Raw genomic sequence first — 55,327 nt, 5'->3', positions numbered from 1 at the left:
GCCCGCGGAATGGGGAGCGTCGTGGCCGCCAGATCTGCCGGCGCCTTTTCGAAAATGGCGCGGATGCCGAGATAAACGAGATAGGCCGCGCCGATATATTTGACGATGCTGAACAGCATCGCCGAAGCGGCGATGACGGCCGAGATGCCGACGATGGCCATGATGGTGTGGATCACGTCGCCAGCCGCGACACCGGCACCGGTGGCGATGCCGACCTTCGTGCCCGAGCTCGTCGCCCGCGCGACCGTGAGCAGCGTCGCCGGCCCCGGGATGAAGACGAAGCCGAACACGACCGCGATGTAGGTGACGAGCGTCGCGGGATCGATCATGCCAAGGCTCCTTTTGCGTCGGGCGCCGCTCTTTATTCGGAGCGGCTCGGCGTTATAGCACCGCAGAACGGGCCGGGGGAACTCTCGGGCGGCGAAGTCGGCGGTCGCAGCGATTCGAGCGGAATGTCGTGACGGCCTTCCACGCTTCGATGATTTAGTCGCAAGCGCACCCTATCCCACAGCCCTGTCGTTCGAAGCCGCCGGGAATGGGCCGCGCATTGCTTTGACCTTTCGTTTCAATGCACGTCGTTGTATCGAGACGACAAGGTCGAACGATGCCGGATCGGCAATCGAGCCAAGGCGCCTGCCCCAGGCGGCGGCAAGATCAAGGGGGCCAGCTTGGAAGAGCAAGCGACATGTGAGACCCGGCGATGCCGGGCTGGAACGTGCAGGCTCCACGACAGGCGCGCTTGTCGCCAGGATGGAATCGGCGACCGGAAGCAGCCTGCCGCATGATCGCGCCACCCATTCTCACCGCGAGCCGGCTTGGGCTTATCGTGACGCCGGACATGTTGCCCGGCGGTGATGGGATCAACATCAACGGGCCGTCGCTGATCGGCATGCCGGACTGGGCGCCGGGGCGGCAGGGCGCCTACTATCTCTATTTCGCCGATCACGGGGGTTCCTATATTCGCCTCGCCTACGCCGATTCGATCGAAGGCCCGTGGCGCATCCATCCCGGCGGGGTACTGTCCCTCGCTCAATGTCCGTTCATCAAAGGCCACATCGCGTCTCCCGACGTTCATGTCGATCAGCGGAATCGCCGCTTCGTTATGTATTTTCACGGACCGGCAAAAGGCGGAGAAGGCCAGACGACCTTTGCCGCGACATCCAGTGACGGCCTTCATTTCAATCCGCTTTCCGAGCCGCTCGGGCCTTCCTATGCCCGGTTCTTCCGCCAAGATCAGTGGTGGTACGGTCTTCTCGGGACAGAAGCCATCACCGTCTTCCGCTCTAGGACCGGCATCTCCGATTTCGAACGGGGTGCGGTCGTTCTGTCCGGCATGAAGCATCTTCCCACCCCGCGGCATCTTGCACTGCAGAAATCCGGTCGCTGGCTGCGGGTCTTTTACACGCGCAGGGGCGACGCGCCGGAACGGATACTTCACGGCACGATCGATCTCGCCGAGGACTGGCGACGCTGGACGGTCAAAGGCAAGACCGAACTGCTGCGGCCGCAGACGGACTTCGAAGGCGCGGGCTTGCCGGTTTGCCCCAGCCGGGACGGGCCGGCCGAAGGCGCGGAGAACGCGTTGCGCGATCCTGCGATTTTCGAGGAGAGAGGCCGCACCTGGCTGCTCTACGCCGTTGCCGGAGAGAGCGGCATCGCCTTGGCCGAGATCACGTCGAGGGACGTTCCTGGCAAAGCAGCCCGGATGCCGGCGACCACTCTACGCCGTGGCGCAAGACGACTGTTCTGGCGATTGCGCAAGGCTGCGCCCCGGCTGCCCTCGGCAATGACGTTTCGCAAAAGAATCTTCATTGCCGGCTGTGCTCGCAGCGGAACCACGCTAAGCCGTCGTTTGATGGCGTGTTTCGACGATATCTATGTTCATAGGGACGAAGCGCCGTATCAGGCGCTGCTCGAACTGGATCGGCCCGAAGTCAATCTGGTCGTCAAACGCACCTATGAGAGCCATAAGGACATCGAGCATCTGCCTGGCTCGGTCGGATTGATCTATTGCGTGCGGCATCCTTTCGACGTGCTCACAAGCTCCCATCCAGAGACGGTGAACGAACGGCGTTTTCACGTAACGACCGAGCGCTGGGAGGCGGAGTATGACGGGTTGACGCGCCTTAGAAAGGCTCAACCCGAAAGAGCCGTTTTCTATCTGCGCTATGAGGAATTGATCGCCGAACCCGATATTGTCCAGGGCAGGATCGCCCGGTCGTTCGGTCTGTCACCGGTCACGCTTTACAGCCGCGATGCGGACAATCCGATACGGCCGACGTCGTTGAGAAAATGGGAGCGCAATGAAGAATTCCAGACCTATCTGCATAGCCTGCCAGCGGCGTTCCTCGCCCGCGTGGAGAGCTTCTGCCACGAATTCGGCTACGAAATGCCGGCCTACACCTTGAACGCGGGAACGGCGCGGTGATGCCGGCGCAGGCAGTGAGCATCCGGGCCGAGGATCACAAGCGGCGCGTCCTGAAGGATGTGTTCGGCTTCGACGATTTTCGCCCCGGGCAAGCGACCGTGATCGAGGCGTTGCTGTCCGGGCGGCATGTGCTGGCGGTGATGCCGACAGGCGCCGGCAAATCGCTCTGCTATCAGGTTCCGGCGCTGGTCAAAGGCGGGCTTACCATCGTGGTGTCGCCGCTGGTGGCGCTGATGCAGGACCAGGTCGCCGCCTTGCGCCTTGCCGGTGTGGCCGCCGACACCATCAATTCCTCGCTCGACCGCGACGCCAATGTCGCTGCCTGGCGCCGCGTGGCGTCCGGGCAGACGCGGCTGCTCTATATGGCGCCGGAGCGGCTGATGACGGAGCGGATGCTCGAAGCCCTGTCCCGGCTCGATGTCGGCCTGATCGCCATCGACGAGGCGCATTGCATCTCGCAATGGGGACCAGCCTTCCGGCGCGAATATGAAGACCTGTCGCAATTGCGCGGCGTGTTTCCGCAGGTGCCCATCATCGCGCTGACGGCGACGGCGGACGAGGCCACGCGCGCCGACATCGAAGCGCGGCTGTTTGCCGGGCGCGCCGAAACCCTGGTGCTGGGCTTCGACCGGCCCAATATCAAGCTGGCGATAGAGCCCAAGCAGGACAGCAAGCGCCAGCTGCTGCGCTTCATCGAGCGTCACCAGGGCAAGAGCGGCATCATCTATTGCCTGTCGCGCCGCAAGACGGAAGAAATGGCGGCTTTCCTGGAGAAGAATGGCGTGCGCGCGCTCGCCTACCATGCCGGCATGAGCAAGGAGGCGCGGGAGGCGAACCAAAACACCTTCATGAGCCTGTCGGGCGTCGCCATGGTGGCGACCATCGCCTTCGGCATGGGCATCGACAAGCCCGACGTCGCCTATGTCTTCCACACCGATCTGCCCGGCAGCCTAGAGGCCTATTACCAGGAGATCGGCCGCGCCGGTCGCGACGGCCGGGCGGCGGAAGCGCATATGCTCTACGGCGCCGGCGACATCCGCACGCGCCGGATGTTCATCGACGACGAGGATACCTCGCCCGAGCACAAAAGACGGGCGCATCGCCGGCTCGACACGCTGATCGGCTATTGCGAGACGGCGCAGTGCCGGCGCCAGGTGCTGCTCGGCTATTTCGGCGAGGAGGCGCAAGCCTGCGGCAATTGCGACAACTGCCTCGACCAGGCGCCGCGCGCCGATGGCGGGGCGGAGGCGCGGATCATCCTCGCGGCCGTCGCACAAAGCGGCGAGCGCTTCGGCGCCGCCCATGTCATCGATATCCTGCTCGGCCACGAGACCGAAAAGGTACTGGCCAGAGGCCATCAGCAGCTCGCCAGCTTCAGGACCGGCATCATGCACCGGAAGCCGGTCTGGCTGTCGCTCATCCGGCAACTTGTCGCCGGCGGCTTCCTGGTGCCGGATCCCGACGGCCATGGCGGCCTCGCCATCTCGGAAAGCGGCCGCGCGCTCGGCCGCGGCGAGGTTGCGTTCGAGTATCGTGTCGAAGGCCGGGACCGTCTGGCGCGCGGCAGGAAGCGTGCCGCGCAAGACTCTGCCACGGGCGAAGGCGTGGACACTTCCTTGCTGGCCGCGCTCAAGACGCTGCGGCTGCGGCTCGCCAAGGAACGCCAGGTGCCGGCCTATGTGGTGTTTTCCGACCGCACGCTGATCGACATGGCCGAGCGCCGTCCGCGCGACCTCGACGACTTCGCCGAGGTGAACGGCGTGGGTGCAGCGAAGCTCAAGGAGTTCGGGGAGGCGTTCTTGAGTGCGATCGCGGCGCACCCGTCAGAAAGCTGACAACACGCACATCTCAGCCTACTGCCGCCGGAGTCTGCCGCTTAACCCACGCCTTGGACGGCCCGAACCATGGTGTTTACGGCTTCAACGGGCTGCAGGCCAGCTTCGCGCACCAGCGTGCGCCAGGTGAAGAAGCTCAGCGCCACCCGTAGCAACGCTCGCTGGCTGCCGCCAAGGCCTTCGCCGAGCACCCCCTGGCAGGTCGCGAAATACGGGCCGATGCTCGTCTCGACAGCCTCCCGGGTTGGCGGGTGATGTTCGGCGTCGCGCAACACGCTGGCCACCACGCTTTCATTGCGCCCGTACCATTCGTAGAGCGCCAGCAGCGCGATCCGCATCCGTTCGCCTGGGTCGGCCACAACTCGCCACGGCTCCGGGCTCGGCAGCGGATGCGTCTCGATGTGCGTGCTCGAGCAGGCCTGCAGCAGGCTGCGCTCGTCGGGGAAGTGGGCGTAGAGCGTGTGTCGCTGAACGCCGGCACGCTCGGCGACCAAGCTGAAGGTCGTTGCTGCGGGGCCAACGCTCCCGTGCAGGTCGATCGCAGCTTCGACGATGCGCCGCCGGGTTTCGGCCTGCTGCTCGGCACGGCGTTTAAGGGTGTATTTGCGGGTCATGTATTTAAATGCACATGAGTGTGCACCCATTGTTGACAGGGTTCTAATATTTCGCTACACACATATGTACTTCGATTTTGATCGAAGTCCAGCCCGGGATCAACCGGGAGAGGGAACGCAACCATTGTTTTGGAGGAGATTCCATGGAAACGAAAATCGACGAAATCGCCGAGGGCATCTACCGCCTATCGACCTATGTATCGGACATCGCTCCGCCCGTCGGCTTCACCTTCAACCAGTTCCTGGTCATGGGCGATGAGCCGCTCATGTTCCACACCGGTCTGCGGAAGATGTTCGCGCTCAACCGCGACGCGCTTGCCCGCATTATCCCCCCGGAGCGTCTTCGCTGGATTGGATTTGGCCATTTCGAATCCGACGAATGCGGCGCCATGAACGAATGGCTCACCGTTGCGCCGCAAGCAACGGCCGCGCACGGACAGACAGGCGTCTACGTGTCGCTCAACGATTTCGCGGATCGTGCGCCGCGGGTGCTGAAGGATCGCGAGGTGATCGACATCGGCGGCGGCAAGCGCGTGCGCTTCATCGATACACCGCACACGCCGCATGGTTGGGACGCCGGCGTCATGTACGAGGAATCGACCGGCACCCTGCTCTGCGGCGATCTGTTCACCCAACTCGGCAACGACCGCGCGCTGACCGACGGCGATGTTGTCGGCCCGGCGATCGCCGCCGAGGATCTGTTCAAATATTCGGCACTCAATCCCGGCATGGGCACGACCATCCGCGAGCTTGCCAAGCTCGCGCCACGCACTCTGGCGCTCATGCACGGCCCGTCATTTTCCGGCGACGGGGCTGCGGCCCTGCGGGCGCTTGCCGAGGACTACGACCGCCGTGTCTCGGCTCAGATGGCCGAAGCCATGCAGAGGCTGGCAGCATGAGCGCGCCCGTAGAGGGCACAAAGACGGACTGCCGGATCACCGGCGTTTGCGGCCGTCAGGGGTGCACCTGCCCGAACGCCGGCTTCCTATGCCGCATCCTGCTTCGGGCTCAGGATGTCAGTCCTGCGAAGGGCGCCGCGCGAATGCGTAACCTGAAATGAATGAGCGGCCTCCTTCGCCAAGGCTTCGGAGGCCATCTTCGCGAAGGATCGCCAATCAGCTGGCAAGGCAACATTTCTTGAATTTCTTGCCGCTTCCACAAGGGCACGGATCGTTGCGCCCGACGTCGCGCCAAGGGTTGGTGGCCGGTGTGACGCTGGTGAAGGCCAGGTCCAGCCGTGAGGCTTGCCCATCCTCGTCCTCCTCAAGATCGAATTCGTCGTCGCCGAACTCGAAGTCGTCGTCATCGTCAAGGCCGCGGGTCCAATCCAGCGCCACAAGGACATCCTCGATGTAACTCAGACTGGCGCGATCGAACCGGCCGATGTCGCCCGGTTGCTGCTCGGCTTCCCGCAGGTCGCTTTCGAAATCACTGCGTTCAAGCGCATCTTCGGGGATCAGGCCCTCATCCCAAGCGCTGTAGGCAAGCGGAACGAGGTCTCGCAAGGCAAGCATCGCGATGGCTTGCAGCCAGCCGACCCACACGTAATCCCAGTCGTCGGCCAGCCTCTCCCTGTAAAACCGTTCCACGAAATCCCTTGTCCGGTCGCGCTCGATGCGACCTTCCCAGGTCAAAAAGGTCACCGCGCCAAACGCCGCATCGCGGATGAATTCGTCGCCGGAGCGTTCGGCAATGATGTCGAACAGCGCGCCGGCGTCGCCGTCGAATACGCCTACGATGATGCGCGACAAGGTTTCGGTTATGGCGTCGCCAAGCAGCCGGTCGGCTTCCTTCCCAGGGCGGCGCAGCAGACGCAGCAAAGCTTGGCATGCCTGGGTGTCGCGGGCGCCGCCGAGGATATACACGCCCCTGAAGAGCAGCATCTCTTCATCGTCCGACAAAGGCTGTCCGTTGGCGGCGCGTTCAAGGACCATGCGCAGCGCAGGCGCTGATTCTTCTATCCTGATCGTGCAGACCGCGATTGCGAGATCCGGCACCTGCCGTTCAGTCGCCACGGCATGGAGATAGCGGTCTATCGGAAACAGTTTGAAGTCGCTGCTGTCGTCGGAAAGCAGCTTTTCCAGATCTTCTATTTTCATCGCGTCCAGTCGCGTCGATGGAGCCCCGGCCCGGCGGTATGCTACCGATCCCCCAGCCGCACACTTGTGTCAATCCTGAGAGCGAGGATGAGCGAATACCAATATTATGAATTCCAGGCGGTCGACCGTCCCCTTGGCAACGCGGATCGCCACGGGCTTCGCGATTTGTCATCGCGGGCGCGGATCACCGCCACAAGCTTCACCAATTTCTACGAGTGGGGGGATTTCAAGGGCGATCCGGACGAGCTCATGGAGCGCTGGTTCGATCTTCATCTTTATTGGGCCAATTGGGGTTCCCGCCGCCTGATGATCAAGCTGCCGGCTCGGCTGGTTGATCGGGATCGCGTGGACGCCTTCCTTGGAGCGACCGACGACGTCATGCTCAGGGTCGCTGGTGAGAACATCATTATAAGCATCGCGCGCGGCGAGTTGGAGTTCGAGTACCTGGACGACGACTCAGGTTGGCTCTCGGCCTTGGCGCCGTTGCGGGCCGACTTGCTCGCCGGCGATCTTCGGCTTTTCTACCTACTTTGGTTGATGGCTGTCGAAGCGGGCGCGATTGAACCCGATGAGCCTGAACCGATGCCGGGAATCGGACCGCTGACCGAGGCGCTCGAAGCGTTCGCAGCCTTCTTCGGCATCGATCGCGATCTCGTCCAGGCGGCAGCTGAGCGAAGCGCGACAACGGGTCCCGATGGCGCGGCACCGGATATCGCCCGGCGGGTGGTCGCGGCGATGAGCGACGTCGAGAAAACCAGTCTGCTCATGCGGGTTTTCAATGGCGAGCCGAATATGTCGCCGAGTTGCGGGCCACGATTCGGGCACGTCTGGAACCCGAAACGACAATCTCGCCTGGCCCTTTGCACACAGCAGCGGATCTGCAGGCGCGGGCCGAAGAAATCCGCCTTTCCCGCAAGCGCGCCGAGGCGGAGCTGGCGGAAGCGCAGCGGCGACTGCAAGCGGAGGCGGCTGAGAAGGCCCGCGATATCCGGGTCGAGGTCCTTCGCCAGCGGGGTGAAAATGTCTGGGAAGAGGCCGAGACCGAGATCGGACGGCGCAACCCCGCCGGCTACGATAAAGCAGCGGCGCTCCTTTCCGATCTATTGGCGCTTGCCGAAAAACAAGGCAGCACCGAGGATTTCCGTCTCCGGCTTCAGTCGCTCCGGGAGCGCCACGCAGGGAAGGGGCGCTTCCTCGAACGCCTGGTGGCGCTGGGATAGGTCTTGCAAGGGAGCCGGCTAACGCCAAAGGCAAACCTTGACGTCCTTGCCGACATAGCAGGCGCCTTCGCGGCGAAGCTCTCCCCAATCGCCTGCCTCGCCGTGCGTGTCGCGAATGTCAGCGTTCGCATAGCCTGCCCAAAGATCACCGTCCTTGTAGACAACCGCCCAGTAATCCTTCGACATTTCACCGGCCCCGCTATGCGTGTCGGGATAGTCGATGCCTGCAAAAACCTGCTTGGGCCCCTGGATATTGAAATCGCCGCCCTTCTCGATTTGGTAGGAGCATCTTCCAGAGAGGCGGGTCTCACCATGAACGACCAGCAGGCAGCGGCCCCATTTGTAGCCGCTCGGCAAACGATGCCGTGGTTGCGCATGCGACGGTGAAAGGGAAAACGCAATTGCAAGGGCAACCGCGATTATTCGCGCGATCATCTTGTCCCCCGTTGTGAAGCCGCGACCGGGCATTGTTAGATTTCGCCCCCGAGCGCATGTGGCCCTCTACGCAACAACCCGTGAGTTCATATTATTATCGATCACGGTCGGATTTTTGTCACCCGAGGGCCGCGGGATTTCATCTGCAGGCCGGTATGGCGCGGTGAGGGGATGCAGGGAAGCTCCGAGCCGCCCTCCTTCGCTAAAGCTTCGGAGGGCATCCTGCTTCGCGCGGAAAAGAATTCGCTGGACCTATCCTGCGAAGCGCGCGGCGCGAAGCAGGATGGCGGAGAGGGAGGGATTCGAACCCCCGATACCCTTGCGAGTATGCCGCATTTCGAGTGCGGTGCATTCGACCACTCTGCCACCTCTCCGCGAGGTCATGGTCGGCCGTTGCCGGCGCGGCGCACTAGATAACGGCTGACTGCTCCGGTTACAAGGCCCTATTCCACCGATTTCCGGCTTCCGCGGAAAAGCGGTTGCGACGGGACGGACCGATATTTGCCGGCAACTTCGCTCGCGGCCTCTCTAAGGACAAGCCGCTTGCCTTGACTCCGGCGCAACCTTCGGTTAGGGACAGCCCGCATTCGGCGTGGAGGCTCTTCCGCGCCGCTTGTTTTTTGAACCCGCAGACTGACAAAAAGACGGCCGAACCGCCCGAGGCGGTTCATCGAGGCCGACCGAACAGCGAAAGGCAAAAAATGTTCGCAGTCATCAAAACGGGCGGCAAGCAGTATCGCGTCGCCGCCAACGATCTCCTGAAGATCGAGAAACTCGAAGCCAAGGTCGGCGATATCGTCGAGATCGGCAATGTGCTCGCGCATGGCGAGGGCGAGAATGTCACCTTCGGCGCGCCGTTCGTCGATGGCGCTCTGGTCACGGCGGAAGTCGTCGAGCAGGGCAAGAACCGCACCGTCATCGCTTTCAAGAAGCGCCGCCGCCAGAATTCGCGCCGCAAGATCGGCCACCGCCAGCTTTTGACCACCGTCAGGATCGCCGAGATCCTGCTGGGCGGCGCCAAGCCGTCGAAGAAGGCCGCCGCCAAGGCAGAGGCCAAGGCCCCCGAAGCCAAGGCGGAAGTCGCCGCCGAGGCAAAGGCCGAAGCCGCTCCGAAAGAGGCCAAGGCCAAGAAGGAGCCCAAGTCTGAAGCCGCTTCCGGCGAAGAGGCAAAGGCCGCGCCGCTGTTCAAGGCGCCGAAGGGCGAGCCGGACGACCTGACCGTGATCAAGGGCATCGGCCCGGTCGCGGCGAAGGACCTCGCCGAGCAGGGCATCGTCACCTTCGCGCAGCTCGCCAAGCTCTCCGACAAGGATGTCGCCAAGATCGACGAGCACATGCCGTTCAGCGCCGACCAGATCAAGGACTGGCGCGAGCAGGCCAAGGAACTGGCGAAGAAGTAAGGCAAGTTGAAATAAGATGGCCCGGCGACAATCGTCGCCGGTGCGCACTTGAAACGGAACGCGAACGCGTTCATAAGACCATTCAAGCGCCTCAGGGCGCATCGGAGTTAGTCAAATGGCACACAAGAAAGCTGGCGGTTCGTCGCGCAACGGTCGCGATTCGCACTCCAAGCGTCTCGGCGTGAAGAAGTTCGGCGGCGAAGCCGTCATCGCCGGCAACATCATCATTCGTCAGCGCGGCACGCAATGGCATCCGGGCACCAATGTTGGCATGGGCACGGACCACACCCTTTTTGCGCTCGAAGCCGGCGCAGTCACCTTCAACAAGAAAGCCAACGGCCGAACCTACGTATCGGTGAACCCGATTACCAAAGCAGCGGAGTAGCCGGTTCCGCACCATAACACCGGCGCCCATCTCGGGAACCGGTGTCTGGCCAGGCCAGGAAAAGGATCAGGAGAGATGGGTTTGCCCTCTCTCCTTTTTCATTTTTTCTTGCCCTGGAGGACTAAAATGGTTGCCGAAGCGGAAGACTCCGAAGACGAAAGTTACGCGATCGATTGCCCGGTGCTGGCCACCGAGCGTCTGGCCATGCGCGCCCCGCGCGAGAGCGATCTGGAGCAACTCGTCACGCTGGCCGACAACCGGCATGTCGCCGAAATGCTGGCCCGCATGCCTCATCCCTATGGCGAAGCCGAGGGCCGCACCTTCCTCGCCATGGCTGCGTCGCGCCGCGCCGGCATCGTCTATGCCCTGACGCTCAAGGATACCGGCACCTTCGTCGGCTGCGCCGGGCTCAACACCACCGATCGCGGCCTCGAACTAGGCTACTGGATCGGCGAGCCTTACTGGAAGCGCGGCTATGCGACCGAGGCCGCGCACGCCCTGGTCGACCTCGCCTTCCAGCGGACCTCGATCCAGGTGCTGCATGCCTCGACAAGGGTGATCAATCCGGCCTCACGCCGGGTCATTCACAAATGCGGCTTCCAGTATGCCGGCCAGGGCATGCTGAACTCGATCGTCGCGGGCCAGGTGCCGGTCGAGCGCTACAGGCTCGACAGGAAGACCTGGACGAGCCTGAGGAATTGGATTCATTTTTGACGTTTGCTTCACAGGGCTGGGCGAGCGCCCCCTCACCCGGATTGCCAGCCGAATTGCAAAGGGCAATTCGGGGCAATCCGACCTCTCCCCAAGGGGAGAGGAGCAGGTAAGCGCCGGCGCCAATCTCTTCCCCCTCGGGGAGAAGGTGGCCGCGTAGCGGCCAGATGAGGGGGAGTTCAGAATTCAGCCCAGCTCGGCCCAGAGCGGCAGGTGATCGGAGCCGACGGCGTCCCGGTCGGACCATAGCCGCTTCAGCGATTTGGCCAGCGAAGCGCTGGTGAAGATGTAATCGATGCGTTTGTGGCGGCTTTTGTCGTCGGGGCGGTCGGGGTCGACCCAGGTGACGAGGTCGGCGACGGCAAGGCGCTGGGCGACGTCGACGGCAAGATCGGCGGTCAGCGGCATGCCGAACTCATGGTCCGGGCGGCCGGCGAGTTCGACATATTCGGGCGAGCCCGGCAGCATGTTGAAGTCGCCCATGACGATGAAGGCTTCCGGATAGGGCAGGTCCGGCAGGCCGATCTCGGGAATGCCCGACAGGCCGCCGCCTTCGAGCGCATAGTTCAGGAGGCGCTGGCGCAGGAAGCGGATCTGGCTCTGGCGCTCGACCGGGCTGCGGTGGTCGAGATGGGTGGAATAGAAGCGGATGAAGCCGAGCGGCGTCTCGATCAGCGCTTCGAGCGCGCCGCGCTGGAAATTCATGGCCTCGAGGCTGCGGCTGCGCGGCAAAAGGAGATTGCGCGACAGATGAATGGGTGTCTTCGACAGCACCATGTTGCCGAGCTGGAAGGAGGTCGAGATGGCGCGGCCGTTCTCCAGGCGCGAGCCGATATTGACCTCGAAATTGCTGCCATAGGCGGCAAAATAATCGGGCAGCGCCTCGCTGATCTCGGCCACCATGTCGCGGTCGCCGTTGCGCGGATTGTTGCGGGTCACTTCCTGCAGCGCGATCACGTCGGCGCCGCGCACGGCGTTGGCGATGCGGCCGACATCGTATTTGCCATCGAGGCCGATGCCGTACTGGATGTTGTAGGAAACGATCTTCATTCCCGCGCCCCTTTAGTCCCCGCCAGTGCTACCGCGTGCGTGCCGAAAGGGCATCCGGCGCTTTAGTCGCAATTCGGCCTCGCCCTCGGCCCTGCCTTGGTTTAGAGCAATCCCGCAAGTGCAATAGCAGAAACTTGAAACGATGAAATTCCTCGACCAAGCCAAGGTTTACATCCGTTCCGGCGACGGCGGTGCCGGTTCGGTGTCGTTCCGGCGTGAAAAGTTCATCGAGTTCGGCGGGCCCGATGGCGGCGATGGCGGCCGCGGCGGCGATGTGTGGGCGGAAGCGGTCGACGGGCTGAACACGCTGATCGATTATCGCTACCAGCAGCATTTCAAGGCCAAGACCGGCATGCACGGCATGGGACGCAACATGACAGGCGCCAAGGGCGCCGACATCACGCTGAAAGTGCCGGCCGGCACGCAGATCTTTGCCGAGGACAATGAGACGCTGATCTGCGACCTGACCGTCGTCGGCCAACGCTTCCTGCTTGCCAAGGGCGGCAATGGCGGCTTCGGCAACCAGCATTTCAAGACCTCGACCAACCAGGCGCCGCGGCGCGCCAATCCCGGCCTGCCGGGCGAGGAGCTGAGCATCTGGCTCCGGCTCAAGCTGATTGCCGACGCCGGCCTGGTCGGCCTGCCCAACGCCGGCAAGTCGACCTTCCTTGCGGCCGTCACCGCGGCCAAGCCGAAGATCGCCGACTATCCGTTCACCACGCTCTATCCCGGCCTCGGCGTCGCCCGCATCGACGGCCGCGAGTTCGTGCTCGCCGACATTCCCGGCCTGATCGAGGGGGCGCATGAGGGGGTGGGCATCGGCGACCGCTTTCTCGGCCATGTCGAGCGCACGCGCGTGCTGCTCCACCTCGTCTCCGCGCAGGAGGAAAACCCGGGCAAAGCCTATAAGACGGTTCGCGCCGAGCTCGATGCCTATGGCAATGGGTTGACGGACAAGGTCGAGATCGTGGCGCTCAGCCAGGTCGACATCCTCGACGCCGACGCCCGCAAGAAGAAGGCGGCCTCGCTGAAGCGCGCCGCCGGCCGCGCGCCGATGCTGCTTTCGGCCGTCACCGGCGAAGGCGTCGAGGCCGTGCTGCGCGCGCTGATGGCGGTGGTCGCAGAAGCGCGCGATGCCGTTGCGGCTCCTGTCGACACGCGCTGGCGATAAGACCCATGAAATCGCTGAAATCATACCGGCGCATCACAGTGAAGATCGGTTCGGCGCTGCTCGTCGACCGCACGACCGGTTTGAAGCGCGACTGGCTGACCTCGCTTGCCGGCGACATCGCGGTGCTTGCCGATGCGGGCGCCGAAGTGCTCGTCGTCTCCTCGGGAGCCATCGCGCTCGGGCGCACCATTCTCGGCCTCGGCAAACGCGCGCTGAAGCTCGAGGAGAGCCAGGCGGCGGCCGCCGTCGGCCAGATCGCGCTTGCCGGCGCCTGGTCGGACGCGCTCGGCAAGGACGGGCTGAAATCGGGCCAGATCCTTTTGACCCTCGGCGATACGGAGGAACGCCGCCGCTACCTCAATGCGCGCGCGACGATCTCGACCCTGCTCAAGATGAAGGCGGTGCCGGTCATCAACGAGAACGACACGGTGGCGACCTCCGAAATCCGCTATGGCGACAATGACCGGCTGGCGGCCCGCGTTGCGACCATGATGGGCGCCGACCTGCTGGTGCTGCTTTCCGACATTGATGGGCTCTACACGGCGCCGCCGGCCAAGGACCCGCGAGCGAAGTTCATCCCGCTGGTCGACCGCATCACGCCGGACATCGAGGCGATGGCGGGAGCGGCAGCTTCAGAGCTATCGCGCGGCGGCATGCGCACGAAGCTCGACGCCGGCAAGATCGCCAATGCCGCCGGCACCGCCATGATCATCACATCGGGCACCAGGCTCTCGCCGCTGATGGCGATCGAGCGCGGCGAGCGCGCGACCTTCTTCAAGCCCAGCGCCAACCCGGTGAAGGGCTACAAGACCTGGATCGCCGGGCAGCTCGAACCGGCCGGCCGGCTCACCGTCGATGCCGGCGCCGTCGGTGCGCTCATGTCGGGCAAGTCGCTGCTGGCTGCCGGCGTCAAGCTGGTCAGCGGCAATTTCTCGCGCGGCGATACGGTGGCGATCCTGTCGCCGGAGGGCCGCGAGATCGCGCGCGGCCTGGTTGCCTACGATGCCGCCGATGCCGTAAGGATCGCAGGCCTGAAGACGGCCGAGATCGAAAACGTGCTCGGCTACGAGGCGCGATCGGCGATGATCCATCGCGACGACCTTGTGGTAAGCGTTGCCGGCGACCAAGTATTGGCCGACGACTAGATGGGGCGGAGGGATGAACCATGCTGAAGCTGCATGAAAAGTCCGGCGAAGACACTGTGGCACTCATGGCCGATATCGGCCGTCGCGCTCGCGCCGCCGCCCGACCGTTGGCCGTCGCTTCCACCAGGGCAAAGAACGATGCGCTGATTGCCATGGCCGAAGCCATCCTGCGCAACGAGCAGGCCATTCTCGACGCCAACGCCATCGATACGTCGAATGGCGAGGAGGCCGGCTTGTCGGGTTCGTTCATGGACCGACTGAAGCTCAATCCCTCGCGCATCAAGGCGATGGCCGACGGCATCCGCGAGATCGCCGCGCTCAAGGATCCGGTCGGCGAAACCATTGCGGCGTGGGACCGGCCGAATGGGCTCCGCATCGAACGCGTGCGCACGCCGCTCGGCGTCATCGGCGTCATCTATGAGAGCCGCCCGAATGTGACGGCGGACGCCGGCGCGCTCTGCCTAAAGGCCGGCAATCCGGTGATCCTGCGCGGCGGCTCGGACTCGATCAATTCCTCGGCCGCGATCCATGCCTGCATGGTCGAAGGGCTGAAGGCCGCCGGCCTGCCGCAGGAATCCATCCAGCTGGTGCCGACCACCGACCGCGCCGCCGTCGGCGAGATGCTGAAAGGTCTCGGCGGCAATCTCGACGTCATCATCCCGCGCGGCGGCAAAAGCCTGGTCGGACGCGTGCAGACCGAGGCGCGTGTGCCGGTCTTCGCGCATCTGGAAGGCATCTGCCATCTCTATGTCGACCGCTCGGCCAAGCTCGACATGGCGGTCAATATCGCCGTCAACGCCAAGATGCGGCGCACAGGCGTTTGCGGCGCGGCCGAGACCTTGCTGGTCGACCGCGCGGCGGCCGCCACGCATCTGGTGCCGATCCTGGAAGCGCTACGCTCTGCAGGCTGCGAGATCCATGCCGATGCCGAAGTGATGAAAGCCTTCGCCGACGCCAGCCCGGCGACCGACGCCGACTGGGTGACGGAATATCTCGACGCCGTCATCGCGGTGAAGCTGGTCGACGGCGTCGCCGGCGCGATCGAGCATATCGAGACGTTTTCCTCGCACCACACCGAGGCGATCGTCGCCGAGGATACGGCTGCGGTTGAGCGCTTCTTCAACGAGATCGACTCGGCGATCCTCTTGCACAATGCTTCGACGCAGTTCGCCGATGGCGGCGAGTTCGGCATGGGCGCCGAGATCGGCATCGCCACCGGCAAGATGCATGCACGCGGACCGGTCGGTGTCGAGCAGCTCACCTCGTTCAAATACCGCGTGCGCGGGTCTGGACAGGTGAGGCCTTGACGCTTGCCGCTAGAGTGTGAGCCTTTGCGCCAAGGCCCCCCCCTCTGGCCTGCCGGCCATCTCCCCCTCAAGGGGGGAGATTGGCAGCTTCGGCGCCGGCGCTCGGCTTGCAACGCCGGTGATCGGCGAAAGTCGCGGCGACATCTGATCTCCCCCCTTGAGGGGGAGATGGCCGGCAGGCCAGAGAGGGGGGCCTAGCACCATGCTTTCGTCCCCTCAGCCCATCGTTCCCGCCCGCTACCTCCGCATGCCGCACGCCGCCAGAGGGCTAACGGTGGGGCTGTTCGGCGGCTCGTTCAATCCGCCGCATGCCGGTCATGCGCTGGTCGCCGAGATCGCGCTGAGAAGGCTCGCGCTCGACCAGCTTTGGTGGATGGTGACGCCCGGCAATCCGCTGAAAAGCGCGCGAGAACTGGCGCCGCTCGCCGAGCGTGTCGAGCTGTCCGAAAAGATCGCCAGGAACCCGAAGATCAAGGTCACCGCCTTCGAGGCGGCGCAGCATGCGCGCTACACCGCCGACACGCTTGCCCTGGTCAAGGCGCGCAACCCGGGCGTGGATTTCGTCTGGATCATGGGCGCGGACTCATTGCGCGACTTCCACCGCTGGCAGCGCTGGCGCGAGATCGTGCTGACCTTCCCGATCGCGGTCATCGATCGCCCGGGCGCGACGCTCTCCTTCCTGTCGTCGGTCGTCGCCAAAACCTTCGACTATGCCCGTATCGACGAGGGCGACGCGCCGCTGCTTGCCCGCATGCCGGCGCCGGCCTGGACCTTCATCCACGGTCCGCGCTCCTCGCTCTCCTCCACCGCGCTCCGCAAGGCGGCGAAGGATAGATGAGTTTCCCCTTCTCCCCCTGTGGGAGAAGGTGGATCGGCGCGATAGCGCCGAGACGGATGAGGGGTGTCCAGCTTGGCGACACCGTTTTGTCTAGCGACGAGGTCGCCGACGTCTCACTCCGCTGGAACGCCCCTCATCCGTCTTGCCGCTTCGCGGCAATGCACCTTCCCCCACAAGGGGGGAAGGGAAGTCCGGCCATGTCGCTTTTACGGCGGCTTTTTTCCTGTCCGTAGACCAAGCTGTGCGGACATGCTGAAGCAGAACCCCAGCACAACCGAACCCGCCCGTGCCGTGCAATCGGCGCCGCTTATCGCCATTGCCAGCGTCATCGTGTCGATGGCGCTGATCGCGATCGGCAATGGACTGATGTTCGCTTATATCCCGGTGCGCCTCGGCGCCGACGGGTTCGACCCGACCTGGGCCGGGCTGATCGTCACCGGGCTTTCGGCCGGCGGGCTGGCCGGCTGCATCCTGACCGGGCCGCTCGTCAAGCGAGTGGGTCACGCCCGCGCCTTCATGGTGCTTTCGGCGCTGATCGCGCTTTCCAATGCGGCGATCGGCGCCGGGCCGATACCGCTTTTATGGATCGCCGCGCGGGCGCTTTACGGCTTCGCCATCTGCGGGCTGTTCATCGTCGCGCAGAGCTGGCTGAATGACGCCTTGCCCAATTCGATCCGCGGCCGGGTCATGGCGGTGTTCTACGTCGCCTATATCGCCGGGCTAGGCGTGGGTTACGCGACGCTCGCTGCGGTCGACATCCATACAGCCGCGGCAGCGCTGATCGGCATCACCTTCACGGCGCTCTCCATCCTGCCGGTCGGCATGACGCGGCTGGCGCAGCCGCCGGCGCCGCAGGCCGCATCGGTGGCGCTTCGCCGCGCCTGGCGCATCTCGCCGGTCGGCGTCGCCGGCATGCTCGCCGTCGGCGGCCTGTCGATGATCGTCTCCGGCTTCGCGCCGATCCATGCCACCGCCAAGGGCTACAGCCAGGCCGACGTCGCGCTGCTGTTGTCGGCGATGCCGGTCGGCACGCTGATCCTGCAGATTCCGCTCGGCTGGATATCGGACCGCACCGACCGGCGCTACGTGCTGGCGGGCGCGGCGGCGCTCGCGGCGATCGCCAGCGTGCTTGCCATCGTCTTCGACGGCGGCGCGCTGATGGCGTTGGTGGTGATCTATCTCATCTGGGACGGAGCGTCGGAATCGATCTACGCGCTCTCCAGCGCGCATGCCGCCGACCGGGCCGGCAAGGACGAGCTTCTGGCGCTGTCGAGCTCGATGCTGTTCGCCTGGTCGCTGGCCGGCTTCATCGTGCCCGGCATCGTGACGGCGCTTTCCGCCGTCTTCGGCACCGCGACCTTCATCTATGTCGGCATCGTCATCGCCTCGGCCTTCTGCCTGTTCGTGCTGTGGCGCGTGATGGCCGGCCGGCCGACACCTGCGGCCATAAGCGGCAGTTTTGCGCCGATGTCGGCGCAGACGCCCCTGCCGGTGGAGCTTGCCTTCGCGCAGGATGAGTCGGTCACTTCCAAGTGAAGAACCGGCACTGAAGAACCGGTGAGACTATTGCTTGCGCGCCTCCGGCGCCGGCATTTCCGGCGGTGGCAGCGGGATCGAGATGCCCTCGAAAGCCTGCTTGGCGCGCTTGGTCATGTCGATCTGGGTCGAGAAATAGTCGGCGGCCGACGTCCAGTAGCGCAAGGTGAGTGAAACGGTGGTGTCGCCGAGACTGGCCACGAAGGCGATTGGCGCCGGTTCGCGCCGGATGCGCTTTTCGGCGGCGGCGATGGCAAGCAGCGTCTTTTGCGCGCGGTCGATGTCATTCCACGAGCCGATGCTCAAGGTGACGTCGGTGCGCCGCACGCCGTTGCGGGTGAAATTGCGCACCGGCTGGTTCCACAGCGTCGAGTTGGGCGCCATCACATAGACACCGTCGACGGAGCGCAGCTTGGTGGCGAAGAGACCGATCTCCTCGATGGTGCCGGCAATCGCGCCGACCTCGACATATTCGCCGATGCGGAAGGGCCTGAGCGCCAGAAGCATGATGCCGGCGGCGATGTTCTGCAGCGTGCCTTGCAGCGCCAGCCCGATGGCCAGGCCGGCAGCGCCTATTGCCGCAATGATGGAGGCGGTCTGCACGCCGAATTGGCCGAGCACCATGATGACGACAAGGATCAGGATGGCGTAACGCACGACCTGCGAGAAGAAATGCCGCAAGGTCTCATCGAAGCCATGGATGTGGCCAAGGCCGGCATAGATCGAGCGCTCGGCAAGCCCGGCCACGAGATACCCGACAACCAGGAGGATGACGGCGCCGACGGCCGAGAAGGAATAGGAGACGATCAGCGTGCTCAGCTGCGCAAGCCCGGCCTGGATGGTGATGAGGGCGCTTTGCGGGTCGGTGGGCATGGCGGGTATCCCGTTGGTCAATGCGCCGATAACCCGTGCGTCTGGCATCGGTTCCCGCCTTTTGCGGCTTGGCGGAGCGCCTCCTCAACATCGCGCGGAGATCACGCTTCGAAGGCGCCCGTCTTGAAACTGCAACGGAACTCTGCCTATCTAAGTGGTGTCACCTGATTTGCCTGGTGATTTGGTTGTTCTTGTTGGGAAAGGAAACACACTGAGAACAGCACTGCGGAAGAAGGCTGACATCATGCCTTCGCCGGCAGGGATCAGCGGAAACGACGCCGCGTCCCTCGCCATCGACACAGTCCTTGCCAGTCTGGAAGACTCCAAGGCCGAAAACATCGTCTCAATCGACATCCAGGGAAAATCGAGCCTCGGCGACTATATGGTCATCGCCTCGGGCCGATCGCACCGTCATGTCTCGGCTGTCGCCGATCATCTCCTCAAGGCGCTGAAGGATGCCGGCCTCGGCAATGCGCGCGTCGAGGGGCTGGCCAGCGCCGACTGGGTCCTGATCGATTCGGGCGACATCATCGTCCATGTCTTCCGCCCCGAAGTCCGCGAGTTCTACAATCTCGAAAAGATGTGGCAGGCGCCGGATCTCGAGGAAGAGACCTTGCACTGAGCCTTGATCCGCCTGCCGTGAACCGTCACGGTACGCATTAGGACAAGCTCGCCGGGGCGAGGATGAAGATTACCGTTCATGCCGTGGGCCGGATGAAAACCGGCCCCGAGAGAGAACTCGCCGACCGCTATTTCGAGCGCTTCGCCAAGAGCGGGCCCGCGGTCGGGCTGGAATTTGCCGGCATTGTCGAGGTCCCCGAGAGCCGCGGACAGAGCGCCGACGAGCGCCGCCGCGAGGAAGGCCAGAAGCTGCAGGCGCAGTTGCAGTCGGGCGCTGTTCTCATCCTGCTCGACGAACGCGGCAAGTCGCTTTCCTCGGAAGACCTGGCCGCCCGCATCGCACAGTTGCGCGACGGCGGCCGCAAGGCGCTGGTCGTCGCGATCGGCGGTGCCGACGGCCATGACAGATCCCTGCGCGAGCAGGCCGACCTGGTGCTGTCCTTCGGCGCGCTGACCTGGCCGCACCAACTGGTGCGCGTCATGCTGGGCGAGCAGCTTTACCGGATCGCGACGATCCTGGCGGGTCACCCCTATCATCGATCGTGAATGGCTCGACGGCCAAGAAGCTGGGGATTGCCGGCCCACGCCAGGATTTCTGCCTCAATCGCACGGCAACGGGTATTCTGTTTTACGCAATCCCGGACGGAAAACCGTTACGCACTTTTCCTGGAATTGCTCTGAGCGGCGCTTTCAACATGGTTGATGGTTCGTTAACGAAGCGGCGGATAGGTTAGAGGCCTGATGTCTGAAGGCTGGACTCCGATTACCCGCGCCTGGCGCGTCCGCTGCGGCTTGACCCTTGTCGCCGCCCTGGTCGCGCTCGGTCCGGCCCAGGCGGCCGAAAATTCGCTCGACCTTGCGCCCGACCCGGATCAGAGCCGGGCCGAATACGAGCAGGTTTCCAAGGAGATCACGCTCTCGTCGGAGCGGCTGGGCAAGCTCGCCGCCGACATCGCTTCGGTGCGCAAGGACTATGCTTCGATCACCGCGGCGCTCATCCAGTCGGCGATGACGGAGCAGAAGCTCGGGCAGGACATCGAGGACATCGGCGCCAAGCTCGAAGGGCTGAAGGCCGAGCAAAATAAGCTGCGCGCCTCGCTCATGGCGCGGCGCGACGTGCTGGCCGAAGTGCTCGGCGCATTGCAGCGCATGGGCCTCAATCCGCCGCCGGCGATCCTGGTCAAGCCCGAGGATGCGCTGTCGTCGGTGCGCAGCGCCATCCTGCTCGGCGCCGTGGTGCCTGAACTGCGCCAGCAGACCGATCGGCTGATGGCCGACCTCAAGGAGCAGACGCGGGTGACGGCCTCGATCGAGGCCGAGCGGGCCAGGCTCACCACCGCCGTCACGGACCAGACGGCGGAGAAGAAGCGGCTCACCATGCTGCTCGAGGCCAAGAAAAAACTGCAGGCCGATACCCAGGCCGCGATGGCGGCAGAGCAGCAGCACTCGCAGCAGCTGGCGGCGAAGGCGAGCAGCCTCAAGGACCTGATCGCCTCGCTGGAAGCCGACAAGGCGCGCAAGGCGCAGGACCAGGCTAAGGCGGGCGAGCGCAAATCGACGGACAACGACACCACGGCCTCGACCACCGAGCTCGCCGCGCTGCCGGTGCCTGAAGCGAACCGTCTCACGGGATCGGTGCCGTTTTCGGCATTGCAAGGCCAGATCGCGTTGCCTGTCATCGGCAAGATCAAACTGCGTTTCGGCGCCGACGACGGCAATGGCGCGGCGATGCAAGGCGACATGGTTGCGACACAATCGGGAGCCATCGTCACCGCGCCGGCGGATGGAAACGTGCTTTATGCGGGGCCGTTTCGCTCCTATGGTCAACTCTTGATCCTCAACGCAGGCGACGGGTATCATGTCGTTCTGGCGGGGATGAGCAGAATCAGCGTCGCGACCGGACAGTCGGTGCTCGCAGGAGAGCCGATCGGCGCGATGGGAGAGGCCCGGGTGGCAAGCACCTCGGCCTCGCGAAATGGAAATGCGGCGCTGGAACTCTATGTTGAGTTCCGCAAGGATGGAAAACCCGTCGATCCGGCCCCATGGTGGGCGGACCGATTTTCTGGAAGGACGTGAAATGATGCGGAAACTGTCGCTTCTGTTTGCCGGCGCGCTGATGGGCGCATCGGCAATGAGCCTGGTCTACGGCGCACCGGGTTCGGCGGCGAATGCTGCGGGTTCGGAAACCTACAAGCAGCTGGCGATCTTCGGCGACATCTTCGAACGCGTGCGCGCCAATTATGTGACGCCGCCGGACGATAAATCGCTGGTCGAGAACGCCATCAACGGCATGCTGTCCTCGCTCGACCCGCACTCCTCCTACATGAATGCCGAGCAGGCGCAGGACATGCGCGTGCAGACAAAGGGCGAGTTCGGCGGCCTCGGCATCGAGGTCACCATGGAAAACGACCTCGTCAAGGTGATCACGCCGATCGACGACACGCCGGCCGCCAAGGCGGGCGTGCTTTCCGGCGATTACATCGCCAAGATCGACGGCGAGGAGGTTCGCGGCCTCACCCTCAACGACGCGGTCGAGAAGATGCGCGGGCCGGTCAACACGCCGATCAAGCTCACCATCCTGCGCCAGGGCGCCGACAAGCCGATCGAGCTGACGGTGGTGCGCGACATCATCAAGGTCAAGGCGGTGAAGTACCGGGTCGAGAACGACATCGGCTACATGAAGATCACCTCCTTCACCGAGAAGACCTATGACGATCTCGAGAACGCCATCGAGAACATCAAGAAGCAGGTGCCGAACGACAAGCTGAAGGGCTATGTGCTCGACCTGCGCCTCAATCCGGGCGGCCTGCTCGACCAGGCGGTCAGCGTGTCGGACGCCTTCCTCAAGCGCGGCGAGATCGTCTCGACGCGCGGCCGCGATCCGAAGGACGTCACCCGCTTCGACGCCAAGCCGAAGCAGGTCGATGACATCAACGGCAAGCCGATGATCGTGCTGGTCAATGGCGGCTCGGCGAGCGCCTCGGAAATCGTCGCCGGCGCGCTGCAGGATCTGCGCCGCGTCACGGTGGTCGGCACGCAGTCCTTCGGCAAGGGCTCGGTGCAGACCATCATCCCGCTCGGCGAGAACGGCGCGCTCAGGCTGACGACGGCGCTCTATTACACGCCGTCGGGCAAGTCGATCCAGGGCAAGGGCATCACGCCCGACATCAAGGTCGACCAGCCGTTGCCGCCGGATCTGCAGGGCCGCGACCTGACCCGCGGCGAATCCGACCTCAAGGGCCACATCAAGGGCGCCGACGAGAGCTCCACCGGCTCGGGCTCGGCCGCCTATGTGCCGCCGGATCCGAAGAACGACCTGCAGCTGATCTATGCCGAGCAGCTTCTGCGCGGCGAAAAGACCGATCCGTCGTTCCCGCCGAACCCGGACAAGGCCGTGCTGAACCAGTAATGCGGTCCGGCTCTGGCCGGCTGCGAGAAGCAATGCAATGCTGCCGGGGCCGCGAGGTTCCGGCAGTTTGATTCGAGGACCGCGGTCGGGGCGCCACGCGTCTGGGTATCGCGCCGGCGATTGCGAAGTTCACGCGAGATGTCACGAAAAACGTGACCCTGGCGTGCTTCCGGGGAAACACGACTTGGCTGAGATCGGCAAGGACATCGAACGCCCGCTCGGACAGACGATCCGGCCCCAGCGCAAGGCCTCGCGCGGCATCGGCTCCGGCTCGCTCATCGCGGTGCTGGCCGTGCTTGGCGTGATCGGTGTTTCCGGCGCTATTGCGCTGCGTGAAAGGCCGTTCCGCAAGCCGGAAGAAGTCGACGTTTCCACGCCGAAGATCACCGCCGAGGCTGCTCCTGCGGCGACAGCGGCGCCCGCCCCGGCTCCGATGGCGGCGGCGCCACAGGCCAGCACGCCGATGAAGAGCGGCGGCCCGCAGATCATCCACGTCCAGACCGAAGAAGGCGACGGCCCGCCGAAGGCTGCGATCGTGATTCGCGATCCGTCGACGCTCGGCCAAAACCTCAAGGTCGCCCATATCCCGGACAGGGCGCTGATCGAGGCCACCGACACCGGACCGCTGCCGATCCGCAGCGCCGACGGCCGGCGGCCGTTCGACGTTTATGCGCGGCCTTGGTCAGGCGCGCGCGGGGCACGGGTGGCGATCGTCATCGGCGGACTTGCCGTCTCGCAGACCGGCACGCAAGCAGCGATCGCCAAGCTGCCGGCCGAAGTGACGTTGGCCTTCGCGCCGCAAGGCAACAGTATCGGCCGCTGGATGCAGACGGCAAGGCAAAGCGGGCATGAGATCGTCATGCAGGTGCCGCTCGAGCCGTTCGATTATCCCAACGTCAATCCCGGCCGAAACACGCTGACTGTCGCGGCCAGCCCGGACGAGAACCTGAAGAGCCTTCACTGGGCCCTGTCGCGCACGACCAACTATACCGGGGTCATGAACTATATGGGCGCGCGCTTCTCGGCCGACGCCGCGGTGATGGAGCCGTTCATGGCCGAGCTCGGCAAGCGGGGGCTTGCCTATATCGATGACGGCTCGTCCTCGCGCAGTGTGGCGCCCGACCTGGCGTTGAAAGACGGTGTGCCGTTCGTTGCCGGCGACATGGCGATCGATGCCGTGCAGGATCGCGGCGAAATCCTCAAGAAGCTGGACAGCCTCGAAGCCACAGCGCGGGCCAAGGGCAGCGCCGTCGGCATCGGTTCGGCCTTCGATATCACCGTCGACACGGTGACGTCGTGGATTGCCGAAGCGAAGAAGCGCGGCATTGAGATCGTGCCGATCTCGGCTGTGGCGATCGATCCGCAAAAAGGCTAACCCTACCCGCCTCGCCGAACTCCATTCTCAAAGACAGCTGGAACGCTGACATATGGCCAAGACGATCGATCCCGAAACGCTGCCTTACCGTCCGTGCGTCGGGCTGATGATCCTCAACAAAGCAGGTCTGGTCTGGGTTGGGCACCGCATCGCCGAACCGGACAGCGAGTTCGCCGACACGACGCAGCTTTGGCAGATGCCGCAAGGCGGCATCGACAAGGGCGAAGAGCCGATCGAGGCCGCCGGGCGCGAGCTCTACGAGGAGACCGGCATGCGCAGCGTGTCGCTGCTGGCCGAGGCGCCGCGCTGGATCAATTACGACCTGCCGGAGCATCTGGTCGGCGTCGCCTTCAAGGGCCGCTATCGCGGCCAGACGCAGAAATGGTTCGCCTACCGCTTCGAGGGCGATGAAGGCGAGATCGAGATCAATCCGCCTCCCGGTGGCCATAAGGCCGAGTTCGATGAATGGGCCTGGCGGCCGATGCGGGAGCTGCCCGACCTGATCGTGCCGTTCAAGCGCAAGGTCTACGAGCAGGTGGTCGCGGCGTTCCAGCATCTCGTCCCCTGAGCGGCCGCCATCTGTCCCGGTTGTCGCGGCCGCCCCATGGCCGTATTGATTGCCGATGCAATGAGCGGGGGTCGCCATGAGCGACGACACGGGACGCGGGTTTCCGGCACATGATGCAAGGAGTGGCTCGACGGTGAGCGAGGCGGCTGCCGGCGCGATCCTGACGATCGACCTCGGCGCCATCCGGGAAAACTACCGCCGGCTGAAGGCGCGGCTGAGCGCCGTCCGCTGCGCCGGGGTGCTCAAGGCCGACGGCTATGGGCTTGGCGCCGCGCAAGTGGCCTCGGCGCTGGCGAAAGAGGGCTGCGACATCTTCTTCGTCGCACTGCTTGGCGAAGGCATCGCGCTGCGCAAGGCGATCGGCCCGGGGCCGGACATCTTCGTGCTGAACGGGCTGCCCCCCGGCTCGGAACCGGAAGCCGCGGCGGCCGGGCTTTGGCCGGTCATCAACAGCGCCATGCAGTTGAAGGCCTGGCGCGAGACCGCGCGAGGCATGGGCCAAAGCCTTGCCGCCGCCATCCAGGTCGACAGCGGCATGGCAAGGCTCGGCATGGCGCCGGCGAAAGTCGAGGCGGTCGCGGGGGAGACCGGCGCCTTCGACGGCGTCGACATTCGTTTCGTCATGAGCCATCTCGCCCGCGCCGACGAGCCGCAACAGGCGGCGAACGAGAGGCAGCGGCACGAATTCGAAAGGCTGCGCAGGATGCTGCCCGCGGCGCCCGCCTCCTTGGCCAACTCGTCCGGCATCTTTCTCGGACCGGCCTATCACTACGACCTTGCCCGTCCGGGAGCCGCGCTTTACGGCGTCAACCCGACGCCCGCCGCGCCCAATCCGATGCTGCCAGTCATACGGCTGCAAGCCAAGGTGGCGCAGACGCGGCAGGTCGGCGCCGGCGCCGGCATCGGCTATGGACATACCCACCAGGCGGACGGGCTGCTCGATCTCGCGACCATTTCGCTGGGCTATGGCGACGGCTGGCACCGTCGCGCCGCTTCGGCTGGCTGGTTCGAGGGCGTGCGACTGCCCTTCGTCGGGCGCGTGTCGATGGACTCGATTATCCTCGACATTTCGGCGCTTCCGGCAGGTAGGCTCGGCGAAGGCGACCTCGTCGAGCTCATCGGTGCGTCACAAAGCGTCGACGACGCGGCCGGCCACGCCGGCACCATCGGCTACGAGATATTGACCAGCCTGGGCGCGCGCTTTCACCGCCGTTACATCGGCGGATAACGCAGCACTTGGCGGGTGCCGCAAAATCCGGCAGACAGGGAATGGCCATGCCTCGGGCGGCATGATCGGCTTTGAGGGAGCTTTGAATGAAAGTCATCGTGCTGGGCGGCGGCGTAATCGGGGTCACCACCGCCTACTTCCTCGCCGAGGCCGGTCATGAAGTGACCGTCTACGATCGCCAGCCGGGGCCGGCGCTCGAAACCAGCTTCGCCAATGCCGGCGAAGTGTCGCCGGGCTATGCGTCGCCCTGGGCCGGGCCGGGCATCCCGGTCAAGGCCATCAAATGGCTGTTGATGAAATACGGACCGCTGGTGGTGCGGCCGGCTTTCGACCCGAATATGTGGACCTGGCTCCTCAAGATGCTGCGCAACTGCACGGCCGAGCGCTACGCGCTCAATAAGTCGCGCATGGTGCCGCTTGCCGAATACAGCCGCGACACGCTGAAGGCGCTGCGCGAGGCGACCGGCATCACTTACGACGAACGGACCAAAGGCACGCTGCAGCTGTTCCGCAAGCAAAAGCAGCTCGACGGCACCGGCGGCGACGTCGAGGTGCTGAAGAAATACGGTGTGCCTTACGAGATCCTCGACCGCGACGGCTGTATCGCCGCCGAGCCGGCCCTCGCGGCGGTGCGTGAGAAATTCGTCGGCGGCCTCAGGCTTCCGGGCGACGAGACCGGCGACTGCAAGATGTTCACCGATAAGCTCGCAGAACTGTGCGTGGCGCGCGGCGTGATCTTCGAATACGGCTCGACCATCCGGCGCATCGTCAGGAACCGCAATCGCCTCACTAACGTCCTCACGGAGGGCGGATGGAAATCCGCGGACGCCTTCGTGATGGCGATGGGCAGCTATTCGGCGCAGTTCATGCGCTCGCTGGGGCGGCCGATACCGGTCTATCCGGTCAAGGGCTATTCGATCACCGTGCCGATCGACAATGTCGAGGCCGCGCCTGTGTCGACCGTCATGGACGAGACCTACAAGGTGGCGATCACCAGGCTCGGCGACCGCATCCGGGTCGGCGGCACGGCGGAGATTTCGGGCTACGACCTTCGCCTGCAGGAATCGCGCCGCCGCACGCTCGAACACTCGGTCGGCGATCTCTTCCCCGGCGGCGGCGATCTCAAGGCGGCGAGCTTCTGGTGCGGCTTGCGGCCGATGACGCCGGATGGACCGCCCTTGATCGGGCAAAGCGAGGTTGCCAACCTCTATCTCAACACCGGCCACGGCACGCTCGGCTGGACCATGGCCTGCGGCTCGGCCAAGGTGCTGGCCGACATCATGTCCAACCGGGTGCCGGAGATCAACGCGCGCGACCTCAGTCCGGAGCGGTATCTCAAACCTATCTGAGGGGCTTTGCAGTTGCTTCGGCGGGCTCGGCTCAGAACGCCTCCCTGACCCAGCTGCCGCTGAACAGCAGCCGGTAGAACCTGGCGCTGGCAAGCCGGCGGCGACCAACTGCCTGTGATAAAGTCGGCCGCAGTGAGGGGACTTCGGATGCGTCTTTTTCTTTTTGCGGCGGCCGCCTGTCTGACCTGCGCCCCGGCGGCGCTGGCAGCGGACAAAACCGTTCACGACAAGGAGCACGGCTTTTCGCTGACCTATCCCGAGCAATGGGCGAGCGAAACCGCCTTTGACAACACCATTCGGCTCAAGATCAAATCCGGCGAAGGAGGGCTCACCTGCCGCGTGTCGGAAAATGCCTATGATCCGACCGCTCCCGACAATCCGCCCGATGTCAGGGCGTTCATGGAGGAAGACTGGAAGGTGAGCAACTGGCAGACCATGGTCGGCGTCGCCTATCAGTCGGCCGCCTTCCGCCAGGACAGGTTGGCGCATTTTCCGGACGGCTATCCGGTGCGCGTGGCCGAGATGGATTTCCACTATGCCGACGAAAATGTCAGCTTCTACGGCCATTCCCGCATCGCGCTGACGCTGCGCAGCTCGCATTACGGCTTCGTCGATTGCGGGGTCGCGGGCGACAACTCCGAAGAGGTGGAGCGGAAATGGGCGCCGCTTGCGGACGAGGCCAATAAGATCGTGAGCTCGTTCGTGCTCGACGCGGATTAATTCCTCACTGCAGGCATTTGAAGGGTTGCGGGCTTGTCAGCGGCAAGATTTTCACCGTCCATTTCGGTGAAATCAGCGCAGACGTTGGGAATTGGCTGAAGCCTCTCAACCTCGTCATTCCAGGGCGGAGCAGCCGCGGAGCGGCGTCGCGGAGACCCTGGAATCCATTCCGTGATTCTGATCAAAGAGTGCAGCTGAGCAGAATTCTGCACCGCGGCAGCGCTCATGCGACACGGAATGGATCCTCGGGTCTGCGCGCGTCGCTTCGCTCCTTGCTCCGCCCGTGGATGACGAGGCCGGACCGTTTCGGCCAATCTCCAAGGCATACCATCTGTCAACGCGAACACCGGTCAGATTTCTGTCCCGGGAACGTTCTGGTCAAGCGGTCCTAGATCGTGTTCTAGACAAAAAGGCCGCGCTCGCGTTCCACGGCCTTGGTGATGAAGTTGGCGACCAGCTGCACGCGGCGCAGCGGCCGCACCGATTCATGATAGACCAGCCAGTAGGCGCGGCGGATGGGCGCGACGATGTCGACCGGCACCAGCTCCGGCATCGAACGGGCGATGAACGTGTGGAGGATGCCGATGCCCGCGCCGGAGCGCACCGCTTCGGCCTGGCCGAGCGCCGAGGAGATGGCAAAGCTGGTGCGCCATTCGGGGCTGAACTCGGCAGCATAGTCGAGCGAGGGGCTGACGATGAGGTCCGGCACATAGCCGATCAGCGTGTGCAGGCCGAGCTCGGCCGGCGCTTTCGGCAGGCCGTTGGCTTCGGCATAGGCGCGGGAGGCGAACAGGCCGAGCGTATAGTCGACCAGCTTGCCTGCCACCAGCCGCCCTTCGCTCGGCCGCTCGACGGTGATCGCAATATCGGCCTCGCGCCTGGACAGCGAGAAGGAGCGCGGCACCGGCACCAGCTGGATGGTGAGCTCGCGGTGCAGCGCAGTCAGCTCGCCCAGCCGCTTTGCCAGGAAGGCGACGCCAAATCCGTCCGGCGCGCCGATGCGCACCGTGCCCGAAACGTCGTCGCCCTCGCCGGCAATGGTCGAGCGCGCGGCGATCATGTCGCTCTCCATGCGCTCGGCTATGTCGAGGAAGCGCTCGCCGGCCGGCGTCAGCTCGCTGCCGGTGGTCAGGCGGCGGAAGAGTTTTGTGCGAAGCGCCTCTTCGAGCGCGGCGATGCGGCGCGAGACGGTGGCGTGGTTGAGCTCCAGGCGCTTGGCCGCACCGAGGATCTGGCCGGCGCGGGCGACTGCAAGGAAGATGCGGACGTCATCCCAGTTCATGGGAGTGGTCCGTTTTAACCGGCAGCGCCGCGTTCCCGCCCACCCCCCTCTGTCCTGCCGGACATCTCCCCCGCAAGGGGGGAGATTGGCAGCTTCTCTGATGGCGCTTCTTTTCAATCGTTGGTGATTGGCGAAAGCCTTCGTGACGTCTGATCTCCCCCCTTGCGGGGGAGATGGCCGGCAGGCCAGAGGGGGGTGTGAAGGAACGCAAGCTTCGGCCTTTTCGGCAATCCATCATTTGCGGCAATTAATGCACACCTCGGGATCGTTGTCTATTTTCCGCACAACGGTTGCGTTTTGGCTCGCGTTGCCATCGCCGCCGCAAAGGCAGACAATGGGTCATCATCAGAACAGGGAGAGAAAAGCATGATCGAATACGGTCATTTCATCGGCGGCAAGCGTGTCGCCGGCACCAGCGGGCGCAAGCAGGATGTGATGCAGCCGATGGACGGCTCCGTGCGCGGCACGGTGGCTTTGGCCTCGCAGGCGGAGCTGCGCGCCGCGGTGGAGAACGCCAAGGCAGCGCAGCCGAAATGGGCGGCCACCAACCCGCAGCGCCGCGTGCGCGTGCTGATGAGATTCCTCGAGCTGGTCGCCCGCGACTATGACGAGCTGGCCGACATATTGGCGCGTGAGCACGGCAAGACTATTGCCGATGCGCGCGGGGACATCCAGCGCGGCCTCGAAGTGGTCGAGGTCTGCATCGGCGCGCCGCACATGATGAAGGGCGAGTTCACCGACGGCGCCGGCCCGGGCATCGACGTCTATTCGATGCGCCAGCCGCTCGGCGTCGTAGCCGGCATCACGCCGTTCAACTTCCCGGCCATGATCCCGCTGTGGAAGATCGCGCCGGCCATCGCCTGCGGCAACGCCTTCATCCTGAAGCCGTCGGAGCGCGATCCGGGCGTGCCGATCCGCATTGCCGAACTGTTCATCGAGGCCGGCCTGCCGGCCGGCATCCTCAACGTCGTCAATGGCGACAAGGAAGTTGTCGACGCCATCCTCGACGATCCGGACATCAAGGCCATCGGCTTCGTCGGCTCGACGCCGATCGCGCACTATATCTATTCGCGCGGCACGGCATCGGGCAAGCGCGTGCAGTGCTTCGGCGGCGCCAAGAACCACATGATCATCATGCCCGATGCCGACATGGATCAGACCGTCGATGCGCTGATTGGCGCCGGCTACGGCTCGGCCGGCGAACGCTGCATGGCGATCTCGGTGGCTGTCCCGGTCGGCAACGACACCGCCAACCGGCTGATGGAAAAGCTGGTGCCGCGCGTCGAGAGCCTCAAGGTCGGCCCCTCGACCGACTCTTCCGCCGATTTCGGTCCGCTGGTGACCGCGCAGGCGCTGGAGCGCGTCAAGGGTTACGTCGATATCGGCGTCAAGGAAGGCGCCAAGCTCGTCGTCGACGGCCGCGGCTTCAAGATGCAGGGCTATGAGAACGGCTACTATATGGGCGGCTGCCTGTTCGACAACGTGACCGCCGACATGCGCATCTACAAGGAAGAGATCTTCGGGCCGGTGCTCTCGGTGGTGCGCGCGCCGCGCTACGAGGACGCCATCAAGCTCGCCAATGACCACGAGATGGGCAACGGCGTCGCCATCTTCACCCGTGACGGCGACGCCGCGCGTGATTTCGCGTCCAGAGTCCAGGTCGGCATGGTCGGCATCAACGTGCCGATCCCGGTTCCGATCGCCTATTACACGTTCGGCGGCTGGAAGGCGTCGTCCTTCGGCGACCTCAACCAGCACGGTCCGGACGCGTTCCGCTTCTATACCAAGACCAAGACGGTCACCTCGCGTTGGCCGTCGGGTATCAAGGACGGCGCCGAGTTTGTCATCCCGACGATGAACTAGCCCGAACGGTCGTCCAAACCAACATTGAGAAGGCGCGGCGCAAGCCGCGCTTTCTTTTTATGGACGAAGGCGAAGCACAACTTCAGGCGCATGAATTCCGGCGCATCGCGTCATGCGTGCGTCCGCATATTCTAATAATTCCATCGCCGTGTGATGGAACCAACAGACCACCATCTGCCTTAGGCTTTATTCCTGCCATGCGTGCAGGCAACCAAGCAGCGCCGGTTCAAGCCGGGGTTCTCGTCTGGCGCGAGGAGGTGTCAGATGACACGATTTGTTGTGGCGGCAATATTGGCGGCGACGGCGATGACCGTTGGAGCCGCGCCGGCGAGCGCGGCGGCGCAATGCGCGGCGCGCGCCGACATCATCAAGGCGCTTGGCGACAAGTTCCACGAAACCGAGGCTGGGCGCGGCCTGATCAATCCGAACGTCGTGCTCGAGATCTTTGTCTCCGACCAGGGAAGCTGGACGGTGCTCGCCTCCGATACCAAAGGCCAGAGCTGCGTGCTTTCCGTCGGCGAGGGCTGGGACAGCCCGACGATCACCGCGGCGATGCCGGGCGCCTGAAACCGGCAGGGAGCCGGGGTGCGCGCCACAACGGCTCCCACGGTCGGGCGTCAAGTGGCGCCAAGCAAGGCGCTCTCCGCGGCGCCGCTTGTTTACGGAGCGGAGCTTCACCATATCGAATCTCAGGGAGTCATGATCTCCCGACGACAGACCGGAAGCCAGAAGGAGTGACGCGATGAAGACGTCCAATCCGGCCTGGAGCCTTCCGGCACACTGAGGCGGCCGAATGTGCCTCCCTTTGCCGGAATGCGACGGCAAAGGAGGTGCCCCATGGCACGCGAATTTTCGTTTCAATGGGTCAAGCTTGCGGCCCTTGGCGCCATGATGGCGCTGCCGGCAGTTCCGGCGCGGGCGCAAGTCATCTGCGGCGGCCATGACTTTCTGGTCGCGAAGCTGGCGGAGGCATTCGAGGAGAAGCGGCTGGGCTATGGCGTGGCCGGACAAGTCGCCATCTTCGAGGTGTTCGTCTCGGCAGGCGGAACCTGGACCATCCTGATGACGGACGTCAAAGGCCAGAGCTGCATCCTGGCCGCCGGCGAGGGGTGGGAAGACACGCTGGCCACCGCGGTCGGGCAGCCGGGTGGCTGAAGCGCCTCGAGCAGGCGCTGGTCCTGCTCAGCGCGTGGCGGCCACCTCGGCATGACCGCGCAGCAGCGCTATCAGCTTCTTGGCGTCCTTGGCGGCGGCTTCCTCGTCGCCGTCGAGGATGGAACGGATCAGCGCCACGTGGTGCTCGGCCGATTCGGCGAGACCGGTATCGGCCTTGTAGCGATACCAGAAGCGGCGGCTGTGGGTCTGCAAGGGGCCTGCCACACGCGCCGCGAAGGGGTTGTCGGCGGCGATGGCCAGCGCTTCGTCGAGCGCCTTGTCGGCCTGGATGAAGGCAAGCACATTGCTCGAGATCACCGCCTTCTGCATGGCCAGGGCCGCTTCGTGGAACAGGTCGGCGGCCTCGCGGGTGACGAAGCGGGCGGCCGAGCGGGCGAGCACCACCTCGATGCCGCGCCGCGCATCCAGCACCCGCAGCCAGTCGCCGGCGTGAAGCGGCGCCACCGCGATGCCGGCACGGGGTCTGATGTCGAGAAGCCCTTCCCAGGCGAGCCGCTGGATAGCCTCGCGCACGGGGGTGCGTCCGAGACCCAGCCGCTCGATCAGCGCGCCTTCGGTGACGAAGCCCGACGGCGCCAGCTCGAGCGTGACGATCATATACTCAAGCGCGCGATAGGCCTTGGTCGCCGCCGGCTCGAAGGTCGCGTTCGCCTCGATGGATATCAGCGGGGAGATCAATGGCGGGCTCCTGATATATTTTTCATATATCATAAGTGATTCAGCGTTGACAGGCTAATTCTTAATAGATATACGGCTGATATATCAGAGGAGAGATAGCCATGTGGGCCGGAGTTTTCCCCGCCGTCACGACCAAATTCACCGCCGACGACCGTCTCGACCATGCCGAGATGGAGCGCTGCTACGGGCTGCAGATGGAGGCCGGCTGCGATGGCATCATTGTGTGCGGTTCGCTCGGCGAAGGACCCATGCTGTCGCCCGACGAGAAGATCGAGGTGCTGAAGGCGGCGCGGAAAGTCGCCGGGAAGAAGCCGGTGCTCTTGACCGTCAACGAGCCCGGCACGCGTGAGGCGGCTGCTATCGCCAAACGCTCCGCCAAGGAAGGCGCCGACGGACTGATGGTGGTGCCGAGCCCGATCTATCACACCGACCCGCAAGAGACGGTCGCCGCCCTTCGCGCCGTCGCCGAAGCAGGCGACCTGCCGGTCATGATCTATTCCAACCGGCTCGCCTATCGCGTCGACGTCACCGTCGATCTGATGGAGGAGCTGGCGTCGGACAAGCGTTTCGTCGCCATCAAGGAATCCTCCGACGACATCCGCCGATCGACCGAGATCATCAACCGCTTCGGCGACCGCTACGACCTCTTCACCGGCGTCGACAACCTTGCCTTCGAGGCGCTGTCGGTCGGCGCCATCGGCTGGGTCGCCGGCCTCGTCACCGCCTTCCCGCGCGAGACGGTCGCGATCTACCAGTTGATGCAACAGGGCCGACGCGACGAGGCGTTGGCGATCTACCGCTGGTTCCGGCCCTTGCTCGACCTCGATGTCTCGACCTATCTGGTCCAAAACATCAAGCTTGCCGAAGTGCTGGCGATCGATACCAATGATCGCGTGCGCATGCCGCGCCAGCCGCTGTCGGGTGAACGCCGCAAGGCGGTCGAAAAGATCGTCCGGGATGCGCTGGCGGTGCGGCCGAAGCTGCCGCCGCTGCAGACGTCTCCTCGATCGGCGGACAGCTTGGCGGCGGCCGAATAAGGGACAGCCCTGACGTGCAACGAAATTCCAAATCCTGGGAACAGGAGCGGCGCTCAGCCACCGGGGCATCTTCTGCCGGTGCACGGGGAGAAGCGGACGACATCGCCATCATTGGCGGCGGCATCATCGGCATCTGCGCTGCAACCCTGCTCTCGGAAGCGGGGCGCAGCGTCACCGTCTTCGACCGCACCGGCATCTGCGAGGAGACGAGCTCCGGCAATGCCGCCGCCTTCGCCTTCTCCGATGTGCTGCCGCTGGCGCATAAAGGCATGATACGGCAATTGCCGAAGTGGCTCGCCGACCCGCTCGGGCCTTTGGCCATCCCGCCGGCCTATCTGCCGAAACTTCTGCCCTGGCTGATCCGCTTCTGGCGGGCGGGCGCCGCCAGGCACTACGAAGCGAGTCTGGCGGCGCAGGCGGGCATGATGAAGCTCGCCCAAGCCGAATGGATGGAGCTGCTCGATCGCTCCGGCTCGCGGCCGATGCTGCGCGAGGATGGGTCGCTGGAATTTTATGAGAGCGAGGCGGAGTTCCGCGCCTCGCTGCCCGGCTGGGCCGAGCGCGAGCGTTTCGGCATCGGCTTTCGCCACGTCGAGGGCGAAGAGATGGCGGCGCTTCAACCGGGTCTTTCGCCGCGCTTCGTCAAGGGCACCTTCGTGCCGGGCTGGAAGACGGTCGCCGACCCGAAGCTGCTCGGCAAGGCGATCTGGGCCTATGCGGAAAAGCTCGGCGCCCGTTTCGAGCATGCGCGGGTCGCGCGCATAGAAGAGGATGCAAAGGGCCCCACGATCGTTCTGGCCGACGGCAGCAGGCGCGCGGCAAAGACGCTTCTGATCGCCGCGGGCGCCTGGTCTCATCTCCTGGCAAGGGATATCGGCGACCGCATCCCGCTTGAAACCGAGCGCGGCTATAACACGACGCTGCCGGTGTCGGCCTTCGACGTGAAACGGCAGCTGATCTTTTCCGGCCATGGCTTCGTCATCACGCCGCTCGAGACCGGCTTGCGCGTCGGCGGCGCCGTCGAGCTCGGCGGCATCGAGCGGCCACCAAATTTCGCCCGTTCCAAGGCGATGCTGGAGAAGGCGAAGCGTTTCCTGCCCGGGCTTGATCCGTCGGGAGGCCGCGAGTGGATGGGTTTTCGCCCCTCGCTGCCGGATTCCCTGCCGGTGATCGGCGCGGCGCGCGCGCCGAACGTCTATTATGCCTTCGGCCACGGCCATCTCGGCCTGACCCAGTCGGCGGCGACCGGCCGCTTGATCCGCGATCTCGTTCTCGGGCAGACTCCGCCGCTCGATCTCACGCCCTTCAGTCCGCAGCGTTTCTGAAAAAGAGTCCATCATGGCCAAAAAATCCTTCTTCTGCATCGACGGCCACACCTGCGGCAATCCGGTGCGCCTGGTCGCCGGCGGCGGGCCGTTGCTCGAGGGCGCGACCATGATGGAGCGGCGGGCGCATTTTCTCGCCGAATATGACTGGATCCGCACCGGACTGATGTTCGAGCCGCGCGGCCATGACGTGATGTCGGGCTCGATCCTCTACCCGCCGACGCGCGAGGACTGCGACATCGCCATCCTGTTCATCGAGACCTCGGGCTGCCTGCCGATGTGCGGGCATGGCACGATCGGCACCGTCACCATGGCCATCGAGCACGGGTTGGTGAAGCCGAAGACGCCGGGCGTGCTCAGGCTCGACACGCCGGCCGGCCTGGTTATCGCCGAATACAAACAGGTCGGCGAGTATGTCGAGGAGGTGCGCATCACCAACGTGCCGTCCTTCCTCTATGCCGAAGGATTGACCGTCGACTGCCCGGTGCTCGGCGAGATCAGCGTCGACGTCGCTTATGGCGGCAATTTCTACGCCATCGTCGAGCCGCAGAAGAATTACCGGGACATGGCCGATCACTCGGCCGGCGACCTCATCGCCTGGAGCCCGGTTGTGCGCCAGCGCCTCAACGGGAAATACTCCTTCGTGCATCCGGAGAACCCCGGCATCAACCGGCTGTCGCATCTGCTGTGGACGGGCAAGCCGAAACATGCCGAGGCCGACGCGCGCAACGCCGTCTTCTACGGCGACAAGGCGATCGACCGCAGCCCTTGCGGCACCGGCACCTCGGCCCGCATGGCGCAGCTCCATGCCAAGGGCAAGCTCAGGGCCGGCGACAGTTTCGTGCATGAATCGATCATCGGCTCGCTGTTCAAAGGCAGGGTCGAAAAGGAGGTCAGCGTGGCCGGTAAGCCGGCGATCATCCCCTCGATCGGCGGCTGGGCACGGATGACGGGCCTGAACACCATCTTCATCGACGACCGCGATCCGTTCGCGCATGGATTCGTCGTCACATAAGCGTCACAGCCTCACCCAACGGAAGGCATGCCGCCCAACATGGGCAGCCTCTGTTCGCGCAAGAAATCTTCTCATCAACTTATTTTGACGGCGATTTCTTCGAGCGGGTGGGCATTATAGGGCTGAATCGTCAAAGACATTGCGTTGTGCCAATGATAGGTTCCGCGATAGTCCAGGGGGCCGGGTACGAAAAACGGACAATCGGGCGGCGTGCTTCCAAAACACGCCCGGCGATTGAAAAATCACGTTGCAATCCGGGCTCGAGACTTTACGACTAGGGGAAATACGAAAAGGAGTGCGACCCGGAAACGGGCGACATTCCAGGGGAGCCGCGTAAATATGCAGTATTTCGTCCAGCAGCTTATCAATGGGCTGACGCTGGGATCTATCTATGGCCTGATCGCAATCGGCTACACGATGGTCTACGGCATCATCGGCATGATCAATTTCGCCCATGGCGATATCTTCATGGTCGGCGCCTTCACCGCCCTCATCGTCTTCCTGATCCTTGGCGCGTTGTTCTATTCGGTGCCGGTCGTGGTGGCGCTTCTGATCATGATGATCGTCGCCATGCTTCTCACCAGCCTCTACAACTGGACGATCGAGAAGGTGGCCTACCGGCCGCTGCGCGGCTCGTTCCGGCTGGCGCCGCTGATCACCGCCATCGGCATGTCGATCGCGTTGTCCAATTTCGTGCAGGTCACGCAAGGCCCGCGCAACAAGCCGATCCCGCCGCTGGTCAGCCAAGTCTACACTGTTGATGGTGTGAGCGTTTCGCTGAAGCAGATCCTCATCGTGATCGTCACCATCGTGCTGCTGGCGATTTTCTGGTATCTCGTCAACCGGACAGCGCTCGGGCGGGCGCAACGCGCCTGCGAGCAAGATCGCAAGATGGCAGCACTACTCGGTATCGACGTCGACCGCACCATCTCCATCACCTTCATCATGGGCGCAGCTCTCGCCGCCGTCGCCGGCACGCTGTTCCTGATGTATTACGGCGTCGTGGTGTTCTCGGACGGCTTCGTGCCGGGCGTGAAAGCCTTCACGGCGGCCGTGCTTGGCGGCATCGGCTCGCTGCCCGGCGCGGTGCTCGGAGGATTGCTCATCGGCTTCATCGAGAGCATGTGGTCGGCCTATTTCTCGATCGACTACAAGGACGTCGCCGCTTTCTCGATCCTGGCGATCGTGCTCATCTTCCTGCCCTCCGGCATCCTCGGCCGGCCTGAAGTCGAAAAGGTCTGATCCTGATGGCCGTTACCGTGTCTTCGGAGCGCGACGCCGTCGCTACTCCAGTTCAGCGCGCTTTTCGCGAAGCGCTCTATGCAGGCGCCATCGCGCTCGGCCTGTTCGTGCTGTTTATCGGTCTCAGGACCGACCAGAATATCTCCAACGAACTGATTCTGGTGCAGCGCTGGGGCCTGCTCGCCCTGGTGGTCATCGCCACCGCCGGGGGCCGCTTCCTGTATGTCGCCTATGGCCAGCCCTTCGTGGCCAGCCTGAAGATCGCCGACATCGACACAGGCCTGCTGCCCGACACCATGGCGGCACGCTTCTTCAGGATGCCTTATTTCGTAGCCGCGGTCGTTGTCGCAGCCCTGCTGTTCGTGCTGGCCGGCTCGCTTGACGGGCTGCTCGGACCCGACCTTGCCGGCTACCCGCGCTTTGTGCGGGCGCTGGCGATCATTTATGCCGTCGCCTGGGTAATGTATTATTTCCGGGCCTTCATCCACGCCCACTTCTCGGCGTTGGGCATCAGCGCGCTGGCGCTCTATCCGATCATCGTCGTGCTGGTGCTTGCGCTGGTAACAGGATCGATAGCGGGAGGGTTTCAGGGCTCTTTGAAGTGGGTCGACAATTTCGGCATCCAGATCCTGATCTATGTGATGCTGGCCTGGGGGCTGAACATCGTCATCGGCCTCGCCGGCCTGCTCGATCTCGGCTACGTCGCCTTCTATGCCGTCGGGGCGTATGCCTACGCGCTGCTCGGCACGCATTTCGGCCTGTCGTTCTGGATCCTGCTCCCGGCCGCCGGCTGCATGGCCGCCTTCTGGGGCGTCATGCTCGGCTTCCCGGTGCTGCGGCTGCGCGGCGACTATCTGGCGATCGTCACCCTTGCCTTTGGCGAGATCATCCGCCTCGTCCTGATCAACTGGCGCGAGGTGACAAACGGTTCGGCCGGCATTTCCGGCATTCCAAAGGTCTCCTTCTTCGGCCTGATGTCGTTCAACGTCTCGGATCCGAACTACATCGCCAAGGTGCTGCACATCGCCACATCGAGCGCCTATTACAAGATCTTCCTTTACTATCTGATCCTCGGACTCTGTCTTTTGACCGCCTTCGTTACCATCAGGCTGCGGCGGTTGCCGGTCGGCAGGGCGTGGGAAGCGCTGCGCGAGGACGAGATCGCCTGTCGCTCGCTCGGCATCAACACCACCACCACCAAGCTGACGGCGTTCGCCACCGGCGCCATGTTTGGCGGCTTCGCCGGCTCGTTCTTCGCCGCAAGGCAAGGTTTCGTCAGCCCCGAATCCTTCGTCTTCCTGGAATCGGCGATTGTCCTCGCCATCGTCGTGCTCGGCGGCATGGGTTCGCTGGTCGGCATCGCCGTAGCGGCGCTGGTGATGATCGGCGGCACCGAAGCGTTGCGGGAGCTCGACTTCCTGAAGCGGGTCTTCGGTCCCGATTTCACGCCTGAACTCTACCGCATGTTGCTTTTCGGCATGGCCATGGTCATCGTCATGCTGTGGAAGCCGCGCGGCTTCGTCGGCAGCCGCGAGCCGACGGCCTTCCTGAAGGAGCGAAGAGCGGTTTCAAGCTCCTTCACCAAGGAGGGGCACGGCTGATGAACGCGACCCCTTCCTCGAACGATTTCATCCTGCAGGTCGAGCATTTGTCGATGAGGTTCGGCGGCCTAGTCGCCATTGGCGACCTGTCGTTCCAGGCCAGGCGCGGCGAGATCACCGCGCTGATCGGCCCGAACGGCGCCGGCAAGACCACGGTGTTCAACTGCATCACCGGCTTCTACAAGCCGTCTGAAGGCATGATCACGCTGAACCGGGGGGACGGCTCGACCTATCTGCTCGAGCGCCTGCCCAACCACGAGATCCCGGCCCGCGCCAAGGTGGCGCGCACCTTCCAGAACATCCGCCTGTTCTCGGGCATGACGCTGCTGGAGAACCTCCTGGTCGCGCAGCACAACAAGCTGATGAAGGCTTCGGGCTATACTCTCCTCGGCCTGTTCGGCTTTCCGAGCTATCGCCAGGCCTCGGCCGAGTCGATCGAGCTCGCCAGGCACTGGCTGGAGAAGGCCGATCTTGTCGATCGCGCCGACGATCCGGCCGGCGACCTGCCCTATGGCGCGCAGCGGCGCCTGGAAATCGCGCGCGCCATGTGCACGGGGCCGGAGCTCCTGTGCCTCGACGAACCGGCCGCCGGCCTCAATCCGAAGGAATCTGCGGCGCTCAACGAGCTGTTGATGGGCATCAAGAGCACCGGCACGTCGATCCTGCTCATCGAGCACGACATGTCGGTGGTGATGCAGATCTCCGACCATGTCGTCGTGCTCGAATACGGCCGCAAGATCTCCGACGGCAATCCGGCGTCGGTCCGCACCGATCCGCGCGTCATCGCTGCCTATCTCGGCGTCGACGACGAGGAGGTCGAGACGGTGCTGACCGAGGTCGGCGATGAGGACGTGATCGAGCAGCTAGATACCGGCCCCGATTCCGCGCATGGGCCGGGAAATTCCGCCTCGATGATGGCGGGGCCGGTTTCCGATTCGGTCGAACATGGGAATGAGGGCGAGCGGGTCACGGTCTCGAAGGGCGCCTCGAAGGCGGCGCAAGTCGACGCGCGCGCTGCGTCGATAGCCAGCAAGCCTACAGCCAAGCCGGCCGCGAAGCGGAGCACTGGGAAGGCCGCGCCGAAGAAAACAACCGCCGGGGCTCCGGCCGCGAAGGCCGACAGCGCTTCGAAGGGCAAGGACGCAGCGGCCAAGCCCGCACCTGGCAAGCGTGGAGGGCGTAAATAATGGCCGGCACAACGCTGCTCGACATCAAGGGTGTCGAGACTTACTACGGCAACATCCGGGCGCTGAACGGCGTCGATGTCAGCGTCGACCAGGGTGAGATCGTGGCACTGATCGGTGCCAACGGCGCCGGCAAGTCGACGCTGATGATGACCATCTTCGGCGCGCCGCGCGCCCGCACCGGAACCATCACCTTCGCCGGCACCGACATCACCAAGATGCCGACGCATGAGATCGCACGCCTGCGCATCGCGCAATCCCCGGAAGGCAGACGCATCTTTCCGCGCATGACGGTGATGGAAAATCTGCAGATGGGCGCCAGCCTCGACAACCTCAAGCATTATGACGAGGACGTCGAGAGGGTGTTCACGCTGTTCCCGCGGCTGAAAGAGCGCATCGCCCAGCGCGGCGGCACGCTGTCGGGCGGCGAGCAGCAAATGCTGTCGATCGGGCGCGCGCTGATGGCGCGGCCGAAGCTTTTGTTGCTGGACGAGCCCTCGCTGGGCCTCGCGCCGCTGATCGTCAAGCAGATCTTCGACGCCATCCGCGAGCTCAACAAGACGCAGGGGCTGACTGTGTTCCTGGTCGAGCAGAACGCCTTCGGCGCGCTCAAGCTCGCCACGCGCGGTTATGTCATGGTCAACGGCAATGTGACGATGAGCGGCACCGGTAAGGAATTGCTTGCAAATCCGGAAGTGCGCGCCGCCTATCTCGAAGGCGGACATCATTAGAGCGCGATGACTTTCCCAGGATCGCCATCTCGCTCTAAGGTTTTGTTCTTGAAGCATGATCTTCTCCGAAAAGTCTGCAACTTTTCGGGATCATGCTAAGATCTGGGGACATCGATCATGCAGGGCATTATCTACGAAGAAGCCTCGATCTGGCAGTTTCTATTCGTCACAGGCCTGCTTGGCGGCGGGGCGGCATGGATGACAGGCAAAGCGGCGGCTCAGACCTGGAGCACGTATCTGCGGCTGTTTTTCTTCCTGCTCGGTCTCGGTATCGGCGTCAGGTTCATCCATCACGCCTTGTTCGGCGGCACGATGTTCTCGCTGCATTACTATATCGTCGACACCATCGTCCTGATGATACTGGGCTTCCTCGGCTATCAATACACGCGCACCAACCAAATGGTCACGCAGTATAACTGGCTCTATGAAAGAGCTTCCTTGTTAAGCTGGAAACCGAAAGGTTGACGTTCACCATTTACGCCGTTTCGGGGATGAATCGGCGTGACAAGTGCCTGAAAATCGGCATTCTATGCTTTCTGCGATAAGGGTGGGCATCGCATGAAAGTATCATCCACGCCCACTCCGTAAATGGGAGCGTTTCAATGAAAAAATCACTTTTGTCCGCCGTGGCGCTGACCGCGTTCGTCGCGTTCAGCGGCAGCGCGTGGGCCGACATCCTGATCGGCGTCGCCGGTCCGATCACCGGCCCGAACGCCGCCTTCGGCGCGCAGTTGCAGAAGGGCGCGGAACAGGCGGTCGCCGACATCAACGCGGCGGGCGGCATCCTCGGCCAGCAGCTCAAGCTCGAGATCGGTGACGACGTCTCCGATCCCAAGCAGGGCATCTCGGTCGCCAACAAGTTCGTCGCCGACGGCGTCAAGTTCGTCGACGGCCACTTCAACTCCGGTGTGTCGATCCCGGCCTCGGAAGTCTACCAGGAAAACGGCATGCTCGAGATCACGCCGGCCGCGACCAACCCGAAGTTCACCGAGCGCGGCATGTGGAACACCTTCCGCACCTGCGGTCGTGACGACCAGCAGGGCAAGGTGGCCGGCGACTACATCGCCAAGAACTTCAAGGATGCCAAGATCGCCATCATCCACGACAAGACGCCTTATGGTCAGGGCCTCGCCGACGAGACCAAGAAGAACCTCAACGCCAACGGCATCACGGAAGTGTTGTACGAAGGCGTGAATGTCGGCGACAAGGACTTCTCGGCCCTCATCGCCAAGATGAAGGAAAACGGCGTCACGCTCATCTACTGGGGCGGCCTGCACACCGAAGCCGGCCTGATCATCCGTCAGTCGGCCGATCAGGGCCTGAAGGCGCCGCTGTTCTCGGGCGACGGCATCGTCTCCAACGAACTGGCCTCGATCGCGGGCGACGCCGTTGCCGGCACGCTCAATACCTTCGCTCCGGATCCGCGCAAGAATCCGGCCGCCAAGGAAGTGGTCGAGAAGTTCCGCGCCAACGGCTTCGAGCCGGAAGCTTACACGCTCTACTCCTATGCCGCGGTGCAGATCATCGCCCAGGCCATCGCCAAGACCGGCTCGGCCGACGACGCGCAGAAGGTTGCGGAGACGATCAGGGCCAACACCTGGAAGACCGCCATCGGTGACATCGGTTACGACAGCAAGGGCGACATCACCCGTCCTGACTATGTCATCTATGAATGGAAGAAGGGCGACGACGGCAAGTACAGCTACTTCGAGAAATAAGCCGGCAAACTCAAGCCGACTTTTCGGGGATGCCCGGCGCTCGCGCCGGGCATTTTCGTTTGCGGGCGAGGCCAACCGGAAGCTCCGCGCCGCGCCCCCGGGCAATACCGTCCACCACCCATGATCCGTGTTCGAAGAACAGCAATAATGATTTGGCGCAAACAGGCGACTTAAATCGTTTTAGCTGTCGCGCAAATTTGTTTGCGCTGCAGCATTTTCACGTTAATCATTGCGCCGGTTCATCTCCCTTCCGCTGCTGGAGCCTACTCCTTGGCCATCACGAAGATACTCGTCGCCAACCGGTCCGAAATCGCCATCCGCGTGTTCCGCGCGGCCAACGAGCTCGGCCTCAAAACTGTGGCGATCTGGGCGGAGGAGGACAAATATTCGCTGCACCGCTTCAAGGCCGACGAGAGCTATCAGGTCGGCCGCGGACCGCATCTGGCCAAGGACATGGGTCCGATCGAGAGCTACCTGTCGATCGAGGAGGTGATCCGGGTCGCCAGGCTGTCGGGCGCCGATGCCATCCATCCCGGCTACGGCCTGCTGTCGGAAAGCCCGGAATTCGCCGAGGCCTGCGCCGAGGCAGGCGTCACCTTCATCGGCCCGAAGCCGGAAACGATGCGCCGGCTCGGCAACAAGGTCGCCGCGCGCAACCTGGCGATTGAAGTCGGCGTCCCGGTCGTCCCGGCAACCGATCCGCTGCCGGACGACATGGACGAGGTCAAGAAGCTCGCCGCGCAAATAGGCTATCCGGTGATGCTCAAGGCCTCGTGGGGCGGCGGTGGCCGCGGCATGCGCGCCATCCGCGCCGAGGCCGACCTCGCGCGCGAGGTGATGGAAGGCAAGCGCGAGGCCAAAGCCGCCTTCGGCAAGGACGAGGTCTATCTCGAAAAGCTGATCGAGCGCGCCCGCCATGTCGAGGTGCAGGTGCTGGGCGACACGCATGGCAATGCCGTGCATCTGTTCGAGCGCGACTGCTCGATCCAGCGCCGCAACCAGAAGGTCGTGGAGCGTGCGCCGGCCCCCTATCTCAGCGAGGAGCTGCGCCAGGAGCTTTGCGGCTATGCGCTGAAGATCGCGCGCGAGACCAGCTATATCGGCGCCGGCACGGTCGAGTTTCTGCAGGACGCCGACACCGGCAAGTTCTATTTCATCGAGGTCAATCCGCGCATCCAGGTCGAGCACACCGTCACCGAGCAGGTGACCGGCATCGACATCGTCAAGGCGCAGATCCACATCCTCGACGGCTTCGCCATCGGCACGAAGCAATCGGGCGTGCCGGCGCAGAAGGACATCAGGCTGAACGGCCACGCGCTGCAATGCCGCATCACCACCGAGGATCCGGAGCACAATTTCATCCCGGATTACGGCCGCATCACCGCCTATCGCGAGGCGGCCGGCTTCGGCATCCGGCTCGACGGCGGCACCGCCTATTCGGGCGCGGTCATCACCCGCTTCTACGATCCGCTGCTCGAAAAGGTGACGGCCTGGGCGCCGACGCCCGGCGAGGCGATCTCGCGCATGAACCGGGCGCTGCGCGAGTTCCGCATCCGCGGCGTCGCCACCAACCTCACCTTCCTCGAAGCGATCATCAACCACTCGCGCTTCGCCGACAATTCCTACACGACCAGGTTCATCGACACGACGCCGGAACTGTTCGAGCAGGTGAAGCGGCAGGACCGCGCCACCAAGCTGCTCAATTACCTGGCCGATGTCAGCGTCAACGGCCATCCCGAGACGCGCGGACGGCCGATGCCGAAGGCGAATGCCGCGGCACCCGTGGTGCCCTATCTCAACGGGCATGTTCCGGACGGCAGCAAGCAGAGGCTCGACGCGCTGGGTCCCGAGAAATTCGCGGCCTGGATGCGCGGGGAGCGACAGGTGCTGGTCACCGACACGACGATGCGCGACGGCCACCAGTCGCTGCTCGCCACGCGCATGCGCACCTATGACATCGCCGGCATCGCCGGCACCTATGCGCGGGCGCTGCCGCAATTGCTCTCGCTGGAATGCTGGGGCGGCGCGACGTTCGACGTAGCCATGCGCTTTCTCACCGAGGATCCGTGGGAACGGCTGAGCAAAGTGCGCGAGGCGGCGCCCAACCTTCTGCTGCAGATGCTTTTGCGCGGCGCCAACGGCGTCGGCTACACCAATTATCCTGACAATGTCGTCCAGCATTTCGTCCACCAAGCGGCAGCCGGCGGTGTCGATCTGTTCCGCGTCTTCGACTGCCTTAACTGGGTCGAGAACATGCGCGTCGCCATGGACGCGGTCGGCGCCGAGGGCAAGCTGGTCGAGGCGGCGATGTGCTATACCGGCGATATCCTTGATCCGGCCCGCGCCAAATACGACCTTAAATACTACGTCGGGCTGGCCAAGGAGCTGGAAGCCGCCGGCGCGCATATCATCGCCGTCAAGGACATGGCCGGCCTTTTGAAGCCGGCCGCGGCGCGCGTGCTGTTCAAGGCGCTGCGCGAGGCGACCGACCTGCCGATCCATTTCCACACGCACGACACGTCCGGCCTTTCGGCGGCGACGGTGCTGGCAGCGGTGGAGAGCGGCGCCGACGCTATCGACGCAGCGATGGATTCCTTCTCCGGCAACACCTCGCAGCCCTGCCTCGGCTCGATCGTCGAGGCTCTGAAGGGCACCGAGCGCGACCCCGGTCTCGATCCGCAATGGATCCGCCGCATTTCCTTCTACTGGGAAGCGGTGCGCAACCAGTACGCAGCCTTCGAGAGCGATCTCAAGGGACCTGCCTCGGAGGTCTACCTGCACGAGATGCCGGGCGGCCAGTTCACCAACCTCAAGGAACAGGCGCGCTCGCTCGGGCTCGAGACGCGCTGGCATGAGGTGGCGCAGGCCTATCACGACGTCAACCTGATGTTCGGCGACATCGTCAAGGTGACGCCCTCGTCCAAGGTGGTCGGCGACATGGCGCTGATGATGATCAGCCAGGATCTCACCGTCGCCGATGTCGAGAACCCGGCCAAGGACATCGCCTTCCCGGACTCCGTCGTGTCGATGCTGCGCGGTGATCTCGGCCAGTCGCCTGGCGGCTGGCCGGCTGCGCTGCAGAAGAAGGCGCTGAAGGGCGAGAAGCCGATCACGGTGCGGCCCGGCTCGCTGTTGAAGCCCGCCGACCTCAAGGCGAGCCGCAAGGACATCGAGGGCAAGCTCGACCGAAAGCTGTCCGAATACGAATTCGCCTCCTGGCTGATGTATCCGAAGGTGTTCACCGACTTCGCGGCCGCGCAGGAGACCTACGGGCCGGTGAGCGTGCTGCCGACGCCGACCTATTTCTACGGCATGAAGCCGGAAGACGAGATCTTCCTCGACATCGAGAAGGGCAAGACGCTGGTGGTGCGCTGCCAGGCGTTCGGCGATGTCGACGACAAGGGCATGGTCACCGTGTTCTTCGAGCTCAACGGCCAGCCACGCCGCGTCAAGGTGCCGGACAGGGCGCATGGCGCTTCCGCGGCCAAGGCACGCCGCAAGGCCGAGCCCGGCAATGAGGGACATGTCGGCGCGCCGATGCCCGGCGTCGTATCGGCGCTTGCCGTCGCGCCCGGACAGGCGGTCAAGGCGGGCGACGTGCTGCTTTCGATCGAGGCGATGAAGATGGAAACCGCGCTGCATGCCGAACGCGACGGCGAGATCGCCGAGGTGCTGGTGAAGGCCGGCGATCAGATCGACGCGAAGGATCTGTTGATCGCATTCAAATAAGGTGTGCCGATATTCAGGTGAGGCCGGCCTGCAAACGCCGGCTTCCTGCGCTTCCGGTGCTCACGTCCTTAAGTACGCTCCGCTCCGGTTCTCGGAATCCATCGTTTTCGACTCGGCCTGACCTGAATCTCGGCACACCTTTGGATGTGCGCAGCCGTCCACAGGCGCTCGACAAGTGTCTTGACCCGCCGCGCCCGCTCGGGCAGGGAACCCGCTCCAATTTGCCGTGGCGGGAATCGCCACTGCTCCAGAAGACGCGGAGAGAAAAATGGCCGACGAAATCACCGAGACCAGCCAGACTGTAGCCGCCGGCCAGCTGCGCACCATCATCGAGCGTATCGAGCGGCTCGAGGAAGAGAAGAAGACGATCTCCGACGACATCAAGGATGTCTATGCCGAAGCCAAGGGCACCGGCTTCGACACCAAGGCGATCCGCACCATCGTGCGGCTGCGCAAGAAGGACCAGGCCGAGCGCCAGGAAGAGGAGTCCATCCTCGACCTCTACAAGGCCGCTCTCGGCATGGCGTAAGCCTCATGGCCGGAGACCGGCCATGAACGAATTCGACTTCGGCGGCCGTCGCGCCTCGGAGTTCCGCCACCGCGGCTTCTGGGCCCTGTTTGCCGAACGGCACCCGCAAGAAAGGCAAAGGCTCGCTCGGCGCGGGCCGTGGTTCTGGCAGCGCGGGCTGCCGGATTTCGCTTTGGTCCTTTCGATGTATGTCGCGCCGGCGCAGAACCATGTCGGCGTCTTCTTCGGGCGCAACGAGAAGTTCGGCGCCACGGAGTCCTGGTCGCGGCTGAAGCCGTTCCAGCCGGCGATCGAGGCCAGACTGAAGCTCAGGCCCGAGCAGAGCTGCGAAGGTCTCGGCATCAACTCGATGTGGCGGGTGAACTGCTACGCCGAGGACAATTGGCCGGCCATGAGCGACTGGCTGGTGCGGGAATGCTCACGCTTCGAAGAAGCCGTGACCGAAATTCTCGGGCAGCGATAGGTCGCGGGCGATGAGGGATTTTTTCCGTTCGCGCTGGAGAGGCCAGGTTCCGCTCGACCGGCTGTTCTGGTGCGATATGCTGCTGGTCGGTACCATTCTGAGCATCGCCTCTTCGGCGCTGGCGCTGGTCCTGCTCGGGTTGAAGCTGCCGCTCTGGCTGGTGCTGGCGGTGCATTTCCTCCCCGTTCCCTACACCATTTTCCTGACGGTCGCTGTCTGGCGGACCGCGGAGAAGGCCGGGGGCTTCAAGGCGCAGCTGATGATGCTCGGTTCCGCGCTCTGGCTGATCACAACGGTCGTTGTGTAGAGCCGGATGGAGCATGAAAAAGGGCGGCCGAGGCCGCCCTTTGCGAAGACCGGAAGCCCAGATCAGACCGCAGGCTCGAAGCGCAGCGCCACGCCATTGATGCAGTAGCGCAGGCCGGTCGGCGGCGGGCCGTCCTCGAAGACATGGCCGAGATGGCTGCCGCAGCGCGCGCAATGGCATTCGGTGCGGACCATGCCGTAGCTGCGGTCGACGGTGGTCTCGATCGAGCCCGGGACCGGGTCGTTGAAGCTCGGCCAGCCGGTGCCGCTCTCGAACTTCAGCTTGGATTCGAACAGCGGCTGGTCGCAGCCGACGCAATAGAAGGTGCCGGCGCGCTTTTCGTAGAGCAGGGCGCAACTGCCGGGGCGCTCGGTGCCGTGGTTGCGCATCACGGCATACTGCTCCGGCGTCAGCCGGGCGCGCCACTCGGCATCGGTGCGGGTGACGGGATAGGCGTGGGTGTCCATGAAATCTCCTCGGCCTTGGCGGCTCGTTGTTGCTTGCAACGGATATTCGCCCAAACATAGGCCCTTGTTACAGGTGCTTCCAGCGAAAGCGAGCTAGTGCTTGCGCGACAACTGCCTGGTCGCAGCTTCAAGCCCGGCCAATGTCAGCGGGAACATGCGGCCGCCGAAGATGTCGCCGATCAACTGGATCGAGTGCGTGTAGCGCCAGTTCTTCTCAGCTTCGGGATTGAGCCATATCGCGTTCGGCCATTGCTGCAGCAGGCGGGCCAGCCACACGCTTCCGGCCTCCGGATTCCAGTGCTCGACCGAGCCGCCCGGATGGGCAATCTCGTAAGGGCTCATCGAGGCGTCGCCGACAACGATCACCTTGTAGTCCGGCCCGTATTTGTGGAGGAGGTCGAAGGTCGGGATCGTCTCGGCCAGCCGCCGGCGATTGTCCTTCCAGACGCGCTCGTAAAGGCAATTGTGGAAGTAGAAATACTCGAGCTGGCGGAACTCGGCGCGCGCGGCGGAAAACAGTTCCTCGACGCCGCGTATATGGTCATCCATCGAGCCGCCGACGTCGAAGAACATCAGAAGCTTCACGGCATTGCGCCGCTCGGGCCGGGTCTTGACGTCGAGATAGCCGTGCTCCGCGGTGGCGTGGATGGTGCCGGGCAGGTCGAACTCCTCCTCGGCGCCCTCGCGTACCCAGCGGCGCAGCCGCTTCAGCGCCACCTTGATGTTGCGGGTGCCGAGCTCGACGGTGTCGTCGAAGTTCCGGAATTCGCGCTTGTCCCAGACCTTCACCGCGCGGCGATGCCGACTTTCATGCTGGCCGATGCGCACGCCTTCAGGGTTGTAGCCATAGGCGCCGAAGGGCGAGGTGCCGCCGGTGCCGATCCATTTCGAGCCGCCCTGATGCCGGCCCTTCTGCTCCTCGAGGCGCTGCTTCAAGGTCGCCATCAGCTTCTCGAAACCGCCAAGCGCTTCGACCAGCTTCTTTTCCTCCTCGCTCAGGTGCTTTTCCGCCAAACGGCGCAGCCATTCCTCGGGGATGTTGACGACATCGACGGCATCGGGGCTGCCGAGTGCCTCGACACCCTTGAAGACATGCGCGAAGACCTGGTCGAAACGGTCGATATGGCGTTCATCCTTCACCAGGGCCGAGCGCGCGAGGTAATAGAAAGCCTCGACGTCATAATCGACCAGCCCGGCCTCCAGCCCTTCCAGCAGCGACAGATATTCCCTGAGCGAAACAGGAACCCGCGCGGCTTTCAGTTCTAGGAAGAAGGGGATGAACATCAGTCCCTTATAGCAAATCGTACTCGATGAATCCGGTCCGCCGCGCCACATGGTCGTAGAGCCGGCGCGCCGTGGCGTTGGTCTCGTGCGTCATCCAGTAGACATTCTTGACGCCGATCTTGCCGGCCTCGTCCCGCACCGCTTTGATCAGCGCCGCGCCCACGCCTTTGCCGCGCACCTCCGGATCGGCGAACAGATCCTGCAGGTAGCAGTTGTTGACCAGTGACCAGCAGGAGCGATGGTAGAGGTAGTGGGTCAGCCCAACCGCTTTGCCGTCGAACGTGGCGATGAAACCTTTCGGCTCGAATTCGCCTACCGTGAACAAACGCTTCCAGGTGACGTCGTAGACCTCGTCCGGCAGCTTGGTCTCGTAGAAGGTGAGGTAGGCAGTCCACAAGCGCCGCCAGTCGGCGTGGTCGGACTGCGCGAACGGGCGAATGGCGATCTCGAACATCTTTTCTCCTCCAGTGCTTTCGGTCCGAAGCTGCGGCAGCGACCGATTGCCGGCAACGGTCCACAGCCGGAGAAAGCGCTATTGCTGCCGTCTGGCCATGAACGCCAGGCGCTCGAACAGGTGAACGTCCTGCTCGTTCTTCAGCAGCGCGCCATGCAGCTTCGGCAGCATGTTCTTCGGATCGGCGCGCAGGTCTTCGGGCGCGATGTCGTCGACGACCAGCAGGCGGATCCAGTCGAGCGCTTCGGAGGTCGACGGCTTCTTCTTCAGGCCCGGCACATCGCGGATCTCGTAGAACTGACTCAGTGCCGCCCGCACCAAATTCTGCTTGATGCCGGGATAATGCACCTCGACGATCCGGTGCAGCGTGTCGATGTCGGGGAACCGGATATAGTGGAAGAAGCAGCGGCGCAGGAAGGCGTCCGGCAGTTCCTTCTCATTGTTCGAGGTGATGATGACGATAGGCCGGAACTCGGCGCGGATCGTCTCGCCCGTCTCGTAGACGAAGAACTCCATCCGGTCGAGCTCCTGCAGGAGGTCGTTGGGGAATTCGATGTCGGCCTTGTCGATCTCGTCGATCAAAAGCACGACTTTCTTTTGCGCAGCGAAGGCATCCCACAGCTTGCCGCGCTTGATGTAGTTGGCGATGTCGTTGAAGCGCTCGTCGCCGAGTTGGCTGTCGCGCAGCCGCGAGACGGCGTCATATTCGTAGAGGCCCTGTTGCGCCTTGGTGGTCGATTTGACGTTCCATTCGATGAACTCGAGCCCGAGCGCCGAAGCCACCTGGCGGGCAAGCTCGGTCTTGCCGGTGCCGGGCTCGCCTTTGACCAGCAAGGGCCGCTCCAGCGCGATCGCGGCATTGACCGCAACCATCAGATCCTTGTCGGCGACATAGGCCGCAGTGCCTTCGAAACGCATCTTTTCTCCTGTCCGTGCGGCGGACCGTAAGGAGGCTGGACGGGCCGCGCAAGGGCGGTTGCCGGACAGCTTCCCATCGGGACGGTCCGCAAGACGAATTATGCGCAAATGGTGATCCGTTTCTCTGGCGCACGGCTAATCATCGGCCTATATTTGTCGACGGCGGTCTGCGCTTCCCGGCAGGAGAAACTTATCCCCGGGGCCTTATCGATCCTTAGGGAGCTGTCCCTGGGAAGACCCGTGGGTTTTCTCACACGGCGCCCACCTACTTTGTAGGCACCCGGGATCGACCTCTCCACCGGTTGCGTGGATCGTCGCTCTCCTGTTTTTCGGGAGACAAGCGCCTTCTCTCTGTTTTGACGCAATTCCGGACGGAAAAACCGCTGCGCACTTTTCCTGGAATTGCGCTAGAAACGTCGCTCCTAAAACGCCATCCAAATCCGACCTTTTCTAGCGTCCGCGCATGAGCTCTTCCAAAGACCTGAAAAAACAGCTTCGCAAGGAGGCGTTGGCGCGCCGCGATGCCCTCGACGAGTTCTGGCGCGTCGAGATAGCGCTCGAAATGGCCGAGACCGCGAAGGAAAAAATCGACTTCGAGCCCGGCCGGGTTGTCTCCGGCTTCTGGCCGATGCGCTCGGAAGTCGATGTGCGGCCGCTGATGTTCGCGCTGCGCGAAAAGGGCGCCAGGCTCTGCCTGCCCGCGATCCTCGACAAGACCACGATCGTCTTTCGCGAACTGGTGCGCGGCGCGCCGATGGTCGAGATGGGCTTCGGCACGGTCGGGCCGCATGAAGAGGCGGAAGTGCTCGACCCGACGCTCATGCTGGTGCCGCTCGCCGCCTTCGACGGCCGCGGCCACCGTATCGGCTACGGCGCCGGCTATTACGATCGGGCGATCGCGAGGCTGGCCGACAAGGGCATCGCGCCCAGGCTGATCGGCATCGCCTTCGACTGCCAGGAAGTCGAAATGGTCCCCGACGAGAACCATGACGTGATCATTCCGGAAATACTGACCGAGAGCGGGTTGCGCCGCTTCGCGCCCCAACTATAGATAGTCGGCGAGGCTGATGGTCTTCGCGGAAGTCATGCAGCTTGGCAGACTTCGGCTCGGGATAATATGAGACTTCTCTTTCTCGGCGACATGGTTGGCAAAACGGGGCGCACGGCAGTCTGGGAGCAGCTGCCGGGGCTGATTTCCGACTTCAAGCTGGACTTCGTCATCGTCAATGGCGAGAACGCGGCCGGCGGCTTCGGCATCACCGAAGAGATCTTTCGCGAGACGCTCGCGGCCGGCGCGGATGTCGTCACCACCGGCAACCATGTCTGGGATCAGCGCGATGCGCTGATCTTCGCGCCGCGCGAGGAGCGCTTCCTGCGTCCCTCCAATTTTCCCAGGGGCACGCCGGGCCGCGGCTCGGGCGTCTACATCGCCCGCAATGGCGCGCGCGTGCTGGTCGCCAACATCATGGGCCGCGTCTTCATGCATCCCGAGCTCGACGACCCTTTCCAGGCCGGCGAGCGTGAGCTTGCCGCCTGCCCGCTCGGCGAGCAGGCCGATGCGGCCATCATCGATTTCCACGCCGAGGCGACCTCGGAGAAGATGTGCTTCGCGCATTTCGTTGATGGTCGCGCCAGCCTGGTGGTCGGCACGCATACGCATCAGCCGACCGCCGACCATCAGATCCTCAATGGCGGCACCGCCTATATTTCAGACGCCGGCATGTGCGGCGATTATGATTCCTCGCTCGGCATGGACAAAGAAGAGCCGCTGAACCGGTTCCTTTCCAAGGTGCCGAAGGGCCGTTTCGAGGCGTCCTCAGGGCCCGCGACGCTCTGCGGCGTCGGCGTCGATATTTCGGACCGCACCGGGCTTGCCGAAAAAATCGCGCCGTTTCGTCGCGGGCCGCGGCTGGAAGAGACGGCTCCGTCCTTCTGGTCGTGACATTGATATAAGCGAGATCAATACCTAACTGGCGACGAAACCCGCGAAAACTGCTCTAGATCGTAGAGGGGACGACCTTCATGCAGCTTGTCGAATTTCTGGCGCCGCACTTTCATTTTGTTTCCGATCCGACCGCATGGGTCGCGCTTTTGACCCTGGTGGTGCTCGAGATTGTGCTCGGCATCGACAATCTGATCTTCATCTCGATCCTGACCAACAAGCTGCCGGAGGCGCAGCGCGCCCGCGCCCGCCGGCTGGGCATTTCGGCGGCGCTGATCATGCGACTGATCCTGCTCGCCACGATCTCGATCATCGTGCAATTGACGACGCCGGTGTTCACCGCCCTCGGCCACGGCTTTTCCTGGCGCGACCTGATCCTGATCGCCGGCGGCCTGTTCCTGGTCTGGAAGGCGACCAAGGAAATCCATCACACGGTCGACCCGCAGGATCATCAGGACACGATGGTCGGCGGCACGCTGCAGATGAGCCTTGCCGGAGCGATCTTCCAGATCCTCCTGCTCGACCTCGTGTTCTCGATCGATTCCATCATCACTGCCGTCGGCATGACCGACGAGATCGCCATCATGTATATCGCGGTAATCGTGGCGGTGAGCGCGATGATGCTGGCGGCGACGCCGCTTGCCAATTTCATCGCCAGGAACCCCTCTATCGTTATGCTGGCGCTCGGCTTCCTTTTGATGATCGGCATGACGCTGATCGCCGACGGCATGGGGTATCATGTGCCCAAGGGATACATCTACGCCGCCATGGGCTTTTCCGCGCTGGTCGAAGGCCTCAACATGCTGGCGCGACGGCGTAAGAGGCAGGGGTCGGGGGAGGGGCACTGAGGCTCGCCACCGCGCCGGTGAGCCGCTAGGCCGAAACACCCTTCGGGTGACGGTCGCCGATCAAGCCGAGCGTCAGGCCCTGTTCCAGCCAGGCCTTGGCGCCGGCAAGCACCAGCGCGAAGCCGCCGGTGGATTCGACAGCCTGCTTCACCTGCTCATCGGCGGAACCGGCGAAGCCGAAATTGCGGATTTCGAGGAAGGTCGCTTCATCCGGCATCTCGGTGAATGTCCAGACGACGGTGGTCGGCGGATCGCTCCACTGCATGACGATCTTCTCGTTGGGGACGATCTCGCTCACCTCGACCTTGGTCGAGACGCCATACATGCTCCATTCCCATTCGACCAGCTTGCCCTCATTCAGGCGACCGCTGGAATGCGTAAACCAGAATTTCGTGGTGACCGTCGGATCGATGATCGCTTCGAACACCTCGGCGACCGGCCGACGGATCAGCATGGCGGTTTCGGCGATGGGAGATTCTCCGAGCTCCATACGGTTCTCCTTTCCGGCGGGATTCACCAGGCGTCTGGCTCCCGCACGAGGTGAATGATGTTGGCCGGGTTAGTGATCCAGCCGCCACGAAAGCCTTCACCCAGAGGTTCTATTGCGTCGCAGCGCACGACACCGGCCTTTGCAAGATGGGAGGCCGCGCTCTTGAAGTCCGGTGTGAAAAGCTCCAGCCAGATTTCAGCCTGGCTCATCATCGGCGCCTCGTCGATCCAGAGGCGATTGGGACCAAGTTCGAAACCGATCGCCGGCGCCTTCGCCGTAAACGGCTTCAACCCCACAACATCGCGATAGAAGGCGATCGTTGCCTCGTATTGGTGCGACGGCACCTTCATGGCGATGTTGATGCCGCCTGTGATCTCGGTGTCCATTGCCGATCCTCTCGGTTGCGTTGGATGTCGTTACGGCAGGTTGATCTGCCAGGAGACGCCGAAGCGGTCGTTGAGCCAGGCGAAACGCTGGCTGAAACCATAATTGCCGGTCGGCATCAGGAAGCCGCCGTCCTTGGAAAGAACGCCGACGATCCGCTCGAGCTCCTCTTCGGACGAGCAGTCGACAAAGAAGGAAAAGGACGGCGTGAAGGTAAAGGCGTGGTGGACGGGGCTGTTGTATATCCTGACCTCGACGCCGCCGATCAATGCGCGCGCCAGCTTGAGCGTTCCTTCCGTCCCGTCCTCGCCCGAGCCATAGCGCGTGATGTCGAGCACACGGC

Annotated in this window: 52 protein-coding genes, 1 tRNA gene, 1 other RNA gene and 3 pseudogenes (2 of these 57 only partly in view); 41 read left to right on the top strand and 16 right to left on the bottom strand. The window is 63.9% G+C overall.

Annotated features, from left to right (window positions below):
* Positions 1–329, bottom strand: a pseudogene (locus LB526_RS13145) (LysE family translocator) (it extends 297 nt beyond the left edge of the window).
* A 452-nt stretch (positions 330–781) separates the two neighbouring features.
* Here LB526_RS13145 and LB526_RS13140 point away from each other — a divergent pair.
* Both LB526_RS13140 and recQ read left to right on the top strand, forming a co-directional pair.
* Entirely contained in the window at positions 782–2,428 is a 1,647-nt protein-coding gene (locus LB526_RS13140; protein WP_224627944.1) for a hypothetical protein, read from the top strand.
* The gene (recQ, locus tag LB526_RS13135) at positions 2,428–4,263 is read left to right on the top strand and encodes a DNA helicase RecQ (RefSeq protein ID WP_224602116.1); all 1,836 of its coding nucleotides are present in this window, start codon (positions 2,428–2,430) and stop codon (positions 4,261–4,263) included. Before LB526_RS13140 ends, recQ begins: the two co-directional genes overlap by 1 nt.
* A gap of 41 nt (positions 4,264–4,304) precedes the next feature.
* On the opposite strand, the gene LB526_RS13130 is transcribed toward recQ, so the two are convergent.
* The gene (locus LB526_RS13130; RefSeq protein ID WP_224602118.1) at positions 4,305–4,877 is read right to left on the bottom strand and encodes a TetR/AcrR family transcriptional regulator; all 573 of its coding nucleotides are present in this window, start codon (positions 4,875–4,877) and stop codon (positions 4,305–4,307) included.
* A gap of 143 nt (positions 4,878–5,020) precedes the next feature.
* On the opposite strand from LB526_RS13130, the gene LB526_RS13125 reads away from it, so the two are divergent.
* On the top strand, positions 5,021–5,776 hold the full coding sequence (locus LB526_RS13125; protein ID WP_224602120.1) for an MBL fold metallo-hydrolase: 756 nt from the start codon (positions 5,021–5,023) through the stop codon (positions 5,774–5,776).
* A gap of 216 nt (positions 5,777–5,992) precedes the next feature.
* Here LB526_RS13125 and LB526_RS13120 read toward each other — a convergent pair whose 3' ends face one another.
* Positions 5,993–6,976 carry a DUF1186 domain-containing protein gene (locus tag LB526_RS13120; RefSeq protein ID WP_224627942.1) on the bottom strand — a complete coding sequence of 328 codons (984 nt, stop codon included), beginning with the start codon at positions 6,974–6,976 and terminating at the stop codon, positions 5,993–5,995.
* Positions 6,977–7,063: 87 nt separating this feature from the next.
* On the opposite strand from LB526_RS13120, the pseudogene LB526_RS13115 reads away from it, so the two are divergent.
* Positions 7,064–8,196, top strand: a pseudogene (locus LB526_RS13115) (hypothetical protein).
* Positions 8,197–8,214: 18 nt separating this feature from the next.
* Here LB526_RS13115 and LB526_RS13110 read toward each other — a convergent pair.
* A complete protein-coding gene (locus LB526_RS13110) occupies positions 8,215–8,664 on the bottom strand; it encodes a hypothetical protein (protein ID WP_224627941.1) in 450 nt (149 codons plus the stop codon).
* Positions 8,665–8,915: 251 nt separating this feature from the next.
* Positions 8,916–9,005: transfer RNA gene (locus LB526_RS13105), tRNA-Ser, on the bottom strand.
* A 327-nt stretch (positions 9,006–9,332) separates the two neighbouring features.
* Here LB526_RS13105 and LB526_RS13100 point away from each other — a divergent pair.
* The 3 genes from LB526_RS13100 to LB526_RS13090 all read left to right on the top strand — a co-directional run bounded on the left by LB526_RS13100 (position 9,333) and on the right by LB526_RS13090 (position 11,130).
* Positions 9,333–10,031, top strand: coding sequence for a 50S ribosomal protein L21 (locus LB526_RS13100; protein WP_224627939.1), 699 nt, complete (start codon positions 9,333–9,335; stop codon positions 10,029–10,031).
* A 115-nt stretch (positions 10,032–10,146) separates the two neighbouring features.
* Positions 10,147–10,416: a 50S ribosomal protein L27 gene (gene rpmA, locus LB526_RS13095; protein ID WP_095767205.1), complete on the top strand. Its 270-nt coding sequence runs from the start codon at positions 10,147–10,149 to the stop codon at positions 10,414–10,416.
* A 126-nt stretch (positions 10,417–10,542) separates the two neighbouring features.
* Positions 10,543–11,130, top strand: coding sequence for a GNAT family N-acetyltransferase (locus LB526_RS13090; protein WP_140841796.1), 588 nt, complete (start codon positions 10,543–10,545; stop codon positions 11,128–11,130).
* A gap of 183 nt (positions 11,131–11,313) precedes the next feature.
* Here LB526_RS13090 and LB526_RS13085 read toward each other — a convergent pair whose 3' ends face one another.
* The gene (locus tag LB526_RS13085) at positions 11,314–12,177 is read right to left on the bottom strand and encodes an endonuclease/exonuclease/phosphatase family protein (protein ID WP_224627937.1); all 864 of its coding nucleotides are present in this window, start codon (positions 12,175–12,177) and stop codon (positions 11,314–11,316) included.
* A gap of 142 nt (positions 12,178–12,319) precedes the next feature.
* Between LB526_RS13085 and obgE the strand changes: the two genes are divergently transcribed.
* The 5 genes from obgE (at position 12,320) to LB526_RS13060 (ending at position 18,174) form a co-directional block, all read left to right on the top strand.
* Positions 12,320–13,348, top strand: coding sequence for a GTPase ObgE (obgE, locus tag LB526_RS13080; RefSeq protein ID WP_224528218.1), 1,029 nt, complete (start codon positions 12,320–12,322; stop codon positions 13,346–13,348).
* A 5-nt stretch (positions 13,349–13,353) separates the two neighbouring features.
* Positions 13,354–14,493: a glutamate 5-kinase gene (gene proB / locus LB526_RS13075; protein ID WP_224627935.1), complete on the top strand. Its 1,140-nt coding sequence runs from the start codon at positions 13,354–13,356 to the stop codon at positions 14,491–14,493.
* Between the two features lie 20 nt (positions 14,494–14,513).
* Entirely contained in the window at positions 14,514–15,800 is a 1,287-nt protein-coding gene (locus LB526_RS13070; protein WP_224627934.1) for a glutamate-5-semialdehyde dehydrogenase, read from the top strand.
* Positions 15,801–16,047: 247 nt separating this feature from the next.
* Positions 16,048–16,638: a nicotinate-nucleotide adenylyltransferase gene (locus LB526_RS13065; RefSeq protein WP_095767212.1), complete on the top strand. Its 591-nt coding sequence runs from the start codon at positions 16,048–16,050 to the stop codon at positions 16,636–16,638.
* 249 nt (positions 16,639–16,887) lie between these two features.
* Positions 16,888–18,174, top strand: a complete 1,287-nt coding sequence (locus LB526_RS13060; protein ID WP_224627932.1) for an MFS transporter — start codon at positions 16,888–16,890, stop codon at positions 18,172–18,174.
* A gap of 27 nt (positions 18,175–18,201) precedes the next feature.
* Here LB526_RS13060 and LB526_RS13055 read toward each other — a convergent pair whose 3' ends face one another.
* A complete protein-coding gene (locus LB526_RS13055) occupies positions 18,202–19,047 on the bottom strand; it encodes a mechanosensitive ion channel family protein (protein ID WP_224627999.1) in 846 nt (281 codons plus the stop codon).
* A 244-nt stretch (positions 19,048–19,291) separates the two neighbouring features.
* Between LB526_RS13055 and rsfS the strand changes: the two genes are divergently transcribed.
* From rsfS to LB526_RS13010, 9 genes are all read left to right on the top strand, one after another.
* Positions 19,292–19,669, top strand: coding sequence for a ribosome silencing factor (rsfS, locus tag LB526_RS13050; RefSeq protein WP_095767215.1), 378 nt, complete (start codon positions 19,292–19,294; stop codon positions 19,667–19,669).
* A 62-nt stretch (positions 19,670–19,731) separates the two neighbouring features.
* On the top strand, positions 19,732–20,214 hold the full coding sequence (rlmH, locus tag LB526_RS13045) for a 23S rRNA (pseudouridine(1915)-N(3))-methyltransferase RlmH (protein ID WP_224627931.1): 483 nt from the start codon (positions 19,732–19,734) through the stop codon (positions 20,212–20,214).
* Positions 20,215–20,409: 195 nt separating this feature from the next.
* Entirely contained in the window at positions 20,410–21,744 is a 1,335-nt protein-coding gene (locus LB526_RS13040; protein WP_224627928.1) for a murein hydrolase activator EnvC family protein, read from the top strand.
* Position 21,745: 1 nt separating this feature from the next.
* Positions 21,746–23,077: a S41 family peptidase gene (locus LB526_RS13035; protein WP_176477009.1), complete on the top strand. Its 1,332-nt coding sequence runs from the start codon at positions 21,746–21,748 to the stop codon at positions 23,075–23,077.
* Between the two features lie 184 nt (positions 23,078–23,261).
* Positions 23,262–24,452, top strand: coding sequence for a divergent polysaccharide deacetylase family protein (locus LB526_RS13030; protein WP_224627926.1), 1,191 nt, complete (start codon positions 23,262–23,264; stop codon positions 24,450–24,452).
* A gap of 52 nt (positions 24,453–24,504) precedes the next feature.
* A complete protein-coding gene (locus tag LB526_RS13025; protein WP_224627924.1) occupies positions 24,505–25,020 on the top strand; it encodes an RNA pyrophosphohydrolase in 516 nt (171 codons plus the stop codon).
* A gap of 76 nt (positions 25,021–25,096) precedes the next feature.
* Entirely contained in the window at positions 25,097–26,248 is a 1,152-nt protein-coding gene (alr, locus tag LB526_RS13020) for an alanine racemase (RefSeq protein ID WP_224627922.1), read from the top strand.
* A gap of 86 nt (positions 26,249–26,334) precedes the next feature.
* Positions 26,335–27,597 (top strand): D-amino acid dehydrogenase, encoded by a 1,263-nt coding sequence (locus LB526_RS13015; protein WP_224627921.1) that lies wholly within the window; start codon positions 26,335–26,337, stop codon positions 27,595–27,597.
* A gap of 147 nt (positions 27,598–27,744) precedes the next feature.
* The gene (locus tag LB526_RS13010) at positions 27,745–28,317 is read left to right on the top strand and encodes a hypothetical protein (protein ID WP_224627920.1); all 573 of its coding nucleotides are present in this window, start codon (positions 27,745–27,747) and stop codon (positions 28,315–28,317) included.
* A gap of 400 nt (positions 28,318–28,717) precedes the next feature.
* Here LB526_RS13010 and LB526_RS13005 read toward each other — a convergent pair whose 3' ends face one another.
* Positions 28,718–29,599, bottom strand: coding sequence for a LysR family transcriptional regulator (locus LB526_RS13005; protein WP_224627919.1), 882 nt, complete (start codon positions 29,597–29,599; stop codon positions 28,718–28,720).
* Positions 29,600–29,965: 366 nt separating this feature from the next.
* Here LB526_RS13005 and LB526_RS13000 point away from each other — a divergent pair, with 366 nt between their 5' ends.
* The 3 genes from LB526_RS13000 (at position 29,966) to LB526_RS12990 (ending at position 32,617) form a co-directional block, all read left to right on the top strand.
* Positions 29,966–31,462: a CoA-acylating methylmalonate-semialdehyde dehydrogenase gene (locus LB526_RS13000; protein WP_224627918.1), complete on the top strand. Its 1,497-nt coding sequence runs from the start codon at positions 29,966–29,968 to the stop codon at positions 31,460–31,462.
* A 264-nt stretch (positions 31,463–31,726) separates the two neighbouring features.
* Entirely contained in the window at positions 31,727–32,029 is a 303-nt protein-coding gene (locus LB526_RS12995; RefSeq protein ID WP_140841768.1) for a hypothetical protein, read from the top strand.
* Between the two features lie 270 nt (positions 32,030–32,299).
* Entirely contained in the window at positions 32,300–32,617 is a 318-nt protein-coding gene (locus LB526_RS12990; RefSeq protein ID WP_224627917.1) for a hypothetical protein, read from the top strand.
* Between the two features lie 27 nt (positions 32,618–32,644).
* Here the strand turns inward: LB526_RS12990 and LB526_RS12985 are convergent, their stop codons facing one another.
* Positions 32,645–33,349, bottom strand: a complete 705-nt coding sequence (locus tag LB526_RS12985) for a GntR family transcriptional regulator (RefSeq protein WP_224528154.1) — start codon at positions 33,347–33,349, stop codon at positions 32,645–32,647.
* 68 nt (positions 33,350–33,417) lie between these two features.
* Between LB526_RS12985 and LB526_RS12980 the strand changes: the two genes are divergently transcribed.
* From LB526_RS12980 to LB526_RS12920, 13 genes and pseudogenes are all read left to right on the top strand, one after another.
* Positions 33,418–34,353, top strand: coding sequence for a dihydrodipicolinate synthase family protein (locus tag LB526_RS12980; protein WP_224627916.1), 936 nt, complete (start codon positions 33,418–33,420; stop codon positions 34,351–34,353).
* Between the two features lie 14 nt (positions 34,354–34,367).
* Complete coding sequence (locus LB526_RS12975; protein WP_224528149.1) at positions 34,368–35,678, top strand: NAD(P)/FAD-dependent oxidoreductase; 1,311 nt, start codon at positions 34,368–34,370, stop codon at positions 35,676–35,678.
* A 13-nt stretch (positions 35,679–35,691) separates the two neighbouring features.
* Complete coding sequence (locus tag LB526_RS12970; protein WP_224528146.1) at positions 35,692–36,693, top strand: 4-hydroxyproline epimerase; 1,002 nt, start codon at positions 35,692–35,694, stop codon at positions 36,691–36,693.
* A gap of 339 nt (positions 36,694–37,032) precedes the next feature.
* The gene (locus tag LB526_RS12965; protein WP_224528143.1) at positions 37,033–37,935 is read left to right on the top strand and encodes a branched-chain amino acid ABC transporter permease; all 903 of its coding nucleotides are present in this window, start codon (positions 37,033–37,035) and stop codon (positions 37,933–37,935) included.
* A 5-nt stretch (positions 37,936–37,940) separates the two neighbouring features.
* Positions 37,941–39,536, top strand: coding sequence for a high-affinity branched-chain amino acid ABC transporter permease LivM (gene livM, locus LB526_RS12960; RefSeq protein WP_224627915.1), 1,596 nt, complete (start codon positions 37,941–37,943; stop codon positions 39,534–39,536).
* A pseudogene (locus tag LB526_RS12955) lies at positions 39,536–40,696 on the top strand (ATP-binding cassette domain-containing protein); the annotation flags it as partial. The gene livM and the pseudogene LB526_RS12955, both read left to right, overlap by 1 nt.
* A 26-nt stretch (positions 40,697–40,722) precedes the next feature.
* Positions 40,723–41,451, top strand: a complete 729-nt coding sequence (locus tag LB526_RS12950) for an ABC transporter ATP-binding protein (protein WP_224528140.1) — start codon at positions 40,723–40,725, stop codon at positions 41,449–41,451.
* 117 nt (positions 41,452–41,568) lie between these two features.
* The gene (locus tag LB526_RS12945; RefSeq protein ID WP_095767236.1) at positions 41,569–41,916 is read left to right on the top strand and encodes a DUF6867 family protein; all 348 of its coding nucleotides are present in this window, start codon (positions 41,569–41,571) and stop codon (positions 41,914–41,916) included.
* Positions 41,917–42,053: 137 nt separating this feature from the next.
* Positions 42,054–43,169: a branched-chain amino acid ABC transporter substrate-binding protein gene (locus LB526_RS12940; RefSeq protein ID WP_095767237.1), complete on the top strand. Its 1,116-nt coding sequence runs from the start codon at positions 42,054–42,056 to the stop codon at positions 43,167–43,169.
* 270 nt (positions 43,170–43,439) lie between these two features.
* Positions 43,440–46,898: a pyruvate carboxylase gene (gene pyc, locus LB526_RS12935; RefSeq protein ID WP_224627914.1), complete on the top strand. Its 3,459-nt coding sequence runs from the start codon at positions 43,440–43,442 to the stop codon at positions 46,896–46,898.
* Positions 46,899–47,166: 268 nt separating this feature from the next.
* Positions 47,167–47,427: a DUF2312 domain-containing protein gene (locus LB526_RS12930; protein WP_095767239.1), complete on the top strand. Its 261-nt coding sequence runs from the start codon at positions 47,167–47,169 to the stop codon at positions 47,425–47,427.
* A gap of 22 nt (positions 47,428–47,449) precedes the next feature.
* The gene (locus LB526_RS12925) at positions 47,450–47,890 is read left to right on the top strand and encodes a hypothetical protein (protein ID WP_140841746.1); all 441 of its coding nucleotides are present in this window, start codon (positions 47,450–47,452) and stop codon (positions 47,888–47,890) included.
* A 10-nt stretch (positions 47,891–47,900) separates the two neighbouring features.
* Entirely contained in the window at positions 47,901–48,197 is a 297-nt protein-coding gene (locus tag LB526_RS12920) for a hypothetical protein (protein WP_224627912.1), read from the top strand.
* 62 nt (positions 48,198–48,259) lie between these two features.
* On the opposite strand, the gene msrB is transcribed toward LB526_RS12920, so the two are convergent.
* The 4 genes from msrB to LB526_RS12900 form a co-directional block, all read right to left on the bottom strand.
* Positions 48,260–48,664: a peptide-methionine (R)-S-oxide reductase MsrB gene (msrB, locus tag LB526_RS12915; protein WP_224528136.1), complete on the bottom strand. Its 405-nt coding sequence runs from the start codon at positions 48,662–48,664 to the stop codon at positions 48,260–48,262.
* A 93-nt stretch (positions 48,665–48,757) separates the two neighbouring features.
* Positions 48,758–49,948: a vWA domain-containing protein gene (locus LB526_RS12910; RefSeq protein WP_224627911.1), complete on the bottom strand. Its 1,191-nt coding sequence runs from the start codon at positions 49,946–49,948 to the stop codon at positions 48,758–48,760.
* A gap of 7 nt (positions 49,949–49,955) precedes the next feature.
* Positions 49,956–50,402, bottom strand: coding sequence for a GNAT family N-acetyltransferase (locus LB526_RS12905; RefSeq protein WP_224627909.1), 447 nt, complete (start codon positions 50,400–50,402; stop codon positions 49,956–49,958).
* 78 nt (positions 50,403–50,480) lie between these two features.
* Positions 50,481–51,320, bottom strand: coding sequence for an AAA family ATPase (locus tag LB526_RS12900; protein WP_224627907.1), 840 nt, complete (start codon positions 51,318–51,320; stop codon positions 50,481–50,483).
* Positions 51,321–51,481: 161 nt separating this feature from the next.
* On the opposite strand from LB526_RS12900, the gene ssrS reads away from it, so the two are divergent.
* The 4 genes from ssrS to LB526_RS12880 all read left to right on the top strand — a co-directional run bounded on the left by ssrS (position 51,482) and on the right by LB526_RS12880 (position 54,110).
* Positions 51,482–51,637: non-coding RNA, 6S RNA (gene ssrS / locus LB526_RS12895), on the top strand.
* 146 nt (positions 51,638–51,783) lie between these two features.
* Positions 51,784–52,371, top strand: a complete 588-nt coding sequence (locus tag LB526_RS12890; RefSeq protein ID WP_224627905.1) for a 5-formyltetrahydrofolate cyclo-ligase — start codon at positions 51,784–51,786, stop codon at positions 52,369–52,371.
* 66 nt (positions 52,372–52,437) lie between these two features.
* Positions 52,438–53,262, top strand: coding sequence for a YmdB family metallophosphoesterase (locus LB526_RS12885; RefSeq protein ID WP_095767248.1), 825 nt, complete (start codon positions 52,438–52,440; stop codon positions 53,260–53,262).
* Between the two features lie 80 nt (positions 53,263–53,342).
* Positions 53,343–54,110, top strand: a complete 768-nt coding sequence (locus tag LB526_RS12880) for a TerC family protein (RefSeq protein WP_095767249.1) — start codon at positions 53,343–53,345, stop codon at positions 54,108–54,110.
* 25 nt (positions 54,111–54,135) lie between these two features.
* Here the strand turns inward: LB526_RS12880 and LB526_RS12875 are convergent, their stop codons facing one another.
* The 3 genes in view from LB526_RS12875 to LB526_RS12865 are tightly spaced (at most 30 nt apart) and all read right to left on the bottom strand, a layout consistent with a single transcriptional unit that may run on beyond the window.
* Entirely contained in the window at positions 54,136–54,600 is a 465-nt protein-coding gene (locus LB526_RS12875) for an SRPBCC family protein (protein WP_140841732.1), read from the bottom strand.
* 23 nt (positions 54,601–54,623) lie between these two features.
* Positions 54,624–54,986 carry a hypothetical protein gene (locus tag LB526_RS12870; protein WP_224510895.1) on the bottom strand — a complete coding sequence of 121 codons (363 nt, stop codon included), beginning with the start codon at positions 54,984–54,986 and terminating at the stop codon, positions 54,624–54,626.
* Positions 54,987–55,016: 30 nt separating this feature from the next.
* On the bottom strand, positions 55,017–55,327 hold the 3' portion of the coding sequence (locus LB526_RS12865) for a VOC family protein (protein WP_140841728.1). 82 nt of this gene lie beyond the right edge of the window; 311 of the gene's 393 nt are visible here — the last part of the coding sequence; its start codon lies off the right edge, out of view; it ends in the stop codon at positions 55,017–55,019.

It is taken from the genome of Mesorhizobium sp. CA6 (genome assembly GCF_020165035.1).
Classification (GTDB): domain Bacteria; phylum Pseudomonadota; class Alphaproteobacteria; order Rhizobiales; family Rhizobiaceae; genus Mesorhizobium.
The sequence above is the reverse complement of the archived record's forward strand: the minus strand, read 5'-3'. Positions and strand labels throughout refer to the sequence as shown.

What these genes read in the sequence shown, in the direction of transcription:
- LB526_RS13140 (WP_224627944.1), top strand. Translation starts at nt 782, where the DNA reads ATGATCGCGCCACCCATTCTCACCGCGAGCCGGCTTGGGCTTATCGTG.
- recQ (WP_224602116.1), top strand. Translation starts at nt 2,428, where the DNA reads ATGCCGGCGCAGGCAGTGAGCATCCGGGCCGAGGATCACAAGCGGCGC.
- LB526_RS13130 (WP_224602118.1), bottom strand. Translation starts at nt 4,877, where the DNA reads ATGACCCGCAAATACACCCTTAAACGCCGTGCCGAGCAGCAGGCCGAA.
- LB526_RS13125 (WP_224602120.1), top strand. Translation starts at nt 5,021, where the DNA reads ATGGAAACGAAAATCGACGAAATCGCCGAGGGCATCTACCGCCTATCG.
- LB526_RS13120 (WP_224627942.1), bottom strand. Translation starts at nt 6,976, where the DNA reads ATGAAAATAGAAGATCTGGAAAAGCTGCTTTCCGACGACAGCAGCGAC.
- LB526_RS13110 (WP_224627941.1), bottom strand. Translation starts at nt 8,664, where the DNA reads ATGCCCGGTCGCGGCTTCACAACGGGGGACAAGATGATCGCGCGAATA.
- LB526_RS13100 (WP_224627939.1), top strand. Translation starts at nt 9,333, where the DNA reads ATGTTCGCAGTCATCAAAACGGGCGGCAAGCAGTATCGCGTCGCCGCC.
- rpmA (WP_095767205.1), top strand. Translation starts at nt 10,147, where the DNA reads ATGGCACACAAGAAAGCTGGCGGTTCGTCGCGCAACGGTCGCGATTCG.
- LB526_RS13090 (WP_140841796.1), top strand. Translation starts at nt 10,543, where the DNA reads ATGGTTGCCGAAGCGGAAGACTCCGAAGACGAAAGTTACGCGATCGAT.
- LB526_RS13085 (WP_224627937.1), bottom strand. Translation starts at nt 12,177, where the DNA reads ATGAAGATCGTTTCCTACAACATCCAGTACGGCATCGGCCTCGATGGC.
- obgE (WP_224528218.1), top strand. Translation starts at nt 12,320, where the DNA reads ATGAAATTCCTCGACCAAGCCAAGGTTTACATCCGTTCCGGCGACGGC.
- proB (WP_224627935.1), top strand. Translation starts at nt 13,354, where the DNA reads ATGAAATCGCTGAAATCATACCGGCGCATCACAGTGAAGATCGGTTCG.
- LB526_RS13070 (WP_224627934.1), top strand. Translation starts at nt 14,514, where the DNA reads ATGCTGAAGCTGCATGAAAAGTCCGGCGAAGACACTGTGGCACTCATG.
- LB526_RS13065 (WP_095767212.1), top strand. Translation starts at nt 16,048, where the DNA reads ATGCCGCACGCCGCCAGAGGGCTAACGGTGGGGCTGTTCGGCGGCTCG.
- LB526_RS13060 (WP_224627932.1), top strand. Translation starts at nt 16,888, where the DNA reads ATGCTGAAGCAGAACCCCAGCACAACCGAACCCGCCCGTGCCGTGCAA.
- LB526_RS13055 (WP_224627999.1), bottom strand. Translation starts at nt 19,047, where the DNA reads ATGCCCACCGACCCGCAAAGCGCCCTCATCACCATCCAGGCCGGGCTT.
- rsfS (WP_095767215.1), top strand. Translation starts at nt 19,292, where the DNA reads ATGCCTTCGCCGGCAGGGATCAGCGGAAACGACGCCGCGTCCCTCGCC.
- rlmH (WP_224627931.1), top strand. Translation starts at nt 19,732, where the DNA reads ATGAAGATTACCGTTCATGCCGTGGGCCGGATGAAAACCGGCCCCGAG.
- LB526_RS13040 (WP_224627928.1), top strand. Translation starts at nt 20,410, where the DNA reads ATGTCTGAAGGCTGGACTCCGATTACCCGCGCCTGGCGCGTCCGCTGC.
- LB526_RS13035 (WP_176477009.1), top strand. Translation starts at nt 21,746, where the DNA reads ATGATGCGGAAACTGTCGCTTCTGTTTGCCGGCGCGCTGATGGGCGCA.
- LB526_RS13025 (WP_224627924.1), top strand. Translation starts at nt 24,505, where the DNA reads ATGGCCAAGACGATCGATCCCGAAACGCTGCCTTACCGTCCGTGCGTC.
- alr (WP_224627922.1), top strand. Translation starts at nt 25,097, where the DNA reads ATGAGCGACGACACGGGACGCGGGTTTCCGGCACATGATGCAAGGAGT.
- LB526_RS13015 (WP_224627921.1), top strand. Translation starts at nt 26,335, where the DNA reads ATGAAAGTCATCGTGCTGGGCGGCGGCGTAATCGGGGTCACCACCGCC.
- LB526_RS13010 (WP_224627920.1), top strand. Translation starts at nt 27,745, where the DNA reads ATGCGTCTTTTTCTTTTTGCGGCGGCCGCCTGTCTGACCTGCGCCCCG.
- LB526_RS13005 (WP_224627919.1), bottom strand. Translation starts at nt 29,599, where the DNA reads ATGAACTGGGATGACGTCCGCATCTTCCTTGCAGTCGCCCGCGCCGGC.
- LB526_RS13000 (WP_224627918.1), top strand. Translation starts at nt 29,966, where the DNA reads ATGATCGAATACGGTCATTTCATCGGCGGCAAGCGTGTCGCCGGCACC.
- LB526_RS12995 (WP_140841768.1), top strand. Translation starts at nt 31,727, where the DNA reads ATGACACGATTTGTTGTGGCGGCAATATTGGCGGCGACGGCGATGACC.
- LB526_RS12990 (WP_224627917.1), top strand. Translation starts at nt 32,300, where the DNA reads ATGGCACGCGAATTTTCGTTTCAATGGGTCAAGCTTGCGGCCCTTGGC.
- LB526_RS12985 (WP_224528154.1), bottom strand. Translation starts at nt 33,349, where the DNA reads ATGATATATGAAAAATATATCAGGAGCCCGCCATTGATCTCCCCGCTG.
- LB526_RS12980 (WP_224627916.1), top strand. Translation starts at nt 33,418, where the DNA reads ATGTGGGCCGGAGTTTTCCCCGCCGTCACGACCAAATTCACCGCCGAC.
- LB526_RS12970 (WP_224528146.1), top strand. Translation starts at nt 35,692, where the DNA reads ATGGCCAAAAAATCCTTCTTCTGCATCGACGGCCACACCTGCGGCAAT.
- LB526_RS12965 (WP_224528143.1), top strand. Translation starts at nt 37,033, where the DNA reads ATGCAGTATTTCGTCCAGCAGCTTATCAATGGGCTGACGCTGGGATCT.
- livM (WP_224627915.1), top strand. Translation starts at nt 37,941, where the DNA reads ATGGCCGTTACCGTGTCTTCGGAGCGCGACGCCGTCGCTACTCCAGTT.
- LB526_RS12950 (WP_224528140.1), top strand. Translation starts at nt 40,723, where the DNA reads ATGGCCGGCACAACGCTGCTCGACATCAAGGGTGTCGAGACTTACTAC.
- LB526_RS12945 (WP_095767236.1), top strand. Translation starts at nt 41,569, where the DNA reads ATGCAGGGCATTATCTACGAAGAAGCCTCGATCTGGCAGTTTCTATTC.
- LB526_RS12940 (WP_095767237.1), top strand. Translation starts at nt 42,054, where the DNA reads ATGAAAAAATCACTTTTGTCCGCCGTGGCGCTGACCGCGTTCGTCGCG.
- LB526_RS12930 (WP_095767239.1), top strand. Translation starts at nt 47,167, where the DNA reads ATGGCCGACGAAATCACCGAGACCAGCCAGACTGTAGCCGCCGGCCAG.
- LB526_RS12925 (WP_140841746.1), top strand. Translation starts at nt 47,450, where the DNA reads ATGAACGAATTCGACTTCGGCGGCCGTCGCGCCTCGGAGTTCCGCCAC.
- LB526_RS12920 (WP_224627912.1), top strand. Translation starts at nt 47,901, where the DNA reads ATGAGGGATTTTTTCCGTTCGCGCTGGAGAGGCCAGGTTCCGCTCGAC.
- msrB (WP_224528136.1), bottom strand. Translation starts at nt 48,664, where the DNA reads ATGGACACCCACGCCTATCCCGTCACCCGCACCGATGCCGAGTGGCGC.
- LB526_RS12910 (WP_224627911.1), bottom strand. Translation starts at nt 49,948, where the DNA reads ATGTTCATCCCCTTCTTCCTAGAACTGAAAGCCGCGCGGGTTCCTGTT.
- LB526_RS12905 (WP_224627909.1), bottom strand. Translation starts at nt 50,402, where the DNA reads ATGTTCGAGATCGCCATTCGCCCGTTCGCGCAGTCCGACCACGCCGAC.
- LB526_RS12900 (WP_224627907.1), bottom strand. Translation starts at nt 51,320, where the DNA reads ATGCGTTTCGAAGGCACTGCGGCCTATGTCGCCGACAAGGATCTGATG.
- LB526_RS12890 (WP_224627905.1), top strand. Translation starts at nt 51,784, where the DNA reads ATGAGCTCTTCCAAAGACCTGAAAAAACAGCTTCGCAAGGAGGCGTTG.
- LB526_RS12885 (WP_095767248.1), top strand. Translation starts at nt 52,438, where the DNA reads ATGAGACTTCTCTTTCTCGGCGACATGGTTGGCAAAACGGGGCGCACG.
- LB526_RS12880 (WP_095767249.1), top strand. Translation starts at nt 53,343, where the DNA reads ATGCAGCTTGTCGAATTTCTGGCGCCGCACTTTCATTTTGTTTCCGAT.
- LB526_RS12875 (WP_140841732.1), bottom strand. Translation starts at nt 54,600, where the DNA reads ATGGAGCTCGGAGAATCTCCCATCGCCGAAACCGCCATGCTGATCCGT.
- LB526_RS12870 (WP_224510895.1), bottom strand. Translation starts at nt 54,986, where the DNA reads ATGGACACCGAGATCACAGGCGGCATCAACATCGCCATGAAGGTGCCG.